The organism is Sphingomonas beigongshangi (genome assembly GCF_016820445.1).
In the GTDB taxonomy this organism is placed as follows: Bacteria; Pseudomonadota; Alphaproteobacteria; order Sphingomonadales; family Sphingomonadaceae; genus Sphingomonas; species Sphingomonas beigongshangi.
This window is the reverse complement of record NZ_JADHDT010000001.1, coordinates 505221-562891: the sequence shown is the minus strand read 5'-3', so window position 1 is coordinate 562891 and position 57671 is coordinate 505221. Positions and strand designations below refer to the sequence as shown.

General features: G+C 67.9%; 41 protein-coding genes (2 of these 41 cut by a window edge). 29 read left to right on the top strand and 12 right to left on the bottom strand.

Annotated elements, in window-relative coordinates; translation table 11 throughout:
- On the top strand, positions 1–432 hold the 3' end of the coding sequence (locus IQ292_RS02550) for a tryptophan halogenase family protein (RefSeq protein ID WP_203308724.1). 1062 nt of this gene lie to the left of the window's left edge; the window shows 432 of its 1494 coding nt (coding positions 1063–1494); the start codon falls outside the window, past its left edge; it ends in the stop codon at positions 430–432.
- 82 nt (positions 433–514) lie between these two features.
- Here IQ292_RS02550 and IQ292_RS02545 read toward each other — a convergent pair whose 3' ends face one another.
- On the bottom strand, positions 515–1558 hold the full coding sequence (locus IQ292_RS02545) for a LacI family DNA-binding transcriptional regulator (protein ID WP_203308723.1): 1044 nt from the start codon (positions 1556–1558) through the stop codon (positions 515–517).
- Positions 1559–1717: 159 nt separating this feature from the next.
- Between IQ292_RS02545 and IQ292_RS02540 the strand changes: the two genes are divergently transcribed.
- From IQ292_RS02540 to IQ292_RS02505, 8 genes are all read left to right on the top strand, one after another.
- Positions 1718–3568, top strand: a complete 1851-nt coding sequence (locus IQ292_RS02540; RefSeq protein ID WP_203308722.1) for an alpha-amylase family glycosyl hydrolase — start codon at positions 1718–1720, stop codon at positions 3566–3568.
- Between the two features lie 5 nt (positions 3569–3573).
- Positions 3574–5184, top strand: a complete 1611-nt coding sequence (locus IQ292_RS02535; RefSeq protein ID WP_203308869.1) for an alpha-glucosidase — start codon at positions 3574–3576, stop codon at positions 5182–5184.
- On the top strand, positions 5181–7271 hold the full coding sequence (locus tag IQ292_RS02530; protein WP_203308721.1) for a glycoside hydrolase family 97 protein: 2091 nt from the start codon (positions 5181–5183) through the stop codon (positions 7269–7271). The genes IQ292_RS02535 and IQ292_RS02530 overlap by 4 nt, the downstream gene beginning before the upstream one ends.
- Before the next feature lie 569 nt (positions 7272–7840).
- On the top strand, positions 7841–9313 hold the full coding sequence (locus IQ292_RS02525) for a tryptophan halogenase family protein (RefSeq protein ID WP_203308720.1): 1473 nt from the start codon (positions 7841–7843) through the stop codon (positions 9311–9313).
- Complete coding sequence (locus IQ292_RS02520; RefSeq protein WP_203308719.1) at positions 9310–10818, top strand: MFS transporter; 1509 nt, start codon at positions 9310–9312, stop codon at positions 10816–10818. The genes IQ292_RS02525 and IQ292_RS02520 overlap by 4 nt, the downstream gene beginning before the upstream one ends.
- Before the next feature lie 109 nt (positions 10819–10927).
- On the top strand, positions 10928–12361 hold the full coding sequence (locus tag IQ292_RS02515; RefSeq protein WP_203308718.1) for a DUF4153 domain-containing protein: 1434 nt from the start codon (positions 10928–10930) through the stop codon (positions 12359–12361).
- Positions 12362–12393: 32 nt separating this feature from the next.
- Positions 12394–13116 carry a response regulator transcription factor gene (locus tag IQ292_RS02510; RefSeq protein WP_203308717.1) on the top strand — a complete coding sequence of 241 codons (723 nt, stop codon included), beginning with the start codon at positions 12394–12396 and terminating at the stop codon, positions 13114–13116.
- Positions 13113–14702, top strand: coding sequence for a sensor histidine kinase (locus IQ292_RS02505; protein WP_203308716.1), 1590 nt, complete (start codon positions 13113–13115; stop codon positions 14700–14702). The genes IQ292_RS02510 and IQ292_RS02505 overlap by 4 nt, the downstream gene beginning before the upstream one ends.
- A 36-nt stretch (positions 14703–14738) precedes the next feature.
- Here IQ292_RS02505 and IQ292_RS02500 read toward each other — a convergent pair whose 3' ends face one another.
- The 3 genes from IQ292_RS02500 to IQ292_RS02490 all read right to left on the bottom strand — a co-directional run bounded on the left by IQ292_RS02500 (position 14739) and on the right by IQ292_RS02490 (position 17465).
- Positions 14739–15335, bottom strand: a complete 597-nt coding sequence (locus tag IQ292_RS02500; protein WP_203308715.1) for a DUF308 domain-containing protein — start codon at positions 15333–15335, stop codon at positions 14739–14741.
- A gap of 99 nt (positions 15336–15434) precedes the next feature.
- On the bottom strand, positions 15435–16004 hold the full coding sequence (locus IQ292_RS02495; protein WP_203308714.1) for a TetR/AcrR family transcriptional regulator: 570 nt from the start codon (positions 16002–16004) through the stop codon (positions 15435–15437).
- A 213-nt stretch (positions 16005–16217) separates the two neighbouring features.
- Positions 16218–17465 (bottom strand): MFS transporter, encoded by a 1248-nt coding sequence (locus tag IQ292_RS02490; RefSeq protein ID WP_203308713.1) that lies wholly within the window; start codon positions 17463–17465, stop codon positions 16218–16220.
- Between the two features lie 325 nt (positions 17466–17790).
- Here IQ292_RS02490 and IQ292_RS02485 point away from each other — a divergent pair, with 325 nt between their 5' ends.
- Positions 17791–20355, top strand: a complete 2565-nt coding sequence (locus tag IQ292_RS02485; protein ID WP_203308868.1) for a TonB-dependent receptor — start codon at positions 17791–17793, stop codon at positions 20353–20355.
- Between the two features lie 96 nt (positions 20356–20451).
- Here IQ292_RS02485 and IQ292_RS02480 read toward each other — a convergent pair whose 3' ends face one another.
- From IQ292_RS02480 to IQ292_RS02465, 4 genes are all read right to left on the bottom strand, one after another.
- On the bottom strand, positions 20452–21807 hold the full coding sequence (locus tag IQ292_RS02480) for a sensor histidine kinase (RefSeq protein WP_203308712.1): 1356 nt from the start codon (positions 21805–21807) through the stop codon (positions 20452–20454).
- A 28-nt stretch (positions 21808–21835) separates the two neighbouring features.
- Entirely contained in the window at positions 21836–22510 is a 675-nt protein-coding gene (locus IQ292_RS02475) for a response regulator transcription factor (RefSeq protein ID WP_203308711.1), read from the bottom strand.
- A 111-nt stretch (positions 22511–22621) separates the two neighbouring features.
- The gene (locus IQ292_RS02470; RefSeq protein ID WP_203308710.1) at positions 22622–25357 is read right to left on the bottom strand and encodes a DUF5695 domain-containing protein; all 2736 of its coding nucleotides are present in this window, start codon (positions 25355–25357) and stop codon (positions 22622–22624) included.
- Positions 25358–25458: 101 nt separating this feature from the next.
- Positions 25459–28431, bottom strand: a complete 2973-nt coding sequence (locus IQ292_RS02465; RefSeq protein WP_238940720.1) for a TonB-dependent receptor domain-containing protein — start codon at positions 28429–28431, stop codon at positions 25459–25461.
- Positions 28432–28575: 144 nt separating this feature from the next.
- Here IQ292_RS02465 and IQ292_RS02460 point away from each other — a divergent pair, with 144 nt between their 5' ends.
- The 7 genes from IQ292_RS02460 (at position 28576) to IQ292_RS02430 (ending at position 37805) form a co-directional block, all read left to right on the top strand.
- Positions 28576–30951 (top strand): beta-L-arabinofuranosidase domain-containing protein, encoded by a 2376-nt coding sequence (locus IQ292_RS02460; protein ID WP_338057569.1) that lies wholly within the window; start codon positions 28576–28578, stop codon positions 30949–30951.
- On the top strand, positions 30948–31976 hold the full coding sequence (locus IQ292_RS02455; protein WP_203308708.1) for an Ldh family oxidoreductase: 1029 nt from the start codon (positions 30948–30950) through the stop codon (positions 31974–31976). Before IQ292_RS02460 ends, IQ292_RS02455 begins: the two co-directional genes overlap by 4 nt.
- A complete protein-coding gene (locus IQ292_RS02450; protein ID WP_203308707.1) occupies positions 31973–33706 on the top strand; it encodes a DUF885 domain-containing protein in 1734 nt (577 codons plus the stop codon). Before IQ292_RS02455 ends, IQ292_RS02450 begins: the two co-directional genes overlap by 4 nt.
- A gap of 146 nt (positions 33707–33852) precedes the next feature.
- Positions 33853–34776, top strand: a complete 924-nt coding sequence (locus IQ292_RS02445) for a dihydrodipicolinate synthase family protein (protein ID WP_203308706.1) — start codon at positions 33853–33855, stop codon at positions 34774–34776.
- Positions 34776–35774 carry a 4-hydroxyproline epimerase gene (locus tag IQ292_RS02440; RefSeq protein ID WP_203308705.1) on the top strand — a complete coding sequence of 333 codons (999 nt, stop codon included), beginning with the start codon at positions 34776–34778 and terminating at the stop codon, positions 35772–35774. Before IQ292_RS02445 ends, IQ292_RS02440 begins: the two co-directional genes overlap by 1 nt.
- A 172-nt stretch (positions 35775–35946) precedes the next feature.
- Positions 35947–37347 carry an amino acid permease gene (locus IQ292_RS02435; RefSeq protein WP_203308704.1) on the top strand — a complete coding sequence of 467 codons (1401 nt, stop codon included), beginning with the start codon at positions 35947–35949 and terminating at the stop codon, positions 37345–37347.
- 44 nt (positions 37348–37391) lie between these two features.
- Entirely contained in the window at positions 37392–37805 is a 414-nt protein-coding gene (locus tag IQ292_RS02430; protein WP_203308703.1) for a hypothetical protein, read from the top strand.
- A gap of 75 nt (positions 37806–37880) precedes the next feature.
- On the opposite strand, the gene IQ292_RS02425 is transcribed toward IQ292_RS02430, so the two are convergent.
- Complete coding sequence (locus IQ292_RS02425; protein WP_238940719.1) at positions 37881–38537, bottom strand: L,D-transpeptidase family protein; 657 nt, start codon at positions 38535–38537, stop codon at positions 37881–37883.
- Between the two features lie 142 nt (positions 38538–38679).
- Between IQ292_RS02425 and IQ292_RS02420 the strand changes: the two genes are divergently transcribed.
- A complete protein-coding gene (locus tag IQ292_RS02420) occupies positions 38680–39393 on the top strand; it encodes a murein L,D-transpeptidase catalytic domain family protein (protein ID WP_203308702.1) in 714 nt (237 codons plus the stop codon).
- A 7-nt stretch (positions 39394–39400) separates the two neighbouring features.
- Here IQ292_RS02420 and IQ292_RS02415 read toward each other — a convergent pair whose 3' ends face one another.
- Complete coding sequence (locus IQ292_RS02415) at positions 39401–40450, bottom strand: glycosyltransferase family 2 protein (protein ID WP_203308701.1); 1050 nt, start codon at positions 40448–40450, stop codon at positions 39401–39403.
- A complete protein-coding gene (locus IQ292_RS02410; protein ID WP_203308700.1) occupies positions 40447–42936 on the bottom strand; it encodes a DegT/DnrJ/EryC1/StrS family aminotransferase in 2490 nt (829 codons plus the stop codon). Before IQ292_RS02410 ends, IQ292_RS02415 begins: the two co-directional genes overlap by 4 nt.
- A 1219-nt stretch (positions 42937–44155) precedes the next feature.
- Here IQ292_RS02410 and IQ292_RS02405 point away from each other — a divergent pair.
- The 5 genes from IQ292_RS02405 to IQ292_RS02385 all read left to right on the top strand — a co-directional run bounded on the left by IQ292_RS02405 (position 44156) and on the right by IQ292_RS02385 (position 50257).
- Positions 44156–44887 carry a hypothetical protein gene (locus IQ292_RS02405; RefSeq protein WP_203308699.1) on the top strand — a complete coding sequence of 244 codons (732 nt, stop codon included), beginning with the start codon at positions 44156–44158 and terminating at the stop codon, positions 44885–44887.
- A gap of 721 nt (positions 44888–45608) precedes the next feature.
- Complete coding sequence (locus IQ292_RS02400) at positions 45609–46079, top strand: MarR family winged helix-turn-helix transcriptional regulator (protein WP_203308698.1); 471 nt, start codon at positions 45609–45611, stop codon at positions 46077–46079.
- Positions 46076–47494 (top strand): efflux transporter outer membrane subunit, encoded by a 1419-nt coding sequence (locus tag IQ292_RS02395; protein ID WP_203308697.1) that lies wholly within the window; start codon positions 46076–46078, stop codon positions 47492–47494. The genes IQ292_RS02400 and IQ292_RS02395 overlap by 4 nt, the downstream gene beginning before the upstream one ends.
- Positions 47495–47562: 68 nt before the next feature.
- On the top strand, positions 47563–48702 hold the full coding sequence (locus IQ292_RS02390) for an HlyD/EmrA/EmrK family protein (RefSeq protein WP_238940770.1): 1140 nt from the start codon (positions 47563–47565) through the stop codon (positions 48700–48702).
- A gap of 13 nt (positions 48703–48715) precedes the next feature.
- Complete coding sequence (locus IQ292_RS02385) at positions 48716–50257, top strand: DHA2 family efflux MFS transporter permease subunit (RefSeq protein WP_203308695.1); 1542 nt, start codon at positions 48716–48718, stop codon at positions 50255–50257.
- Positions 50258–50440: 183 nt separating this feature from the next.
- Here the strand turns inward: IQ292_RS02385 and IQ292_RS02380 are convergent, their stop codons facing one another.
- The gene (locus tag IQ292_RS02380; RefSeq protein WP_203308694.1) at positions 50441–50674 is read right to left on the bottom strand and encodes a hypothetical protein; all 234 of its coding nucleotides are present in this window, start codon (positions 50672–50674) and stop codon (positions 50441–50443) included.
- Positions 50675–50809: 135 nt separating this feature from the next.
- Between IQ292_RS02380 and IQ292_RS02375 the strand changes: the two genes are divergently transcribed.
- The 6 genes from IQ292_RS02375 to IQ292_RS02350 form a co-directional block, all read left to right on the top strand.
- On the top strand, positions 50810–51520 hold the full coding sequence (locus tag IQ292_RS02375) for a response regulator (RefSeq protein WP_203308693.1): 711 nt from the start codon (positions 50810–50812) through the stop codon (positions 51518–51520).
- Positions 51517–52827, top strand: coding sequence for an ATP-binding protein (locus IQ292_RS02370; RefSeq protein WP_203308692.1), 1311 nt, complete (start codon positions 51517–51519; stop codon positions 52825–52827). Before IQ292_RS02375 ends, IQ292_RS02370 begins: the two co-directional genes overlap by 4 nt.
- 327 nt (positions 52828–53154) lie before the next feature.
- Entirely contained in the window at positions 53155–53856 is a 702-nt protein-coding gene (locus IQ292_RS02365; RefSeq protein ID WP_203308691.1) for a carbonic anhydrase, read from the top strand.
- Positions 53856–55364, top strand: coding sequence for a SulP family inorganic anion transporter (locus IQ292_RS02360; protein WP_203308690.1), 1509 nt, complete (start codon positions 53856–53858; stop codon positions 55362–55364). Before IQ292_RS02365 ends, IQ292_RS02360 begins: the two co-directional genes overlap by 1 nt.
- 293 nt (positions 55365–55657) lie before the next feature.
- Entirely contained in the window at positions 55658–56518 is an 861-nt protein-coding gene (locus IQ292_RS02355; RefSeq protein ID WP_203308689.1) for a TorF family putative porin, read from the top strand.
- A gap of 76 nt (positions 56519–56594) precedes the next feature.
- A protein-coding gene (locus tag IQ292_RS02350; RefSeq protein WP_238940718.1) for a glycoside hydrolase family 130 protein crosses the window boundary here: on the top strand, positions 56595–57671 show its 5' portion. Its footprint extends 42 nt past the window's final position; the window shows 1077 of its 1119 coding nt (coding positions 1–1077); it begins with the start codon at positions 56595–56597; the stop codon falls past the right edge of the window.

Genomic DNA, 57671 nt, shown 5'->3' with positions numbered 1-57671 from the left:
GTGAAGCTGTTGCCGGCCATGCCCGTCGCGGCCGCGCTGCGCAGCGAATACAACCGACAGACCGATTTCGAGATGGAGCGTATCCGCGATTTCCTGATCCTGCATTATTGGGCGAACGGTCGCGAAGAACCCTTCTGGCAGGCCTGCCGGACGATGGCGCTGCCGGACAGCCTGCAGGCGAAGATCGATCTGTGGCGCGAGACGGGCGTCATCACGCGCGAGCACGAGGAACTGTTCACCGAGGACGGCTGGCTGCAGGTGCTGGCAGGGCAGGGCGTGACGGCGCGGTCGCACCATCCGTTCGCCGATACGATCCCCGACGCCGATCTTGCGGAATATATGGAGACGCTGCCGCTGCTCTACCGTCGCGAGGCCGGCGCCCTTGCGACGCACGAGTCCTTCATCGCGCGCCACTGCGCGATGCGGCGCTAGATTGCGATCCGGCAAGGCTTGATCGAGGGGGCTGAGGGCCGGCACCGCTCCCACGTGGCGGATCGAATTACGGCCAGAGCCGTCAGCTCGATCCCCGCACGACGAGACGGGGCAGCAGCAGGCTCGCCTGTGTCGGCTGATCGGCGATACGGCGCAGCAGCGTGTCGACGAGGACCTCGCCGGCCAAACGATAGTCCTGCGCCACGGTGGTCAGCGACGGCTGCGTCGTCGCGGCAGCCGGAATGTCGTCGAAGCCGACCACCGACACGTCGGCCGGCACGCGCAGGCCGGCTTCCGCCAGCGCTCGCATCGCACCGAGCGCGATGAGGTCGGACGCGGCGAACAAGGCATCGAACGGAATGCCGCGCACCAGCAACCGCTGCATGGCGTCATAGCCGCCCTGTTCCACCGACAGCGAATCCGCATGCAGTCCCGGGTCGACCGCCAATCCGGCCGCGCGGAGCGCTTGCGCCATGCCGTGATAGCGATCGCGAAATTCGGGATAATGGTCGTCCGCTTGCCCGATGAAGGCGACGCGGCGGCGGCCCCGGGCGATCAGATGTTCGCCGGCAGCGCGTCCGCCGGCGATATTGTCGCTCCCGATGGTCGTCGCCAGCCCGTCGGGATCCACCGCACCCCAGCGCACGAAATGCGTTCCCTGCGCGCGCAGCGCCTCGAGGCGCGCCTTGTAGACCTCGTAATCGCCGTAGCCGAGCAGGATGATCCCGTCCGCCTTGCGGCTGTCCTCATAGTCCATGTGCCAATCGGCGGAGAGATGCTGGAACGACGTCAGCAGGTCGTAGCCGCGTGCGGCGCATGTCCGCAGGATCGATCCCAACATCGAAAGGAAGAAGGGATTGATGTACGTACCGTCGGGCAGCGGGTCCTCGAAGAACAGCAGCGCCAGCGTCATCGTCTGGCCGCGCCGCAGCGACGAGGCGTTCTTGTCGACCTTGTAATTCAATTGGTGCGCGATCGCCTCGATCCGCATCCGGGTCGCCGCGCTCACCGTGGGATCGCCACGCAACGCCCGGCTGACCGTCGGCTGGGAGACACCGGCGCGGGCGGCAATGTCGAACGACGTCGGCTTGTCGCTGGTTCCCCTGCTGCGCGTCTTCGCCGTCATTGCTGCGCAATAGACCAGTGGCAGAAAAGACGAAAGGGTCGCGTGAATACGTATGCCTTGCGCTTGGCTTGTGCGTGCCGCTTACCCAGAACGGCCCCGACGCGGGCGGCACAGGCATCGTTCCGCGCGAACCTGTGATACGACCGGGAGGGGCCTGCCATGCGCCGAAACGCGCCACGACATTTCGCCATCGCCGCCGCGCTTTGCGCCCTTGTAGCCGCGGTTGCGCCTCCTGGCGTCGCGGGAGCGCAGGCCGCCGCTTCCGACTTCCGCGCGCGGCCGCCCCAGGACGAAGTGATCTACTTCCTGCTTCCCGACCGGTTCGACAACGCCGATCCGTCCAACGACCGCGGCGGTTTGACCGGCGACCGCAGCGTGACCGGCTACGACCCGACTGCGAAGGGATGGTATCACGGCGGCGATCTGAAGGGGTTGACCCGCCGTCTCGACTATATCCAGGCGCTCGGCGCCACCGCGATCTGGGTCGGGCCGATATTCAAGAACAAGGCGGTTCAGGGCGCGCCGGGGCAACAGTCCGCGGGCTACCACGGCTACTGGATCACCGACTTCACCCAGGTCGACCCCCATCTGGGCACTAACCAGGATTTCGCCGACCTCGTCGCCGCCGCCCACGAGCGCGGCATGAAGGTCTATATGGACATAGTCGTCAACCATACCGCGGACGTGATCCAGTATCGCGAATGCGTCGGTAAGAACGAATGCCCGTATCGCAGCCGCGCCGACTATCCGTATCAGCGGCGCGGCGGCGTCACCGGCCCTGCGATCAACGCCGGCTTTACCGGCGACGAGGATGGCAGTGCGGCGAATTTCGCGAAGCTGACCAACCCCAATTATGCCTACACGCCCTTCGTTCCCGATGCGGAGAAGGCGGTGAAGGTCCCCGCGTGGCTCAACGACCCGCTTTATTACCACAATCGCGGCAACACGACGTTCCTCGACGAAAGCGCGACGATGGGCGATTTTGGCGGCCTCGACGACGTGATGACCGAAAATCCGCGCGTGGTCGCCGGGATGATCGACATCTACGGCGGCTGGATCGACCGGTTCGGCATCGACGGCTTCCGCATCGACACCGCGCGCCATGTCGAGCCGGCATTCTGGCAGAAGTTCGTGCCCGCGATGCTGGCCCGCGCAAAGGCGAAGGGAATTCCCAATTTCCACATCTTCGGCGAGGTCGCGTTCGAAACGCTCGATGTCGGACTGCTCGCCGAACATACCCGCATCGACAAGCTGCCCGGCATTCTCGACTTCGCGACCCGGCAGGCGATCCTCGAAACCGTCACCGGCAAGCAGGAAACCGGTGCCTGGGACAAGCTGACGCTGGGCGATGCTCTGTACGAGGGCGGCTATGCGACCGCGCAGACGCTGCCGACCTTCGTCAGCAACCACGATGCCGGCCGTCTCGCGACCTATGTCCGCCAGGCCCTGCCCAAGGCGGACGATGCCGAGGTGTTGAAGCGCGTCCAACTGGCGCATGCCATGCTGCTGACGCTGCGCGGCGTGCCGACGATCTATTCGGGCGACGAGCAGGGCTTCGTCGGCGATGGCAACGACCAGGATTCGCGCGAAGACATGTTCGCCAGCAAGGTCGCCTCCTACAACGACAATCGCCTGCTCGGCACCACCACCACGACCGCGACCGAACATTTCGGCCGTGACAATCCGCTGTTCCGCGAAATCGCCACGCTCTCGAAGCTGCGTACGGCGACGCCGGCGCTGATGCGGGGTTCGACCGTCCTGCGCGCTCGCCAGGACACGCCGGGTCTCATCGCCGTCTCCCGCATCGATCCCGCGACCAAGGCGGAGGTGCTGCTCGCCTTCAACAGCTCGACCGCGCCGCTGACCCGGCAGGTCCAGGTCGAAGCCGGCGCCATGTCGGCGCAGACGCTGGCCGGCGGCGGATGCGGCAGGGTGGCGGCGCCCGGCAGTCTTACCGTGACGTTGCCGCCGCTCGGCTATGCGGTGTGCGCGATGAAGGCGCCGCGATGAGCGGTATGCAGCCTCGTCAGCAACGGCCGTGGTGGCGCGGTGCGACCATTTACCAGATCTATCCGCGCAGCTTCGCCGACTCGAATGGCGATGGAATCGGGGATCTTGCGGGCATCACGGCGCATCTCGATCACGTCGCCGGCCTGGGCGTCGAGGCGATCTGGCTGTCGCCCTTCTTCCGGTCGCCGATGGCCGACTTCGGCTATGATGTCTCCGACTATTGCGACGTCGACCCGATCTTCGGCACGCTCGCGGATTTCGACGCGCTCGTCGCGCGGGCGCACGCGCTCGGCCTGAAGGTGATCATCGACCAGGTCTGGGCGCATACCAGCGACCGGCACCCCTGGTTCGAGCAAAGCCGCCAGAGCCGCGACAACCCCTATGCCGACTGGTACGTCTGGCACGATCCCCAGCCGGACGGTTCGCCCCCCAACAACTGGCAGTCGGTGTTCGGCGGCCCGGCATGGACCTGGGACGCGCGCCGGCGCCAATATTACATGCACAATTTCCTGAAGGAGCAGCCGCAGGTCAACGGGCACCACCCGGCGGTGCAACAGGCGTTCCTCGATGTCGCCCGCTTCTGGCTGGAGCGCGGCATCGATGGTTTCCGGATCGACGCGATCAACTTCATGATGTTTGATCCCGCCTTCCGCGACAATCCGCCCGCGCCCGACGACGACGGCATTCCGCGCACCCGCCCGTTCGACTATCAGCTGCATCGCTACAACCAGAGCCACGACGCGATCCCCGGGTTCCTGGAACGGATCCGGGCGCTGTTCGACAGCTACGACGCGCGCTTCACCGTCGCCGAAGTCGGTGGTGCGGACAGCGACCGCGAGATGAAGCTTTTCACCGCCGAGGGGCGGCGGCTGCACAGCGCCTATGGCTTCGATTTTCTCTACGCGCCGGCGCTGACGCCGGCGGCGGTGGCGGAGGCGGTCGCGAAATGGCCGGAAGCGGAGGGCGTCGGCTGGCCGAGCTGGGCGTTCGAGAACCACGACGCGCCGCGCGCGATCTCCCGTTGGACAGAGCCGGCCCACGCCCGCGCCTTTGCGCGAATGAAGATGCTGCTGCTGGCGTCGCTGCGCGGCAACATCTTCCTCTATTACGGCGAGGAGCTCGGCCTGACGCAGGTCGAGGTGCCGTTCGACCAGCTCCGCGATCCCGAGGCGATCGCCAACTGGCCGCGCACGCTGTCGCGCGACGGTGCGCGGACCCCGATGCCGTGGCGCGCCGAGGCACCCCATCTCGGCTTCTCGTCCGCCACGCCATGGCTGCCCGTCGGCGCCGACCATGCGGCGCTCGCGGTGGACCGGCAGGCGGAGGACCCGCATGCGCTGCTACAATGGACGCGCGACGTGCTTGCCCTGCGCAAGCGTCACCCTGCGCTGCTGACCGGCGACATCCGTGTCGTGGAGGCGGGGGAGGCGATGCTGGCGCTCGAGCGGCGCGGGGGCGGCGAGACGATGCTGTGCGTCTTCAACCTGTCGCCCGAACCCCGGCACTGGATGCCGGCGGAGCCGGATCGCTGGCACACGGTCGCCGACACAGCGACGCAGGGCTGGCATTTCGATGGATATGGCGCTTTGATCGCGCAACGTACTGGAGAGGCATGATGAATCCTTGGAAGATCGGGACCGCCGTGGCGCTGGCGCTGACGGCAACCGCGGGGTTCGCGCAGACCGATCCCAATGCGGTCGCGCAAATCCCGACGGTGGCGTTCAAGCCGGTCGCCACCGCCACGTCGCCGGATGGCCAGCTGGTGGTGTCGATCGCCTTCGACAACGACGGTCGCCCGACCTATGCCGTGACGCGCAAGGGCAAGCCGGTGCTCAACCCGGGTCGTCTCGGCATCATGTTCACCGACGCGCCTAAGATCGAGCGCAACGTCGAGCTGATCGGCCAGTCGACCAGCGCGTCCGACAGCAGCTGGACGCAGCCCTATGGCGAGTGGAAGACGATCCGCGACAATCACAAGGAACTCGCGCTCCGCTTTCGCGAGAAGACCGGCCTCAAGCGCGAGATGGATGTCACCTTCCGCATCTTCGACGACGGCATCGGCTTCCGCTACAGCTTTCCCGACCAGCCGAACCTGCATCAGGCGAACATCGCCGACGAACTGACGGAATTCGCCTTCGCGGAAGGCGGCACGGCATGGTGGAAGCCCGCCTATCAGTGGAACCGCGAGGAATATCTCTACAACAAGACCCCGCTCGACGCGGTCGGCACCGCGCAGACGGTGATGACGGTCAAGCTTGCCGACGGCACGCATGCCGCCGTGCACGAGGCGGCGCTGGTCGACTATGCCGCCATGAACCTCGCCCGGTCGGAGGGCAACACGTTCAAGGCCTCGCTGACCCCCGGCGCCGGCGCGCCGAAGGTGACGCGGATGGCGCCCTTCGCCTCGCCGTGGCGGACCGTCATACTCGCGGACGACGCGCCGGGCCTGTACATGAGCCACCTCGAGCTGAACCTAAACGAGCCCAACACGCTCGGCGACGTCAGCTGGATCAAGCCCGCCAAGTTCGTCGGCGTGTGGTGGAAAATGATCAAGGGCGAATGGACCTGGGCGACCGGCCCGCAGCACGGCGCCACCACCGCCAACGTCAAGACGTACATCGACTTCGCCGCCGCGAACAAGATTCCGGGCGTGCTGGTCGAGGGGTGGAACGTCGGCTGGGACGGCGACTGGTTCGGCAACGGCAACGACATGCAGTTCGACAAGCCGACGCCCGACTTCGATGCCGCCGAACTCTATCGCTACGCCAAGGCGAAGGGCGTGCATCTGGTCGGGCACAATGAGACCGGCGGCTCCGCGAGCCATTATGACGCGCAGCTCGACCGCGCCTTCTCCTATGCGCGCGACCACGGCATCCCGGTGGTCAAGACCGGCTATGTCACCGATGCCGGCCAGATCGAGCGCGTCGACGCCGACGGCACCCGCAAGCGCGAGTGGCACGAGGGCCAGTGGATGGTGAACCACTATCTGCGCGTCGTGCAGACGGCCGCCAAGTACAAGGTCGGCATCGACAGCCACGAGCCGGTCAAGGACACCGGCCTGCGCCGCACCTATCCGAACTGGATGAGCCGCGAGGGCGGACGGGGCATGGAATACAACAGCTGGCCCGGCAAGAATCCGCCCAACCACGAAGCGAACATGTTCTTCACCCAATGGCTGGGCGGACCGATGGACTTCACGCCGGGCGTGCTCAGCCTGACCGGCCAGGGCGGCAGCGCGCTGATGTCGACCGAGGCGAAGCAGCTCGCGCTCTACGTCGTCATCTATTCGCCGGTGCAGATGGCGGCCGACACGCCGGAAAATTATGCGAAGCACATGGACGCGTTCCAGTTCATCCGCGACGTGCCGGTCGACTGGTCGGAGACGCGCGTGCTGAACGGCGAGGTCGGCGATTACGTTACCGTCGTGCGCAAGGACAAAGCGAGCGACGACTGGTATCTGGGGTCGATCACCAACGAGGCAGGCCGGTCGCTGACGGTGCCGCTCGATTTCCTCGACGCCGGGCGGCGCTATACCGCCGAAATCTATCGCGATGGTGACGGCGCGGATTATCGCACCGAGGCGCGTCATGCGATCGCGATCGAGAAACGGCCCGTCAAGAAGGGCGACACGCTGACGCTCGCGCTCGCCCCCGGCGGCGGTCAGGCGATCCGCTTCGTCGCCGCGGGCAAGGGGAAGCGGTGAGGCGCCATCACCGCATGCCCCTCCCGCGTGCGGGAGAATCCAGGGAAGGGTGCGGACGGCCGACGCCTTCACGGCGGGTGACCGTATGTCCAGGACGCGCCCACCCCCGGCCCCTCCCGCAAGCGGGAGGGGGGAGGGTGTGGCGATGACCGGCCCCGGCATCGCGGATATCAAATGCGGCGGCAATGCAGCGGCGCCGAGCCGCCACGCCCGCATTCCCCTCCCGCACGCGGGAGGGGTTAGAGGTGGGCGCGTCCGTGCCGTACGGCCGACGCCTTCCCGGCGGGTGACCGTATGTCCAGGACGCGCCCACCCCCGGCCCCTCCCGCAAGCGGGAGGGGAGAGGATGTGGCGATGACGGGACCGAGCGTCGCGATCGTCGGATGCGGCGGCGTCGACGGCAGAGCGGCGCCGAGCCGCCACGACCGCGTTCCCCTCCCGCTTGCGGGAGGGGTTAGGGGTGGGCGCGTCCGGGCCGTACGGCTGACGCCTTCCCGGCGGGTGACCGTATGTCCAGCACCGGCCCACCCCCGGCCCCTCCCGCAAGCGGGAGGGGAGAAGGTGTGGCGATGACCGGACCGAGCATCGCGATCGTCGGTGGCGGTACCGCCGGTTGGATGGCCGCCTGCCTGATGGCGAAGGCGTGGCCCGAGGCGGCGATCACGCTGGTTGAATCCCCCGACGTCGGCATTGTCGGCGTCGGCGAGGGGTCGACGCCGCAGCTGAAAGCGCTGTTCGACACGCTCGGCATCGCCGAGGCCGACTGGATGCCGGCCGCCGACGCCACCTACAAGACCGGCATCGCGTTCGAGGGCTGGGGCGGTTTGGGGACGCGCTATTTCCACCCCTTCGCGGGCGCGGTCGATCTGCATACGCAGCCTGCCTTCCATGCGAGCGCGCTCGCCCGCCGCACGGGCGCGGACGTCCCCGCGCACCCGGACCGGTTCTTCCTCAACAGCCGCCTTGCCAACGCTCGCCGCGCGCCGGTGGCGTCGTCGAACTTTCCGTTCCCGGTCGGCTACGGCTATCACTTCGACGCGCACAAGGTGGGCGGAGTGCTGCGCGCCGAGGCGCTGCGCCGCGGCGTCCGCCACCTCAGCGCGCATGTCGCCGACGTCGTCGTCGCGGCAAACGGCGACATCGCCAGCCTGACGATCGCCGACCATGAACCGCTCGCCGCCGACATCTTCGTCGATGCCAGCGGATTCCGCGGCCTGTTGCTGCAACAGGTGCTCGGCGTGCCGTTCCGACCGTTCGCGCAGAATCTGTTCAACGACCGTGCCGTGGTGATGCCTATCCCGCGCGGCGCCGCGCTCGACGCGCATACCACCGCCACCGCGCTGTCGGCGGGCTGGGCCTGGGCGATCCCGCTGACCGCGCGCACCGGCAACGGCTATGTCTTTGCGTCGTCCTATGTTTCGCCGGACGACGCCGAGACGGAACTGCGCCGTCATCTCGGCCTGCTCGACAGCCCGGTTCCCGCACGCCACCTGACGATGAAGGTCGGTCGCGTCGAGCGAAGCTGGGCCGCCAACTGCCTGGCGATCGGCCTTGCGCAGGGGTTCATCGAGCCGCTGGAGGCGACCGCGCTCCACATCGTGCAGTCGACGGTCGAGGGCTTCGTCCATGCGCTTGGCGAAGGCGGCTTCACGCCGCGTCATCGCGAAGCGTTCAACGCGCGCATCGCACGGCGATACGAGGGTATCCGCGACTATATCGTCGCGCATTATCGCCTGAACCGCCGTGTCGATACGCCGTACTGGCGCGACGCCGCGGCGATCGAGCACCTTTCCGACGATCTCAAGGCGATCATGACCGCCTGGTTCACCGGTCGCGACATCGCGGCGGTGATCGAGGCGCGCGATCTGGGTGGCTATTACGCCCCGATGTCGTGGGAAGTCCTGCTGGCCGGCTACGGCACCTTTCCCGACCGGCTTCGCCCGGTGCCGCCGGTCGTCGACCTCGCCGGCATCGACCGACTGCTCGACGGTTGCCTGCTCAATTTCCCGCCGCATGCCGCGGCGATCGAGGACCTCGCATGACCGAAATGCCCGCCCGCCGCCCGCGCCAGAGCTGGGTGGGCCTTTGGAACATCTCCTTCGGCTTCTTCGGTATCCAGGTCGGCTTCGCGCTCCAGAACGCGAACATGAGCCGTATCTTCCAGTCGCTCGGCACCAGCCTCGACGATCTGCCGGCGCTGTGGATCGCCGCGCCACTCACCGGCCTGCTCGTCCAGCCGGTGATCGGTCATCTGAGCGACCGCACGTGGCTGGGGCGGCTTGGGCGGCGGCGGCCGTATTTCCTGGCCGGCGCGCTGCTCGCGGGGCTGGCGCTGTTCGTGATGCCGGAAAGCCCGTCGCTGCTCGTCGCGGCGATGATGCTGTGGCTGCTCGACGCCTCGCTCAACATCTCGATGGAGCCGTTTCGCGCCTTCGTCGGCGACATGCTCGACAGGGACCAGCATGCCGCCGGCTATGCGGTGCAGACCGCCTTCATCGGCGCGGGCGCGGTGTTCGGATCCATCTTCCCCTGGCTGCTCGAACATCTCGGCAGCAGTAACCAGGCAGCGGCGGGTGGCATTCCCGATACGGTGCGGCTCGCCTTCTGGTTCGGCGGTGCGGCCCTGGTGCTCGCGGTCGTGTGGACCGTGCTGACGACGCGCGAATATTCGCCGGACGAGATGGCGCGGTTTCACGGCAGCGCCGATCCGGAGGAGGGCGCGCACGTGCTGCGTGCGCTCGCCGCGCGCAGCTATGGCGCCAGCGTCGCCTGGATCGCCGCGGGTGCGGTCGTCGTTGCGGCTGTCGCCGCGTTGCGGCTCGAAAAGGAGATGTATCTGCTCGGCGGCCTGCTCGCCGCCTATGGCCTCGCCAGCATCGCGGCGGTCGCGCGCGCGAAGCGCGGGCAGACGCCGGGGCTGCTCGGCCATATCGTCGGCGACTTCGCCGGCATGCCCGTGCTGATGAAGCGGCTGGCGGTGGCGCAATTCTTCAGCTGGTCGGCGCTGTTCATCATGTGGATCAACACCACGCCGATCGTCGCGGGTCGCTTCTACGGCGCGCCCGACGCTGCCAGCCCGCTGTATCAGGAAGGCGCCAACTGGGTCGACGTGCTGTTCGCCGCCTATAACGGCATCTCCGCCGTGGCGGCGCTGACGCTGTTGCCGCTGCTGTCGCGGCGAATCGGCCAGGCGCGGACGCATATCGTCGGCCTGCTGTGCGGTGCGGCCGGCTTCGCGAGCTTCTTCTTCATCCGCGACCCGCGCTGGCTGCTGGCGAGCGAGATCGGCGTCGGCATCGCCTGGGCGTCGATCCTCGCCATGCCCTATGCGATCCTCGCGTCCAGCCTGCCGCAGCGCAAGCTCGGCATCTATATGGGCCTGTTCAACGTCTTCGTCGTCGTGCCGCAGTTGCTGGTGGCGACGGTGATGGGCTCGATCACCAAGCATTTCTTCCCGACGCAGCCGATCTGGACCCTGGTGTTCGCCGCTGGCGCCCTGCTGTTCGCGGCGGCGGCGATGACGCGGGTGGAGGCGGCGCGCCAGTAGAAGCCTGCACGGGATCTGCACGCATCGCGCGCGCGATCCCCATGGTGACTGCCGCTCGTTCTGCGCGGCCGGCTGCGATGACATGGGCATTCCGTCGTCAGGAGTGCGCATGCCCTATCCATCCCCGCCGAAACCCCTTTGGGCGAAGGCGCTCGCCGTGCTGGTCGTCGCGCTCGCCGCCGATCTGCTGCTGTTCGACACGGCTCCGGGATCGGCGTTCGGCCTGCTCCTGATCCTGTGGTGCGCGGTCGTCGCGATCCTGATGCCGCCGACGCGGCGCGGTTTATCAATAATGCTAATCGGCATAGCGGCGCTTTTTGCGCTGGTCATGGCGATCGATCCGGGCTTCCTGGCCTGGTGTCTCTATTGGGCGGCCCTGGGCAGCGCGGTGCTGCTGCCGCGCCACCGGTTCGACGACGCCGCGCGCTGGGGGTGCCGCCTGGTCGTGCAGGCGCTGGCCGCCGTGCCAGCCCCGCTTCGCGACTTTCGGTCGGCGATGGGCAGGGGCGGGTGGCGGCTTAGCTGGTCGGTGATGATCCTGCCGATCGTCGGCGGGACGCTCTTCCTGTTGCTGTTCGGCGTCGCCAACCCCGTCATCGGCACCATGCTCGACCGGATCCAGCCGCCGGACGTCGACCGCCTCGTCGGCCATGGCGTGATGATATCGGTCGCGCTGATCGTCGCCTGGGCGTCGCTGCGACCGCGCAGCCTGCGCCGGGCGCCGTTTCCGCAATGGCGGGCGCCGCGCATCGCCCTGTCGTCCGCGACTCTGGCGTCGTCGCTCGCCGTGTTCAACCTCGTCTTCGCGCTGCAGAACGGCCTCGATCTCGCCTTCCTCTGGAGCGGGGCACCGCTGCCTGCGGGCGTGACGCTGGCCGATTATGCGCATCAGGGCGCCTATACGCTGATCGTCGTCGCGCTCCTCGCCGCTGCCTTCGTGCTCCTCTTCCTGCGGCCCGGCGGTGCGCCGATCCTGCGCCCGCTCGTCCTCGTCTGGCTCGCGCAAACCCTGCTGCTCGTCGCGTCGAGCCTCTTGCGGCTCGCCGATTATGTCGCGGCCTATATGCTCACCGGCTGGCGGATCGCGGCCTTTGCGTGGATGGTGCTGGTCGCGGTCGGTATCGTCCTGATTGCCTGGCGCTGGATCGCGGGCCGGTCCGCGCGTTGGCTGGTCAACGCCAATGCGATGGCGGCGCTCGCAGTGCTGGCGCTGGCCAGCACAGTCGACTCGGGCGCGATCGCCGCGACCTGGAACGTGCGCCACGCGCGGACCGCCGACCAGATCGACCTCGCCTATCTGCGCCGGCTCGGCCCGTCCGCCCTGTTGTCGCTGGCGGCGCTCGAACGTCGCGCCGGCGGACCGGTGTTGCGCGGCCGCGCTCGCGCCCTGCGCATCGCCGCGCAGATCCGGCTTGAGAGCGATCAGCGCGACTGGCGATCCTGGACGATACTTGGCGCGTACCGATCGGCCGCCATCGGTGCCGCAACCGCTGCGGACCGGCGCTGGTACGCCCGCCAGGCCAAGAATGCGGAGATGCGTTGACGCAGAGCGAGCCAGCGATGATCCCTAATGCCATGCCACGCACCATCCTGGTCGTCGACGACGACCCGCACATCCGCCAATTGCTCGTCTTCGCCCTCGGCAAGGCGGGGTTGGACGCCGTCGAGGCGGCGGATGGCGAGGCGGCGCTCGCTTCGGTGATGGCCCGCGCGCCCGACCTCATCGTGCTCGACATCAACATGCCGCGCCTCGACGGGCTGGAGGTGTGTCGTCGGCTGCGCGCCGCGCCGGCGCCGCAAGGGGAGGTGCCGGTGCTGTTCCTGTCGAGCCGCGACGACGAGATCGACCGTATCCTCGGCATCGAGCTCGGCGCGGACGATTATGTCGTCAAGCCGTTTTCCCCGCGCGAAGTCGTGGCACGGGTGATGGCGATCCTGCGCCGCTCCGAGGCGCGCGCGCCGGACACCGGCGCTGCGGCCAGCGCGATCCGCCAGGGGCACCTCTCGCTCGACCTCGAGGGCTGGCGCGCGGAATGGGAGGGGCGCGAGGTGCCGCTCACCGTCAGTGAATTCTCGATCCTGCGCACGCTCGCGGCGATGCCGGCGAAGGTGTTCGGACGCGATGCGATCATCGATCGGCTGCATGGCCCGGGCTTCGCGATCACCGATCGCACGATCGACAGCCATATCCGCAATCTGCGCGCGAAGTTCGCCCGGGTTGGCGGTGGGGACGTGATCGAGACCCGACCGGGGATCGGCTATCGCCTCGGCGCCTGTTCGGGTGGCGCCGGCGGATGATCGCGGCCGCGAAGGACTGGCTGAAGCAGCGCTGGCCCCGGCTCCGCCTGCGCACGATCCTGTTCGCGACGCTGTTCTTCGTCGCCGCGCTGCCGGGGTTCGGCGCCATCTTCCTGCGCGTCTACGAGAACAGTCTGGTGCGGCAGACCGAGGCGGAGCTCGTCGCACAGGGCGCCGCGCTCGCGGCCGCTGCTGCGGTCGACTGGCCGGCCGCCGCCGGTGGCGCCGGGGCGGGAGGGGCGCGGCCCGCCGTTCCGCGCACGACGCCGCAGACCCCCCGTCCGGCCGAACCGGCGGAGGTCGATCTGAGCACCGCCGCGATCCTGCCGGAGCGTCCGGCACCCGCCGTGGCGCCGCCACCGTCCGCCGATGCGCGCGCGGCGGCAGCACGCATCGCGCCCGTGATCGACAAGACCGGATCGACGACGATGGCCAATATCATCCTGCTCGATCGAGACGGCCGTCTCGTCGCGGGGCGGGGGCCTGCCGGCAGCTACGCGGCGCTGCCCGAGGTCGCCGCCGCCCTCGCGGGAACGCCGCGCACCATCTTGCGCCGCAATGGCGCCTATCGCGCCGTCTATCGGTTCGAGTGGCTGTCGCGGGCCGCGGCGATCCGTGTGCATCATGCGCGGCCGGTGATCGTCAACGGCCGCGTGGTCGGCGTCCTGTTGCTGTCGCGGTCGGCACGCGCGCTGTTCAAGGGGATCTACGACGATCGCGGCAAGATCGTCCTGGGCATCCTCGTCATCCTGGGCCTGCTCGTCGTGCTCAGCGGCATCATCTCGCGCGGCATCACGCGACCGATCGAGCGGCTCGGCGCGGCGACGCGTGCGGTCGCCAGCGGCAGGGGCGCGATACCCGACGTGCCACCCACGGCTGCGATCGAGATCCAGGGCCTCTATGCCGATTTCGCGACGATGGCCGCGGCGATCGACCGCCGATCGCGCTACCTGCGCGACATGGCCTATGCGATGAGCCACGAATTCAAGACGCCGCTGGCGGGCATCCGGGGCGCGATCGAACTGCTGCACGACCATCGCGCGACCATGACCGAGTCGGACCGCGGTCGCTTCCTCGGCAATATCGACGCGGATGCGGGGCGGCTGGCGCAGCTCGTCACCCGGCTGCTCGATCTCGCGCGCGCCGATATGGCGCAGGCTGCCCCGTCGGCCAGCACGGCGCTGGAGCCGGTTGTCGCGCGGGTCGCCGATGCGCAACCGAGGCTCGAGACGCGTGCGCACGTGCCCGCCAGCCTGCCGCGCGTCGCGGTTCCGTCGGCGGCGCTGGAGACCGTTTTCTCCACGCTGCTGGAGAACAGCCGCCTTGCCGGGGCGCGGCGGGCGACATTGGTCGCGAGCGACGACGGCGGATACGTCCAAGTGCTGGTGGCAGACGATGGCCCCGGCATCGCGCCGGCGGATCGCGTCCGCTTGTTCGAACCGTTTTTCACGACGCGTCGCGCTGCCGGGGGGACGGGCCTTGGGCTCACCATCGCCCGCTCGCTGCTCGACGCGCATGGCGCGACCATTGCCCTCGCCGAGAGCGACGCGACGGTCTTCGTGGTGCGCCTGCCCGCCACCCGTTGACGGTGCATGATCCGAACGCCGGGCCGGAAGGCGGGATCACACCGCCTCCGACCGGGACCGCCGCAGCGCCGGAACGGCAAGCCACAAGCCGGACAGCAGGAAGTAAAAGGCGCCGAAGCCGACATAGGGCACCAGCGTCAGCAGCGTCACCGGGTCGGGACCGCCCGCCGCCTTGATCGAGATGACCCCTGCGATCATCGATTGGGCGCCGCTCAGGATCATCGGCCACTGACCGCCGATCGTCGACCAGCGACGAAGCGCCGCCACCAGCTGGAAGAGGCCCGAAAGCGCGGCCCAGACCCCGAACACGATCAGCGCCTGGTTGAACCCCCCACGCAGGGCGATCGCAAGGCCGACCGCCGCGGCGGCGCTGACCAGGGTGTTGAACCGCTGCGACGGATTTTGCGCCAGCCCGCCGTGGCGGCGCGCATCGACGACATTCGCTGCGGCATCCCATAGCGGATAGCCGACCAGCAGCGCCGCGGCCGCGCCGGACGCGCCCGCAGCGGTCACGGCGCAGGCGGCCCCGATCCATGCGGCGGAGAAGCCGAACCGGGCAAAGTAATAGCGCATCAGCCAGGGCGATTGCACGCGCGCTTCCGCCGATTGCTGATCGAGGACGAGACTGGACATCGAAACCTCCTTCACCAAAATAATGAATGCAAACCTACTAGTAGGTAGGCATCGCATCTGTCAAGGTACTTCGTCCGACATCGACACTTTTCACGATCGTCAGTCGAGCAGGCGTTCGACGGCCGATTGCGCGATCGCGGGGAAGCGCGTGGGATCGTCGAAGGCACGCGCCACCAGCATGGCGCCATAGATCGTCGACAGCAGCGCCTCCGCCTCCGCTTCCGGCGGCGCGTCGAGCCTCATCGTCCCCTGCCGCTCACCCTGGGCGAGCACCTCGGCCAGCCACGCGGTCAGATCGTGGAAATGTCCGCGCACGGCGCCTGCGACCGCGTCGGGCAGGCTGGGCAGTTCCGCGGCGAGCACCGCCGCGAGGCAGAAGGGCGCCGACCGATCGGCGATGCAGGTCGCCCAGCGGCCGACATATGCCGACAGCCGGTCGACCGCGTCTCCGGGGGCCTGGTCCGGCGCATTGGTCTGCGCACGGATCGCCGCGCGGGCCGCCTCGACCACGGCGACCACCAGGTCGGCCTTGGCGGGAAAGTGATGATGAATGCTCGCCTTGCGGATCCCGATCTCCGCGGCAAGATCGGCATAGCTGAAGCCGTTGTAACCGACCCGCATGATCTGGCCGGCGGCGCTTTCGATCAATCGGTCCGCGGTGTCGCTCATCGTTCCTGCCTAGCCTGTGCTAGGCAGCTAGGGGTGCGCCGACGGCGGGGCAAGGCCGTCGCGGAGTCTGGATTTCGATCCACGTGCGTGGAAGCGGCCCCGACCTCCACCCGGCCGCCCATCCAGGATACGCTGAATGGGCGGCCGGGTGGGGGTGAGGGCTGCTACCGAGCCGATCCAGTCTTGCTGGATCGCACACTTGCGACGCGCTGTTCAGTCACGACGCGGCCAGAGCCGGAGGCACCCCACGGCGAAGGCGGCGATCACCACGTAGCAGAACAGCGACAGCGAGAAGGCGAGGCGGAGGCCGATCGCATCCGCTATCCGGCCCGTCAGCACGGGCACCACCGCGCCGCCCACCACCGCCATGCATAGGGCCATCGACGCATAGGGCGCCGCCGTCGCCTCGTCGGGCAGGGAGAGCGCAAAGATCGTCGGGTACATGATCGCGTTGCACAGGCCGACCGCCAGCAGGGCCGCGGCTCCGGTCACGCCTTGCGCGCCCATTGCGACCGCGACCAGTATCACCGCGCCGCACGCGGTGCCGGCCAGCGCGCGTGGCGGCGCGATCCGCGCGAAGGCGGCGGCGCCGACGAAACGGCCGATCATCGCACCCGCCCAGTAGAGGCTGACCAGTCGCCCGGCCGTGACCAGCGGCACGCCCAGCACGTCGCTGCGGACCAGATAATTGGCAAGCAGCGATCCGATCGTCACCTCCGCGCCGACATAGGCGAACATCGCCATGCTGCCCGCGAGCAGGCGTGGCGCGCGCAACAGCGACAGCATCCGCGTCACAGGTACGCGGCGGGGCGGCGTGACGCCGTCGAGCAGCGTCCGCGCGCGAAAGAAGGCGATCGCCAGTATCGCCAGCCCTGCCGCGGATGCGAGAAAAGGCAGTGCCAGGGCCAGCCAGCCCGACGGCGCCGCCGTTGCGTCGCCGAGCAGGAAGGACGCGCCGAGCAGGGGCGCCAATACCGTCCCGAGCGAGTTGAATCCCTGCACCAGCGTCAGACGCGACATGGCGCGCGGCCCGTCCTCGACGACGACGAAGACGATGCCCCCCGCCAGTTGCAGGAACGTCACGCCCGCGGACAGCGTCAGCAGCGCGACGAGCACGAGCGGATAGCTGCCCGCGGCCGCGGCGCCCGCCAGCCCCGCACAGCCGCATGCCATGACCGAGAGCCCCAGCGACAGGCCGCGCATGTAACCTATCGCGACGATCCAGGCGGTAATCGGCAGCGCAAACAGGAGGTAGCTGGAATGGAACGCCAGCTGGACCAGCGAAGCCTGAAAATAGTCGAGCCCCATCAGCAGCTTCAGCCGCGGTACCAGCAGGCTGATCAGTGATATGATGAAGCCGCCCATGAAATAGTTGCCCAGCGACAGGCGGAACATGCGGCGCGCGCGCAATTCGGGAGAGAGGCGGGGACCGGGAGAGGCGGGGGTTTCGGGAAACACCATGGCCACCTTATCGGCGTCGGGGCCCAGGGCAACGGCGGCTGCGCATATCTCCACCACTGTGACCTGGGTGCACCACCAGCCTTTAAAATCGTTCCGGGGCGGACCGAGCGCGACCCCGCCCGCGCCGAAAGCCGGCCTTGCCGTAGGAGCGGCATGTTTCATGAAATGAACGTGAAATTCGAAAGAATGCGTCGTCATCGATCTGTCATTGGACCGACCCGACTCAGTCATAAGGCGCGTCGGGACAGCCGAATTGGCCTGCTAAGGGGACTTTGACGTGAACACTATCCAATCGCGCCTGCTCGCGGGTGCCGCGCTGCTCGCCATGTCCGGCGTGGCGCAGGCGGAGACGAAGCCGGCGGCGGCGCCTGCCGCTGCCGCCCAGGATACGACCGCATCGACGGCCACGGCGACGGACGCGCAGGACACCGGCGGATCGCAGCTGGGCGATATCGTCGTCACCGCGACCCGCCGCGAGACCAACCTGCAGAAGACCCCGATCTCGATCAGCGTGCTCAACACGCAGGGTCTGCAGGACCGTCACGTCCTCAGCCTGTTCAATCTTGCCGACGGCACGATCCCTTCGCTGCGCGTCGCGACGTTCGAGGCGCGCCAGTCGGCGCTGACGATCGGCATCCGCGGCATCGTTCCCTACGACCAGAACCAGACCGCGCGCGACGGTGGCGTCGGCGTGTATCTCGACGGCGTGGCACTGGGTAAGACCCAGGGCCTCAACGCCGCGCTGTTCGACATCGAGCGGATCGAGGTCCTCAAGGGCCCGCAGGGCACGCTGTTCGGTCGCAACACCGAAGGCGGCGCGCTGTCGCTCGTGTCGCGCGCCCCGTCCGGCGAATTCGGTGGCCGCATGACCGCGGGCGTCGGCAACTACGGCAGCCGCAACGCGGACGTGCACGTCGACCTGCCCGCCTTCTACGGCGTCGCGCTGAAGCTGGACGGCGTGTATCAGCATCAGGATCCGACCGTGAAGGATCCGCTCACCGGATCGACCGGCTGGAACTATTACGATCGCAAGGGCGGCCGCGTCGCCGCACGCTGGAAGCCCGTCGACGGTCTGACCGCAGACTTCGCCTATGATTATGCGAAGGACGACAATACGCCGCAGTTCAGCCAGTTGGTCAATTACAACCCCAATGGCTACACCGTGGGCGCGTTCAACGGCACGACGCTGGTCCTGCCGGGTACGACCACCGCGTGCGGCGGCACCATCGCTGCCGGCAGCACGAAGCCGATCTGTATTGCGCCCAAGGCGCCGCTGGTCGGCATCCACCCCGATCGTCAGAAGGTTGCCGACGTCGGCGTGCCGCAGCAGCCCAGCGTCGACATCACGCACGGCTTCACCTCGAACCTGAAGTACACGCTTGCGCCTGAAATCGCGCTGCGCTCGATCACCGCGTGGCGCGGCGTCAGCACCGACCAGTGGGACAATTCGGGTGGTCCGGAGCGGAGCAGCTTCGCGCCGAGCTCGAACTTCAGCCGCTACAGCCTGTCCTACCTGCGCCAGCACCAGTTCAGCCAGGAATTCCAGGCCGTCGGCAGCGTGCCGCAGCTCGACTATGTTCTCGGCGCCTATTATTTCACCGAGCACGCCACCGAATATGCCGCGACCCCGCTAAGCAACCTGTGGAACGCGGACGGCACGAGCTACACCATCCGCAGCCCAATCTTCCCGGGCACGATCAACTCGGGCGGCAACTCGGGCTATCAGCAGTTCGATCCGGCCTGTAACAACCTGCTGTCCACGGCGGCGAACAACCCGCTGGCGCTGCAGTTCACCAATAGCTGCCAGTTCATCACCCGCGCCAGCGAAGCCTATGACCACAACTATTCGCTGTTCGGCAACCTGACCTTCACCCCGGCCGCGCTCAACGACGTGCTGCACGTCACGCTCGGCGGTCGCTGGACCAAGGACAAGCGCCGCGGCCAGCTCTATGTGATCAACAACAACTATATCGCGGGCGTTTTCCAGCCCAACTTCGTCCCGTTCACCTTCAGCAACAGCATCAGCCGGTTCGATCCGATGATCAACGTCGCGTTCGACGCGACGCCCGACATCCATCTCTACGCCAAATATGCGACCGGCTTCCGGGCCGGCGGCGCGAACGACCGTTCGCTCCAGTTCAACGCCTTCGGTCCCGAAGCAGTGAAGTCGTATGAAATCGGCTCCAAGATGGACTTCTGGAACCACAAGGCGCGTCTGAACCTGGCCGGCTACATCATGGACCGGACCAACACGCAGTTCGACTTCGACTATTTCGACACGAACGGATCCAGCCCGACCAACGGCAGCCACATCGAACAGACGATCAACGCCGGCAACAGCAAGATCCGCGGCGTCGAGGCGGACCTGACCGTCGCGCCGGTGCAGGGGCTGACGCTGACCGGCTCCTACGCCTACACCTACTGGCGCGCTCCGTCGGCCGTGAACCCGCTGACCCCGGGCGCGCCGCCGCAGCAGCTGTACATCGTCTACACGCCGCGCAACGCCGCGTCGGGCGCGATCGACTATAACGTGCCGATCGGCAATGGCGACGCGACCGTGCGGTTCCACCTCGACGGCAATTACGCGAGCAGCCAGTACAGCTTCCAGCTCGAGCCGACGAAGACCGATGCCAGCTTCATCATGAACGGCCGCGTCGCGCTGGCCGACATCGCGGTGTCGGATCACAACAAGGTCACGTTCGCCTTCTGGGTACGCAACCTGCTGGACACGACGTACATCTACCGTCGCTCGGCCGCCAATTCGTCGCCCGTGTACAATTATGGCGCCAACGGCCAGCTGATCTCGACCAGCTACGGCGGCATTCTGGGAGATTACGCCAACTTCAATCCGCCGCGGACCTGGGGCGTGGAAGCGACCGTTCGCTTCTGATCTTCTTCCGTCCGATCCCATTGCGCGCGCCCGGTCCTCCGCCATGGAGGGCCGGGCGCTTCGCTTAGGGCCTGACTCGCGTGTTTGGATCGGACGCTAACGGGCCTTGGGCAGTGGCAGGACGAGCGCCGCGGCGAGGCCGGGACCCGCATCGTCCAGCGTCAGCGTCCCCCGGTGCAGGCGCGCGATCGCATCGACCAGCGGCAGGCCGAGGCCATGGCCCTCGGTGGTGCGACTGGCTTCGAGCCGGCCGAACCGGCGCAGGGCCAGCGGCACGTCCGTCGCGGCAATCCCGGGTCCGCGATCGACGACTTCCAGTATCGCCGCGCCGTGGCGGTACGTCGCCACGATCGAGACGGGCGTTCCGGTCGGCGTGTGGCGCAGCGCATTCTCGACGAGATTGACCAGGGCCTGCGTCAGCAGGCGACCGTCGCCGTCGACGAACAGGGGGGTGTCGGCGCGTATCGTCAGGGGATGGCCGCCTTCGTCCGCGACCGCCGCCATACCCTCGCCGACCTTGTGGGCCAGCTGCGCCAGGTCGACGCGGGCGAAGCCGGCGCGCCGGTCGCTGCCCTCGATCTCCGTGATCCGCAACGTCGCCGCGAACATGGCAAGCAGGTCGTCGCATTGCGCCAGCGCGCCATGCAGGTCCTCTCTTATCGCCTCGGTCGGCGCACGCGCGGCGATCAGCGTCAGGCGCGAGTGCAGGCGGGCCAGTGGCAGGCGCAGATCGTGGGCGATGTCGTGACTGACCCCCGCAATCCCTTCCATCAGCGTCGCGATGCGATCGAGCATGCGGTTGAAGCTCATCGCCTGCGCGGCGAAGGCGCCGTCGGCAGGATTGACGGGGACGCGCGCGCGCAGATCGCCGTCGATGATCGCCTCCGCCGTCTCCCGGACGCGCGCGATGCGCCGTTCGATCAGGAAGGCGAACAGGATGGTGCCGCCCAGCACGACCAGCACGATCGCGCCGAATCCGACGATGGCGTTGCGCAGGCGCAGGCGCGCAAAATCGTCGACGGGCTCGGTCTCCGCGACGACCGTGAGCACGAGGCCGCCGCCGAGGTCGCGGACCAGGGCCCGTCCCTCGGACAGGCCGGCGATCCCGTCGCGATGGCGCAGGGTCGAGAACCCCGGCGGCAGGTTGCGGCCGAGCGCCACGTTCCCGCCAAGCCGCCGACCGGTGGCATCCCTCAGCTCCAGGCCGATATCGCCGGTGTCGCGGGTGCGGCTGAGCCGGTCGATCCGCGCCAGCAGCTCGCGCGCGTCGCCGGGGCGAAGACCGTCGTCGAGTTCGTCGCTGACGGTGACGATCCGCCGATCGATCAACCGCACGATCGCCGCGCGCGACGCCGAATAGGTCGCGACGCCCGTCGCCAGCACCGTCGCGAGGAAGAGGGCGAGAAAGGCCGCGGTCAGCGTCCGCAGCGATCCCCGGCCCACTATCCGCATGCGCCGGCCGTCCTGTTTCGCGTCGCAATCACCCGCGAAGCATATAGCCCAATCCGCGCTTCGTCACGATCGGGTCGTCGCCGCCGTCCGCGGTCAGCTTGCGGCGCAGCATGCGCACCTGCGCATCGACGATGTTGGTCGCCGGCTCGAAATCATAGCCCCAGACGCGTTCGAGCAGCATCGCCCGGGTGAGGATCATGTTGGGCTGACGCGCAAGTTCGGTCAGCAGGCCGAGTTCCAGCTTCGTCAGGTCGAGCGGAACGTCGGCCCGCCAGGCGCGCAGCTGCGTCGGACTGACGGTGATGTCGCCCGCACGGAGCGTGTCGCCGTTCCTCTCCGTCCATCCGCGCGCGCGCGCCAGCGCCTTGAGCCGGGCGTCCAGCTCCGGGGCCGGAGTCGGCTTGACGACATAATCATCCGCGCCCGCTTCGAGGCCCTCCACCTTTTCCACCGATCGTCCCAATGCGCTCAGCATCAGGACGGGCAGCGTCGCACCGCTTTCGCGCAGCCGCTGCAGCACCGCGGTGCCTTCCATCTGCGGCAGCATGCGGTCCAGGATCACCGCATCGAAGCTTTCGCGCGCCACCGCTTCCAGGGCGGCGACGCCGTTCGTGGCGATCGTCACGCGATGCTCGAGCGCGCGCAATTCCTGCGCGAGCGTGTCGGCATAAGCGGCATCGTCTTCGACCAGTAAGAGGTCCATCGCATCGGTCCGTCGCTTCGTCAGCTACGCGCTCTAGAACGTGCCCGGTTCGGGAGAAAGTCCGCGCCGCCGACATGACGCTTTTGACACGATGGCGACAGGATATCGGCGTCAGCGCGCCGCCAGCACGACGCGGGTTTCCTCCGGTCCGAGCGGGATGGTATAGCCGCTACGCTCGACGACGCCCCTGTCCGGCGCAAAGCTTCGCGTACCCGCGGTGGTCGCTGTGACGAACATGCGGGCGCTCGGCGTTCCAGCGTCCGCGCGGTCGAGCGTCAGCACGATGCTTCGCGTGGCGGGCATGTACTCCGCCCGGGCGATCTTGCCCGCCTCGAGCGTGATCCACTGGCCGGCGGGTGCCACGAACAGCCGGGATCGCGCGCCGTCCCTGGGCGCGATGGAGATCACCCCCCGCGCCGTACGGACCTCACCGCCGAAGCCGAGCCAGCCGAACGTCGGGTCGTCGACCAGATACGTCGCCGCCGCATAGGCGTGGCCGAAGAACCCCATGCCGTAATCGCCGCTATAGGGGTCCCAGCGCATCATGTCCGGCCAGCTGTGAAATCCGGCTGACGAGGCGCCATCCCGGCCGATGTTCGTGACCGCGCCCATCATGCCGCCATAGGCGACCCGCAGCATGTAGAGGTCGTCCGGCGCGGCCCGATAGGCGTCGAACAGCGGCACTGCGTTCAATGCCGATCCGTAATGATGGATCTGGCGCTCGATCCGCGGATATTTGCCCCCGTACAGGAAGTCCCAATAGCGGCGCGCATTGCCGTTATAGCCCCAGTGCGGAACGGTGGGGTCGTAACCCAGGATCACCTCGCGCGTTGCGTCCGCCTGCGGCTGGAAGCCGAAATAGCGCATCCAGGCATAGACTTCGGGCTGGCCGGTCGAATCCCAGGCCATCTCGGATCCGAACGGATATTTCAGGCTGCGCCAATGGTCCGCGCGCTTGCGCATCAGCGCTTCCATGTCCGCTGCCTGGCGCGTCCAGCCCTCCCGCTGCAGGTCCTTGAGGATGTCGACGAAGACGTCGCCCTCCATCAGGCCGAATTCGGTATAATAGGGCGCATCGCGCATCATGGCGACGACGGTCTGATACGCATGGTCGAGATACCATGGCCAGGCGTGACGCGTCACCAGCCCGGGATGGTTGCGCGCCGTGCGATACAGGACCCAATGGCCGATCGCGACGTGCGGGTAATTATAGGCCCGGCCGAGATCCGCGGCATCCTTGGGCTTCCACGAGGTCCAGCTTTGCCAGAGCTTCGGATCGCCCGCATACAGCGCGGGAAACGTGGCGGGATCGTAATAGAACAGGCTCTTCTTCACGGCGCCGGCGTGGAGACCGTCCGCGATCTGGAGGTTGCCGACGACGGTGCCGTCGATCAGGCGTTCCAGCTTCGCGAGCTCGGCGGCGTCGGGGTTGTCGAGCTGCTTCATCGCCGCGGCGACCCAGCTGCCGCCGCCACCCTCGTCGCTCATTCCCGCGATCCATACGCGCGGCTCGACGTCGACGATCCGCTTGGCGTCGTCGTCCCACGTCAGGATCGCGGGCGAGCGTCCGAAGGGATCGTTCTTGCCCTCATACCATTGCCGCGTCGTCGCGAAGCGACCGAGGTCTGCCATCGTTTGGGCCAAAGGCTTGGTGACATAATAGCTGATCGTCTGCGCCTGACCGTCGGCATAGGTCAGCGTCAGGCGTGCCCGTCCCCATTGCCGGCCATGAACGGCAAGGCGGGTCCATCCCCTGACGCCCTCGGCACGCGCAACGGTGAGGGCACCCGCCGGCCAGCTGTCGATGCGCGCGACCGGCGAGGGCGCCTTGACGAACAGGCTCGCGGGGCTGTCCATCGGCACCACATAGCCTGGAATACCGATCGCGACCGGCCGCCCCGCGGTTGCCAGCGTCGCCTCGATACCCCGGATCGAAGGCGAGGGCATCAGGCGCAACCCCACGGTCATCGCCTCGCCGGGTGCAAGCGTGCGGGCGGTGGGCGTGTTCCATTGTTCGCCCGCGGTCTTCCACTCGCGCTCGGCATAGGCAGCGGAATGGACGGTCCAATCGTAGAAGCCTTCGGCGGTCTGCGCGCGCGCGCTCTTGTCGGTGAACGAGGTTGCGCCGACCTTGTCATGGGGCGTGCGCAGCGGGACATAGGCTTCCAGCGGGGTGCCGCGCTCGGGCAGGACCAGCAGTGCAGGCCCCCTGCCGTTGAGCCGGGTGACCTGCAGATAGCCGGCGTCGCGGCCGATATAGGGGTCAACGAAGCTCGCCTGTGCGTGCGCCTGGTCGAGCGTACGGTCCGAGATGATATTGTCGAAGACCATCGGCAGGCCGAGCACGCCGATCTCCAGCGGCGCGGCGCCGGTGTTGCGGATCGTGAAGGTCAAAGCGAGCTGTCCCGCCGCATCGCGCCACCGCCGCTCGACCGCCACCGGTGAATCGTCGCCGAGGCTCGCGCTGATATCCGCCGCCGCGATCGTCCGGCCGCTGACCGGCAGTATGCGGATCGGTTGCCGGTGCGCGGCGGAGTCCAGGTCGCGCCACGCGCCGCCCGGATGGCGCACGCGCAGGTGGATGTCGCCAAGGTGATTATAGCCGTCGGCCGCGCGTTCCGCCTCGCGGCCGGTCGGCACGAAGCTGAACGCGGGCTCGTTGGCGGGGGAGAGGCGGGCGAGGGTCTGCGTGTCGCGGCGCAACGCGACGCGGAAAGACCCCACCCTGTACTCGCGTGTCGCGACGGGCGACGGCGCGACGGGGCGTTTCGTCTCCTCCACGCCCGCACCGATCGCAATCGTACCCGGCATCAGCAGCAGCAGCGAGAACAGGCGGGTCGGGTGCATCGGAAAGCGACCTCTCGATCAGAAGAGGCCGGGGTTCCCTCCACGATCCTGTCGTGACGGGAAGAAACCCCGGCCTGGGTTTGCGACGACGTGTATCCGGATCAGAACTTCACGGTAGCCCCGGCGAAGAGGCGCCGGCCGATCACGTCGTAGACGCCGGGATAGGTGTTGCCGTTGCCGAACACCGTTAGCAGATTGGTGTCGATCGCCGGCGGGTTCCTGTCGAACAGGTTGGTGGCGCCAATGCGTAGCGACAGGTTCTCGCTGACGGTGAACGCCGCGGTCAGATCGAAATAATGATAGGGTTTGATCCGCGCATCGATCGGATCGGGGCTGCCATTCAGGAATTCGTTGCTCGACGTGCTCGAGAGCGCCGTCGGTCCGATATAGCGCCATGCCAGCGACAAGCTGGTGCTGCGATCGGGGCTCCATGTCAGGCGCGCGTTGTGACGCCATTCCGGCTGCGGCTGGCCGCAGCTGAAGCCGTACAGACCCGTGCAGTCGAACGTACCGCCGCCGGGCAGCGGCTGCTGCACCGTCTGGAACAGCCAGGTTCCGACCAGTTCGGCGTTGAGCTTGCCGAAGCGCCCCAGGCCGAGGTTGAGATTGGCGCCGAAATCGAGACCCGATGTAAGGAGATAGCCGGTGTTCAGCGTCGTCGACACGACATAGCCGTTCGTGCCGAAGATCGTGCCGGTGATCGGATCGCGGTGGAACAGGCTGCAATAATAGGGGCTACCGGTCTTGATGCACTGGTTGATGATCGTGTTGGTATCGATACTGCCGATGTAATCCTTCACCTTGATGCGATAATAGTCGACCGACAGCGAGAGCGTCCGGCCGCCATTGGGCGCCAGGACGATGCCGCCGGTCAGCGTATCGGCCGTTTCCGGCTTGACCGCGACGTTGCCGCCGAACTGGCCGCTGCACTGACCAGCCGGACAGTCGATGATCAGCTTGTTGTTGTATTGTGCCGCGGTGACGCCGGAAAGTTGGCATGCCGCGAGCGATGCCCGGGGGTCCGCCGTGCCCGCACAGGGATCGGCGGCGCTGACGTTGCCGACGCTCAGCGGTGCGAACAGCTCTGTGACGTTGGGCGCGCGCAAGGCATGATTGAGGCTGGCACGCAGGCGCAGCGGTTCGACAAGCTGCCAGTTGAGCTCGCCCTTGTACGTGAACGCATTGTAGGACGAGCCGCGACCCGTCGAGTCCTGATGGTTCTTGTAGGCCGAATAGCGGAAGCCGCCGTTGACGGTCAGCGCCCGGAACGCCGGCTTGTCCTGGATCAGCGGTAGCTCGATCTCGCCGAACGCTTCGTTGACGGAGATGATGCCGTCCGAATCCTGCGTGCCGTTCGCCTTCGCCTGGGCGTCGCCCTGGAAGAGCAGGGTCTCGCGGCGATGTTCGCCACCGATGACGATGCCCACGCCGTCGCGCGCCCAGGGACTGATGATGCCGAGCTTGCCGAGGTCGCCCGTCACCGATCCGTTGATGACGTTCAGCGCGGTGCGGGCCATGGTGCGCGTCGGCGCATAGAGATAGGCGGCTTGCTGCGCGGTCAGGCCGCCAGCCTGGAAGACATTGATCGGAATGCAGTTCGGGTCGGAACCGTTGAGCACCGACTGGCAGGTGACCCCGCCCTTGCCGTCGGAGACGGCGTAGAGCGCCTTGTTGGCCTTATCCACGTTGACGTCGTTGAGATATTGTTCGTCGAGGTCGGCCTTGGTCCGCAGAACGCTGACGTCGTAGCTGAATCCGCTGCCCAGGTCGCCGCGGACGCCGACCATGTAGCGATAATATTCGTGCTGCAGATTGTCGCGGCGCGGCAGCGTGCCGTTGCCGCCGAGGCGGTAGCCGATGAACGCATTCTGCGTCGCGCCGGTGCCGGCCGCGGTGCCGCACAGCATCTGCTGCTGGCTCGCGCTCATCAGCGGGTTGTTGCACGGGATGGTGAAGACGCTGCCCTGGAACAGGGCCGAGGGCGCGACCTGCGAGAAGGTGCGGTCCCGCATGTACATGAAGCTGCCGTAGACTTCGGCGGCATCCACGACCTTGGCGTGGAGGAACGCTCCGCCGGTGACGCGATCGTCGACGCGCTGGAAGTAGTTCAGCGGCGCATAGTTATAGGCATAGGTCGATCCGACATAGGGCACCCAGGTCTTGGTGCCGTCGATGTTGTTGGTCAGTCGCTGGGCTTGGTAAGGACCGCCGAGCGGCACGAAGGTGCCATAGGGCGTGTTGCTCGATCCGCCGCAGGCGAAGCTCGCGCCCGTCGTGTTGAGAGCGCAGGCGGAGACATCCCGCGTCGCCTGAAGGACGGGATCGGTATGGCGATAGCCGCCGTAGACGGTGATGTTCAGCCGGCCATCGAAGAAATCCTTGCCGAACGCGCCGTTGATATCCTGCTTCGCCGCATCGAACGTGTGGCGGGGCGGCGTCTGGTAGCCGCGGGTCGAGACGATCGAGCGGACGAAGTCGTTGTCGTTGGTGTGATCCGCGACGCTCGACTGCGCGTCGAGCCGGATGCCGTTCATCCTGTCGCGGAGGATGAAATTGACGACGCCCGACAAGGCGTCCGACCCGTAGACGGCGGAGGCGCCGCCGGTCGATACGTCGACGCGCTCGATCAGCGCGGACGGCACGAAGTTGATGTCCGTCGCCTGGGTGGGCAGCATGCGCTGGCCGTTGATCAGCGTCAGCACGCGGTTCGACCCGAGGTTGCGCAGGTTGATCTGCGCCGTGCCGCTCGCGCCGTTGGAGATATTCTCGTTATCGTCGGCGGTGAACTGCGGCAGCCGGTTGAGCGCGGTCTCGATGTTCGTCGTGCCCTGGAGCGCCAGTTCCTGCGACGACACCGTGGTCAGGGGGCTGTTGCTGAGCAGTTCGGGACGGCGGATGCGCGTGCCGGTGACGATGATCTCGTCGGGCGCCTTCTCCGTCTGCTGCACGTCGGCCGCATCGGTGGTGTCGGGCGGTGGAGCGGCGGTCTGTGCCGACGCCGCGTGGGTGGTCATCAGCCCCGTTGCCAGCGCAATCAATGCCGCCGATCGCCGCAGATAAATGCCGTATGTCATGTCTCTTCTGCCCCTTCGAGAAATTTTGTTGCTTTTCTCCCATTGGAGCATATCAAGTACATTATACGGTATCTGGTCAATAGGTTTGTGGTTGACGGCGCGACCAGAGCCTTCACAGTATACGAAATTCCTGGGGGAAGGATGATGGCGACACGTCGGTCGGTGCTGGGGGGGATCGCGGGATCGATCGCGGTGGCGCCTGGCCACGCGACAGGAGCGGCCGGCCTTTCGTCCGCCGCGTCCGGGGTGGCACGGCCGCTGCCGCTCGCGGCGGTTCGCCTGCGTCCCTCCGACTATGACACCGCGATATCGGTCAACCGCGCCTATCTGCTCCGGCTGCAGCCCGATCGCCTGTTGCACAATTTCCGACTCTATGCCGGCCTTACGCCGAAGGGCGCGATCTATGGCGGGTGGGAGAGCGATACGATCGCGGGCCATACGCTGGGCCACTATCTCTCCGCGCTCGTGCTGATGCGGCAGCAAACGGGCGACGCGGAGATGCGGCGCCGGGCCGATTACATCGTCGGCGAACTCGCGCTGTGCCAGGCGAAGCGGGGGACGGGCTACGTCGGCGGCCTCGGCCGCAAGCGCAAGGACGGCACCATCGTCGACGGCGAGGAGATCTTCCCGGAACTGATGAAGGGGGACATCCGCTCGGGCGGCTTCGACCTGAACGGCTCCTGGTCGCCGCTCTATACGGTGCACAAGCTGTTCGCCGGTCTGCTCGACGTCCATGGCGGCTGGGGCAATGCCCAGGCGCTGCACGTCGCCGAGGGGCTGGCGGGGTATTTCGCGCGTGTCTTCGAAGCGCTGTCGCCGGATCAGGTGCAGACGGTGCTGGGCTGCGAATATGGCGGCCTCAACGAAAGCTATGCGGAGCTCTACGCCCGCACGCGCGAGCCCCGCTGGCTGCGGATGGCGAACACGCTGTACGACACGCGCGTGCTCGACCCGCTGGCACAGGGCGAGGACAGGCTCGCGAATCTGCATGCCAACACGCAGGTCCCCAAGTTGATCGGCCTCGCGCGGATTCACGAGGTGTCGGGTGGCGCGCCGGACAAGGCGCGCGCCGCGCGCGTCTTCTGGGAAGCCGTGACGCGGCACCACAGCTACGTGATCGGCGGCAACGCCGACCGCGAGTATTTCAGCGAACCGGATTCGATCGCGCAGCACGTCACCGAGCAGACGTGCGAGCATTGCAACAGCTACAATATGCTCAAGCTGACGCGCCACCTCTGGTCGTGGCAACCCGACGGCGCGCTGTTCGACTATTACGAGCGCGCGCACCTCAACCATGTGATGAGCGCGCAGGACCCGGCGACGGGCGGCTTCACCTACATGACCCCGCTGATGAGCGCGGCGCCGCGCGACTATTCGACGACGGCGGACGATGCGTTCTGGTGCTGCGTCGGCACGGGGATGGAGGCGCATGCCAAGCACGGCGACAGCATCTTCGCGGAAGGGGATGACGGCACCTTTTACGTCAATCTCTATATCCCGGCCGACGCGCACTGGTCGGCGCGCGTGGCGACGGTCGGCCTTGCCACGCGATATCCCTTTGAGGGGATGGCGACGCTCAGCTTCGCGAAGCTTCGCCGCGGTCGGTTCCCGGTCGCGCTGCGTGTGCCCGGCTGGGCGGCGGGCAGGGCGGTCGTGACCGTCAACGGGGCGGCGGCGACGCCGGTGATGGCGCGCGGCTATGCCGTGGTGACGCGCAACTGGCAGGCGGGCGACCGGATCGCGATCACGCTGCCGCTCGACCTAAGGCTGGAAGCGACTCCGGGCGACGACAGCATGGTGGCGGTGGTCCGGGGCCCGATGGTGCTTGCCGCCGATCTGGGGCCGGTGACGTCCGAATGGACCAAGCCGGATCCCGCGCTCGTAGGGACGGACCTGCTCGGCGGCTTCAGCGCCACGGATGCCGCGGCCGGGTCCTGTGCCACCTACGGCGTCATGCGGCCGGGCGATCTGCCGTTTGTTCCCTTCTATCGCCAGTATCGCCGTCGCAGCGCGGTCTATTTTAAGCGGTTCTCCGACAGTGCCTGGGCGAAGGAAGAGGCCGCGTACATCGCGGATCAGGCGCGACTGAAGGACATCGCCGCACGCTCCGTCGATGTGATGCATCTGGGCGAGATGCAGCCGGAGCGCGACCACAAGCTGACCAGCGAAATCTCTTATCCCGTCACCTATCGCGGGCGGCAAGGACGCGACGCGCGGTCCGGCGGCTTCATCGGCTTTGAAATGGCGACGCGGTCCGGGCCGCTGATCCTGCAGGCGACCTATTGGGGCGGCGAGCGCGCGCGCGACTTCGATATCCTGGTCGATAACGTCAAGGTCGCCACGCAGCATCTCGACAATGACGCGCCAGGCAAGTTCTTCGACGTCGACTATCCGCTGCCTGAGGCGCTGACGCGCGGCAAGGCGAAGATCGCCGTCCGCATCGTGCCGCACGACCGCAGCAGCGCGGGGCCGATCTTCGGCATGCGCCTCTACACCGCGAAGCCCGGCACAGTGGCATGAGCGAGGCGACCGGAAAGGACGACGTCCATCTCGACCTCGATACGTTGCGGGTCCTGGCGCAGGACAGGTTGCGCGCGGTCGGGCTCGCGCCCGATCATGCGGTGGCGGTCGCGGAGACGATGGTGGCGGGCGAGCGCGACGGCTGCGCCAGCCACGGCATCTACCGCCTGCTCGTGGCGGCGAACAGCGTCGCCCGTGGCGTCGTCGTGCCCGACGCGGTGCCCGTGGTGACCGAGCCCGCCCGCGCCGTGGCCCGGGTCGACGGCGGTGGCGGATTCGCGCAGCTTGCCTTTGCGCGCGGGCTGCCCCTGCTGATCGAAAAGGCGCGCGCCAACGGCATTGCGGCGCTGGCGCTCAACAATGTCGTCCACTTCGCCGCGCTATGGCCGGAGGTCGAGGCGCTCGCTGAGCAGGGCCTCGTTGCGCTCGCCTTCACGCCGAGTCACGCCTGGGTCGCGCCTGAGGGGGGTACGAAGCCGGTGTTTGGCACCAATCCCGTGGCATTCGGCTGGCCGCGGCCCGGCGGCATGCCCTTCGTGTTCGATTTCGCGACGAGCGTCGTGGCGCGCGGCGAGATCGAGTTGCACCGGCGCGCGGGGCGCCCGGTTCCCGACGACTGGGGCTATGACGCGCAGGGCCGTCCGACGACGGATGCCGAACAGGTGCTGGCGGGCGCGATGCGGACGTTCGGCGGGCACAAGGGCTCTGCGCTGGCGGCGATGGTCGAACTGATCGCGGGACCGCTGATCGGCGACCTGACGAGCGCCGAATCGCTTGCCGCCGATGCGGCACGCGGCGGGTCGCCGATCGGCGGCGAACTGATCGTCGCGATCGACCCGGCCGGTTTCCTCGGCGACGCGGTCGCCACGCACCTTGCACGGGCGGAGGCCATGTTCGCGGCGATCGAGGCGCAGGGCGCGCGCCTGCCCGGCAGCCGCCGCCATGCCGCGCGGCGGCACAGTCTGGCGCATGGCGTCACGCTATCGCGGGCGCTCTATGACGATATCCTGAGGATCGCGGCATGAGCCTGTTGCTTGCCGCTTTGATGCTTGCGACGCCCGCCGGGGCATCGGCCGCGGACGCACGTTTGAAGGCGCTCTACACCGACGAATATGCCTGGCGTAAGCATATGCTGGCGGCGGGCGACGCCAATCCGGGCGGCAATGCGCGGCGCCTGCCCGACGTCGGGCCGGCCGCGCAGGCGCAAAAGCTGGCGCGCTGGACGCGCACCGCCGCCGCGCTGGCCGCCATCAGGCCGGCGACCCTGTCCGACGCGGGACGTGCCGACTATCTGGTCTACAAGGGGCAGATCGATGCCCTGCTCGCCGAGCAGCGTTTCCGCGACTATGAAAAGCCGCTCAATGCGGACACCAGCTTCTGGGGCGACGTTGCCGACGCATCGCGCGGCGATTTCGTGCGCGAGCAGGACTATCGCGATTACGTCGCGATGCTGCGGGAGATACCCCGCTATTTCGATCAGCAGATCGTCAACATGCGGGCGGGCCTCGCCCGTGGGTTCACCGCGCCGCAGGTGACGCTGAAGGGGCGCGATATCGGCGTCGCCCAAGTGGCCGAGGCACGCACCGCCGAAGACTCGCTGTTCTATGCGCCTTTCGTCAGGATGCCCGCGACGATCCCTGCCGCCACCCAAAGCGCGCTGCGCGCGCAAGCTGCGGCGGCGATCCGCGAGGCGGTGGTGCCGGCGCATGCGCGCCTGCTCGCCTTCCTGCGCGCGGAATACATCCCGGGCGCGCGGCGCACCATCGCCGCCTACGATCTCCCGGACGGCAAGGCCTATTATCAGTCCAAGGTCGCGGAATACACGACGCAGGGGCAGACACCGGACGCGATCCACCGGATCGGCCTTGCCGAAGTCGCCAAGCTGCGCGGACGGATGCAGGACGTCATGAACCGCGTCGGCTTCAAGGGCGATCTTCCCGCGTTCCTCGCCTTTCTCCGCACCGATCCGCGTTTCTATGCCAAGACGCCGCAGGATCTGCTCGACCGCGCGGCATGGATCGCCAAGACGTTCGACGGCAAGGCGAGCCAGTATTTCGGGCATCTGCCGCGCGCGCGCTTCGCGATCCGGCCGGTGCCGGCGGATCTCGCGCCCTTCTACACCAGCGGCCGCGGCGGGCCGGGGGTCTATCTCGTCAATACCTACAATCTGCCGGCCCGCCCGCTCTATTCGCTGGCCGCGCTGACGCTGCACGAGAGCGCGCCGGGCCATGCCTTCCAGATGCCGCTCGCCGCGGAGAACACCGACCTGCCGGCATTCCGTCGCGACGGCTATCTGTCGGTCTATGGCGAGGGCTGGGCGCTCTATTGCGAGGCGCTGGGCGAGGAGATGGGGATGTACGACACGCCCTACGATCTGTTCGGCATGCTGAGCTATCAGGCATGGCGTGCGGCCCGGCTGGTCGTCGATACCGGTATCCATGCGAAGGGCTGGACGCGCGAGCAGGCGCAGCGATACCTTCACGACAATACGGCGCTTGCCGACCACGAGATCGAGACCGAGGTGGATCGATATATCGCGTGGCCGGGACAGGCGTTGAGCTATTACACCGGTGAACTCGCGATCCAGCGGGATCGTGCGCGGGCGCAGGCGGCGCTTGGGCCGAAGTTCGACCTGCGCGCCTTTCACGATGCGATCCTGGCGCTCGGTTCGGTTCCCGTGTCCGTGATCGATGCGCGGACCGATCGGCTCATCCGCGACGGCGGCCGGGGGCCGTACCCGGAGGAAGAGAAGTAGGCATTTCACCAATCGGCGCCAAAGTGTCGGCTGCCGCCGGCTGCATACGGGCAAGTGTCGGCGCAACGTTTTAAAACATGCCCAGACCCTTGAACCCTGTCATCGAAGACGGTATACGATTCTCAAATGTTTCCGAAAGGTTGGGTATGACAGTGGCTTGGAAGGGGGTTTTCCCCGCGGTGACGACGCAGGTTCGCGCGGACATGACTATCGATCTTGCCGACACGCAGCGCGTCGTCGACGATCTGGTCCGCGACGGCGTCACCGGTGTTATCGCGCTCGGTACGGTGGGTGAGAACAATTCGCTCGATTACGACGAGAAGGTCACCGTGCTGTCCGCGATCGTCGAGGTGGTCGCAGGCCGGGTGCCGGTCATCACGGGCGTGTCCGAATATGACACCAGACGCGCCGTCCGCTATGCGCAGGCGGCCGAAAAGGCCGGGGCCGACGGCCTGATGCTGCTGCCGCCGATGGTCTATGTGCCGAAGCCCCATGAACTAGTGAACCATTTCAAGGGTGTGGCCGAGCAAACCGGCCTGCCGATCATGCTCTACAACAATCCGCCGGCCTATCGGACCGTGATCGATCGCGAGGTCCTCGCGGCGCTGGTCGACGTCCGGAATATCGTCGCGGTGAAGGAGAGTGCGCCGGACACGCGCCGTTTCACCGACTTCCGCAATGACTTCGGCGATCGTTATGTCCTGTTCGCGGGTTTGGACGACGTCGCGCTCGAGGGCCTGTACCTGGGGGCGCAGGGTTGGGTGTCGGGCCTCACCAACGCCTTTCCGAAGGAATCGGTCGAACTCGTCCGTGCGTTCGAACGCGGCGATCATGGCAAGGCGATGGAAATCTATCGCTGGTTCATGCCGCTGCTCCATCTCGACGCGGAGCACGACCTCGTCCAGTCGATCAAGCTCGCCGAGCAGGTGATGGGCCGCGGCTCTGAACGCGTGCTGCCGCCGCGCTACGTGCTGGAAGGCGCGCGGCGGGCCGAGGTGATCGCGATGGTCGAGAAGGCGGCGGCGACGCGGCCGACGCTCGACTCGGCGGCCGAGCGCATTGCGGCCTGATGCGCCACACCTTCTTCTGCATCGACGGCCATACCGCGGGTAATCCCGTCCGCCTCGTCGCGGGCGGCGCGCCGCTGCTGAAGGGCGGATCGATGTCGGAACGGCGGCAGGATTTCCTGTCCCGCTTCGACTGGATCCGGACGGGGCTTTGCTTCGAGCCGCGCGGCCATGACATGATGTCGGGCGGCTTCCTCTATCCGCCGACCATGGCGGATGCCGATATCGGCATCCTGTTCATCGAGACCAGCGGCTGCCTCCCGATGTGCGGGCACGGCACGATCGGCATGGTGACCTTCGGATTGGAGCACGGCCTCATCCAGCCGGCGACGCCGGGACGGCTCAAGGTAGAGGTGCCGGCGGGCGTTATCGACATCGCCTATGAGGCGGCGGGCGGCAAGGTGACCGCGGTCCGCATCACCAACGTCCCCGCCTATGTCGCGGCGAAGGGCGTCGCCGTCGACGTCGAGGGCATCGGCCCGCTGCTCGTCGACGTCGCCTATGGCGGCAATTATTATGCGATCGTCGAGCCGCAGGGTCGATATACCGGCCTCGACGCGATGGGCGCCGCACGCCTGATCGATGTGTCGGGGCGGATCCGCGAGGCGGTGCGCGCCAAGGTCGAGCCGGTGCATCCGCTCGATCCCACGATCCGTGGCGTCAGCCATGTCCTGTGGGCGGACACGCCGCGATCGCATGATGCGGACGGCCGCAACGCCGTTTTCTATGGCGACAAGGCGATCGATCGCAGCCCCTGCGGCACCGGCACGTCGGCGCGTCTGGCGCATCTTGCCGACCGCGGCGCGCTGAAGGTCGGCGACCGCTTCGTCCACGAAAGCTACATCGGCAGCCGGTTCGTCGGGCGGGTCGAGGCGACGACGACGTTGGGCGGCACGCCAGCCATCGTGCCTTCGATCGAGGGATCGGCGATCGCGACGGGGTTCAATACGATCTGGATCGACCGCGCGGATCCCTTCTGGGAGGGCTTTCAGGTGAAGTGACCCGTGATTCCTCCCCGCTTTGCGGCGAGGGGGGCCGCCCGGCGCAGCCGGGTGGTGGAGGGGCAGCCAAGCCGCGTGCGCGGTCGGGGCTGCCCCTCCACCATCGCCTCCGGCGACGGTCACCCTCCCCTGCGAAGCGGGGTAGGATTGATGACAAGAGGGGGGAGCGCGCATGTTCGGACCGAAGAAGAGCCTATCCGCCGTCACGCAGCATGAAGCGGGCAGGGCGCTCGCCAAGACGCTGTCCTGGCCACACCTCATCGCGCTCGGCGTCGGCGCGATCGTCGGCACCGGCATCTATACGCTGACCGGCGTCGGGGCGGAGCGGGCGGGTCCTGCGGTGATCCTCGCCTTCGCCATCGCGGGCGCGGTCTGTGCCTGTGCCGCCCTCGCCTATGCCGAACTCGCAACGATGATCCCCGCGGCGGGCAGCGCCTACACCTTCAGTTATGCCGCGCTCGGCGAAGGCATCGCCTGGATCGTCGGGTGGAGCCTCATTCTGGAATATTCGCTTGCCTGCTCGACCGTCGCTGTCGGCTGGTCGGGCTATCTCGTCGGCTGGATTCAATCGGCGGGTGTCCACCTGCCGCACGCGTTGCTGAACGGCCCGCACGGCGGTGGCATCCTGAACCTGCCGGCCGTGCTCGTCGCGCTCGCCGTGATGGGCATGTTGGTCGGGGGTACGCGGGAGAGCGCAACGCTCAACATCGTTCTGGTCATCGTCAAGCTGGTGGCTCTGGGGGTGTTCATCGTCTTCGCGCTGCCGGCCTTCAACGGCGACAACCTCCATCCGTTCATGCCCTATGGTTTCGCATCGGTGGAAAGCGGCGGCGAGAAGCGGGGAGTCATGGCCGCCGCCGCGATCGTGTTCTTCGCCTTCTACGGCTTCGATGCGGTCGCCACGTCGGCGGAAGAGGCAAAGCGGCCGGGACGCGACCTGACGATCGGCATCGTCGGGTCGATGCTGGTGTGCACCATCATCTACATGGCGGTCGCGATCGCCGCTGTCGGGGCGCTGCCCTTCCGGCAACTGGCCAATTCGCCCGAGCCGCTCGCGCTGGTGCTGCGCAGCCTCGGACAGCCGCTTGCCGGACATCTGATCGCCCTTGCCGCGATCGTTGCGTTGCCGTCCGTCATTCTCGTGATGATGTACGGGCAGAGCCGGATCTTCTTCGTCATGGCGCGCGACGGCCTGTTGCCGCGAACGCTGGCTGTCGTATCGCCCCGCACCGGCGCGCCGACGCGAATCACGATCCTGACCGGGGTGTCGATCGCGATCGTCGCGGGACTGTTCCGCCTCGACGAGATCGCGGAGCTCGCCAATGCCGGGACGCTCCTCGCCTTCATAGCGGTCGGCGCCTGCCTGATGGTGCTGCGTCGGACCGCGCCGGACCAGCCGCGACTGTTCCGGTGTCCGGCGCCCTATCTCGTCGGCACGCTGGCAATCCTGGGTTGCCTGTACCTGCTCACCAGCCTGCCGTCGGCGACGCTCGTGCGGTTCGTCGTCTGGAACGTCATCGGGCTCGTGCTGTATCTCGCCTATGGGCGGCGGCGGAGCCTCGTCGCCGCCTGACACGTTGGGTTCAGCTGGATCGGCCTAGAGGTGAGCTTATGGTCTTGTTGTTCGCACTTTCGCTTGCCGCCGGCGCGGCGATCGACCGCACCCCGGCGCAGGCCCGCGACGTCGTGGCGCGCTATTATGCCGCGCTCGATCGTGGCGCCTATCGCACGGCTTACGCTTTATGGGATCGTGGCGGGCAGGCGAGCGGCCAGCGCTATGCCGATTTCGTCCGGGGGTTCGCCCGCACCGCCCGCACCCGCGTGGTTGCCGGCGTGCCGCAGGGTCGTGAGGGCGCGGCGGGTTCGTCGTACATCACCGTCCCGGTCCGGGTTTACGCCACGCTGAAGAACGGCGCGGGCCAGCGCTTTGTCGGCACCTACACGCTGCGCCGTGTCAACGACGTGCCGGGCGCGACGGCGTCGCAGCGCAGCTGGCACCTCGTGTCCGCGAAGCTCCACCAGATCGGTTGAAGCGCCCCGATACGCAAAGTCGGGTCCGTATCGGGGGTGAGGGCCCGCATAGCGTTAGCGCAAGCGCATCAGACGCTAACGCCGCTCCAGCTCCGCGATCTGGCTGGTGTTTGCGTCGGCCGTTTCGGTCGTCGTCGCATCGGCATCATACGATGGCGGCGGAAGCAGGCCGTCGTCTAGGCTCATATCGGTCACCGATACGCGCGTCCCGACGCTCGTCGCCGCAAAAAGTCGCTTGGCGAAGTCCATCGGCACCCTAATGCAGCCATGCGATGCGGGGAAGCCGGGGTTGTTGCCGGCATGGATGGCTACGCCATCCCACGTCAGCCGCTGCATGAACGGCATCGGCGCGGCGTCGTAGAGACTAGATTTGTGCTTCTCCGACTTCTGCAGGATCGTGAACTCTCCGACCGGGGTTTCCTTACCGTCTTTGCCGGTCGACACGGTCGAGGCTGCGATCAGGGTACCGCCCCGATAGACATAGGCCTTCTGGTCGGGAATCGATACGACGATCGTGACGGGTTCGGTCGACGCCGAGTCGGACCAGACATAGCGATTGGGTGATAGGGACGCGGCTTCGGCGGCAACTCCGCCGTCATTCGCGGCAACGGCTTGAGCGGGAGCGAAGGCAAGAAAAACGGCGCCCGCAACTGCAAGCATGTTCTTCATAACAGGTCCCTTTCGTCTCACCCCCTCCGTATTTTGAACGCACGTTTTGCACTTTCGTGCCATGTCAAGTCTTCGATCAACCGGTTATCGACCGCGTCGAGTCGTGCAACCGAAGCGCCAAGCCGCTCAATGTGCAGCAGAAAATTAAGTCCAAAAACGCTATATGGGGTCCACGCGGGGATTGAGACCGGGGCTTATTTTTTCGATGATTGATGAGCATGACGACGCGCTGCGCAGCCGGCGCGCCCTTCTGAAAAATGGACTGGTGCTGGGCGCTACGCTCGCTGTGCCGGGTGCGGTTTCCGCTGCGACCCGTCGCCTGACGCAGCAGGACCTTCGCGCCGTAGCGACACCGCCTTTGCCGGCGGCCGCGCCGCGCGTCGCGGCTCAGCCGATAACGTCACCCCGCGTGGTTCGCCCCGAACTATTGCGCCGGGCAATGGCCGCGCTCGACCGTCATGGCCGGCAGCTCGCCAACCGCGACCGTATGGCGATCGCCGACATGGCGGCGCCTTCGTCGCAGCCGCGCTTCCACATCGTTGATCTCGTCGGTGGGCGCAGCCAGTCGTTCCTCGTCGCGCATGGCAGCGGTTCGGACCCTTCGCACACCGGGTTCCTCAAGCGTTTCTCGAACGATCCGGGTTCCAATGCGAGCAGCGAGGGTGCCTTCCTGACCGCCGATTATTATGTCGGCAAGCATGGGCGTTCGCAGCGGCTGATCGGCCTCGATGCGACGAACAACAATGCGTTGGCGCGCGCCATCGTCGTTCACTCCGCCTGGTATGCCAATCCGGACATGATCCGCAGCCACGGCATGCTCGGGCGCAGCCAGGGTTGCTTTGCGGTCGGCGAGGACGATCTGTCGCGCGTGTTCGCAGCGCTCGGGCCGGGGCGAATGATCTACTCGGACAAGATCTAACGACGGGTCAGCCGACGCGACGTAGGCGCCGCGCCGCACCGACCGCGCCGGAAACGAGCAGGTTCTCGATCCCTGCATAGCCAAGGCCGAGGTGCGGCGGCCTCGCGGCGATCACGTCTCCGAGACCGACCGCGCCCGAGCGGAGCGCAGTGCGCCCGATCCGCGCCCAGCGCCGCGCCGTTTCCCAGCGGATGAGCTTTCGGCTTTCGCGGTCCGGCTGGTGTCGCGCGATAAACGCCCCCTGCAGTCGGGAAATGCCCTTGCCCAGCGTCCGCAGCGTCGCCACGTCGGCGACGGGCGCGCCGCCCATGTTATGCAGCACGAGCAATGCGGCAAGGATGTGCGCATCCTCTCCCAGGATATCGTCATGCGCCTCCGCCATCGCGCGCGTCGCGCTCTTCCGCATCGTGTCGACGAACCGCTTCGAAACGCCTCCGGCATGCTGGCGGTACAGCAGCAGCGGTTCGTCGAGTCGCGCGAGGCGGCCGTGGGGGGAGAGGCGGTGATATAGGTCGAAATCTTCGGCGTAGACGAGCTCGGGACGCGTGAAAGGATCGAGTTTTCGCGCGATGTCGGCGCGGATCATCACCGAGGACCAGACCAGCGGATTCTCGATCCAGGTGAGCCAGCCGATCAGGTCGGGCGTGCTGTGCGCCGGATAGGGCAGCGGCGACACCTTGCCGTCGCGCAGCTGTTCGGCCTGGGTACCGAGCAGCACGACGTCGCGATGGCGCTCGAGATAGGCGACCTGGCGCATCAGCCGCTCCGGCCGGCACAGATCGTCCTGGTCGAGCCCCGCGATATAGCGGCCGCGTGCCTCCGCGACGCCGGCGTTGCGCGCCACCACCGGACCGCCGTTCTGCGCGCGTTCGACCAGCCGGACGCGCGGATCCGGCCAGCCGCGCACCATGGCGCGCGTATTGTCGGACGACCCGTCGTCGACGACGATCGCCTCCCAGTCGGTCAGCGTCTGCGCCTCGATCGAGCGCAACGTCTCCCCCAGGAAATGCTCGCCGTTGTAGCTGGGGATGACGAAGGAAACGAGGGGCGCGGTCATGCCGCGGCCTGGACCGTCGCCGCATCGCGGCCGAGGACCTGGTCGACGATCATCTGACCGACGTCGTTCTGCCACAGCCACAATCCGTTCGCCTGGCCGCGGAAGCTCTTCTCGCCCCCCAGGTTGCCCCAGGGCACGAAGCCCGCCGAAAGGCCGATGCCGAACGCGCCGGGCACGGGCCGGTCGGCGGCGTCGAGGATGCGGCAATGGCGGTCGACCATCGGGCGTCCGGCGCTATGCGCCAGCGCGATCGGCGCGCCCGTAACATCGAACAGCGGCAGCGAGCGCGGACGATAGCCGAGCGCGCCGACGACCAGATCCGCGTCCGCGAGCAGCGCGCGCGCCGCGCTGTCCCCCTCGCCGGCGATGCGGTGGATCGCCACGCGGGGCTCCGGCGCGCGACCGCCAAGCGCCAGCATGCGCAGCACCAGCTCGCGCGATTCGAGCCGCAGGCCGGCGAGGCGGAGCACGAAGCCGCTGACCGGACAGATGTCGTCCGCATCGAAATCCGTGAAGCCGTCCGCCGCCGCCGCCTCGACGGTCGGATAGAAGGGCTTGGGATGATCGCGCACCAGCAGGGTGATGCCGCCCGCGCCGAACGGCAGGTCGGGACGCTTCAGCAGCAGGACCGCGGCGGCGAGCGCGCTCGTCGAGGCGCCGACGATCGCCACCTTCGGCGCCCGGATGCCCGCGAGGCGCGCCGCCGCCTGCTCGACGCCGCCGAGGCGCAGCAACGCATCCGATCGCATCAGCCGCTCACCCGCCACGTCGCCCAGCCGCACGCCGGCGACGATCTTTTCCGCGACATGCGCGTCGGTCTGGTAGCCGCCGGTCGCCACGACGATATGCCGCGACGTCACGGTATGCGGCCCGGCCGCCGTCGACAGCGACGTGCACCACGCGCCGTCCTGCGTCTGCTGGGCGTGCAGCGCCTCCGCGCCGGTCAACACCGTCCCGCCATGACCCGCGACGATGTCGCGCAGCCGATCCGCGGTGACGCCGAGCAGCGGCGCCGTCTCGACCAGCGGGGCGCCGAGCTGCCCGCAATAGCTCGCCATGCGCTGGCCCGCGGGATGATCGGCGAGGGCGGCGAGTTCGGGATGGGGATTGTCCCTGACCGCGGACAGGAAGGTCTCCGCGGTCGTGTCGGACCGGATCGCATAGTCGCCGAGCGCGCCGGGGCCGATCCGCGCGCCGCGTTCGACGAGCGTCAGGCCCTCCGCCGCGAGCGGAACCAGCTTGCCCTGCTTGCTGGCAGCGGTGAGCATCGCGGTACCGGCAGGGCCGCCGCCGATGACGACGCAGCCGCGGATCGTCCTGTCCCTGTCGCCTCCGGACGAAAGCGTCGCGGTGGCCGCGATCCGGTCCACCGCGGTGCGCAGCCGATGTGCGACGATCGTGGCGTCCGCCGGCGTCATCGCATCGGTGATCGGCAGGCTGAGTATCCGCGCCGCGACATCGTCGGCGATCGGCGTCGGCTCGACCATCGCGGTCGCCCGGAACAGCGGCTGCTCGCCGAGGTGCGGGCTGAAATATCGGCCGACGCCGACCCCCTGCGCCTCGAGCGCCGCGGCGATCGCGTCGCGTTGCGGCGCCAGCGCGGGCGGCAGCAGCAGCGGCATGAACTGCGTCGCCTGTCGCGATCCGAGAGCGTGCTGGAATCCGAAATCGGGCAGCGCCGCGCGATAGGCGGCGTCGATCGCGGCGCGCGCGTCGCAGATCGCGTCGATCTCTGCCAGCTTGGCGCGCGCCATCAGCGCCAGCACCTCGGGCATCTTGGCGTTGATGCCGGGCAGGGTGGCGCTTCGGCCCGTTTCGAAGCCGAAATTGACCATGCTGCGCAGCTGCCCGATCAGCGCGGGATCGCCGCTGTAGATCATGCCGCCTTCGCCGACGGAGAAGGTCTTGGTCGCGTGCATGGAATAGACGAGCGTGAACGGCGCACCCGTGCCGAACCCGTGCCCCGCCGCGTCGCGCGTGCCGAGCGACGCGGCCGCGTCGATTACCACGCCGACCTCATACCGTCGGGCGAGCCAGGCGTAGCGATCCAGATCGATCGCATTGCCGAAGGTCGCATAGGGCACGATGACGCCGATCCGCCTGCCGTAGCGGGCGAGCGCGCGCTCCTCCGTCGCGGGGTCGATGCTCCATCCGTCCGGTTCGATGTCGACGATGAGCGGCGTGAGGCCCGCCCAGATGGCGGCCTGCGCCGTGGCGGCGAAGGTCATCGCGGGCATCAGCGCGAGCGTGCCCGGCGCGGGATGCAGCCCCGCGGCCTGCCGCATCGCGACCATCAGCCCGAGCGTCGCGTTGCCGACCGCGAGCGCCGCACCGGTGCCGCCGAACAACGCGTCGACCACCTCGGCTTCGAAGGCGCGCACTTCCGGCCCGTTGTTGCTGAACACGCCGGACGCCTCGATGCGGCGCAGATCGTCGACCAGGGCCGACAGGCGCGGCGGACGCGGGGCGATCAGCGGATAGTCCATGGCGCGGGAATCCTTTGGCACGGTACCGCGCTTATCGCCGCCCTCCCTAAAAACCGGTTAGCAGTGCCGATCCGGACCGGCTCGCGGTCGTCGGGGCCGGTACGGCGGCGCCGAGATCGGCACGCCGGGCCACCGCCCAGCCGGGGAATCGCCAGGCCGGCCTCTCGCCCGGCAGGCGATCCAATCGTGCCTGTAGGCGCTTGCAATCATGGCGGCGCGTGCTCGCAAACAGCCCGATGTCGTGCTCACGCTTTTCTGCCACTGGCGGGCGGCATCGTGCTCGAATGATCTGCCAGTGTGCTCGCCATCATTCGGCGCCGCTTGCAAACGGGACGTCGTGCTCGCGCCCCCTGCCCATGGGTACTCCAAACCCGTCGCCGGCAGACGGTTTGGCGAAGCGGGTTTCCGGAACAGTTCCGACAAGCGGCGGGCCGCGGAAATGCGTTGCGGTCGTGGCCGTCGCGAGCTCGTCAGACAGGAAGGGTTTGGCGAACAGCGGGCGGCGCAAGGAACGGGCGCAAACATACGCTTACGACCGAACCAGCCGTACCGCGCTGGCCGCAATCGTCCCGATTGGGAATGAAACGGGAATAGCGCTACTCGATTGAGCCGGCAGCGTTGACGATCGCAACCCCACCAACCAGGGTAGGGCCATGCCTAGACCGCCTGACGCCAAAGCATCGCGTCGCAGCCTAATTCTGCGTACTATCTACGCGCTGTGCTTGCTGGGTGCGACCTACAACCATTGGTATGCGATATATCACCACGGGTTGCATTGGGATTACGGTGGATTTCCGAAGGGGAGTGCCACCTTCTGGACGGCGCTGGCCTTTTTCGATCCTGCCGCTGTAATCCTCTTATTCGCGCGTCCTAACGTCGGAGTCGGGCTGACGATTGGTATCATTGTAACGGATGTGATCCATAACGTCTGGATTCAGGCGCACTAATTTCCACCGCTTCTACAATCTTTAGCTGACTCCCCAATGGTGATCGAGCAGATCACCTTCATGGTTTTTGTGCTGGTCAGTAGCCCCTTCGCATGGACAATGGAGCGACAGACAGCGGCGTAGGTCTTTCCCGATTAGAAACGGCCACCGAGACGGCCGGGGCATTCCCATTGGGATGGTTGATCGGGAAAGGCCGGGTTCGTGAAACAACGCCGTACAGGTTCCAAGAACGTCCGGAACCCCCGTGACTGCCAAGGCGCTTTACCTGAACGATGCACTCGCTTAACATTGCCAAACTTCATAACTACGGGGCCAGCGTGGAAAAGCGACCTCTTCTGAAACGTCTTCTATGGATGGGCGGCCGATGGGGAACTTATCTGCTACCTATCGTGTTGGCTATTGGCTTTATCGAGCTACGAGTGCCAGCAGCGTTGGCGTTTCCGTATAATCAGAAAATTGGCAACACGATTATATACGCCGAGGAGCCGATCAGGCCTAGTATCGGCCCCATTCTCGATCGGGCAGATAAGTTGTTGGGTAGGAGCACGATTGATATCCCTAATGTTAGTCGTCAAGTCGTTCTGACCAGTGGCGGTTGGCGTTGGCAGCTACTCGCATTGAATATGAGGGGCGTCGTGGCGCTCAGGCGACCATTCTCGAACGTGCTGATATTTAATCGCAGCGATATTGCGGCCGACAGGGTAACAAATGGGGCAGCGCTCGGCGGCACCCGTACACTTTCAGGTACTATAGCACACGAAACAACGCACATGCTGGTCGCGCGCCATTTTGGAGAATGGCGCGCACTGCTTCTGCCGTCATGGAAGCAGGAAGGCTATGCGGATTATATAGCTCAAGAAACCAGCGTCGATCCGCGCGACGAAGGCCGCATCCGTGCAATAGACGCCCATGCTGGAGTCTTGGTATACTATGAGGGAAGACGGCGGGTCGCTGCTGAGTTGACCAGGAACGGCGGTTCGGTCGACGCTTTAATGGCACCGTAGAACGCATAATGGTTCGTCGCGAAAGAAGCCCTTCGCAGCGTGATTAATGTCGGCTTCGGGCAAGCGATCGATCCACCGTTCCCGAAAACGAACGGCCAGCGAGACGGCTGACGGCAGCGGCCCGCTGGATGGCAAAGATGGTGTCGTTTTCCCGAATATGTTCCCGATTGCTGATTCCCGAAATGGCCGGTTGGAGACGGAGAAACGGGACAGTGCCGCTCGTGCGAGGAACTCGCCTTTGGCATCTGCCCGGAATAGATAATGTGAGCGGGCATCTCCGAGTGCGAGCGGCGCCGGATGATGGCGAGCACGCTGGCAGCTCATTCGCGCACGATGCCGCCCGCCAGTGCCGGAAAGTCCGAGTAGGAAAGTGCTCCGATGGCGAGCACACGCCGCTATGGTCGCGAGCAGCTACACCTGCACGGCTGCCCAAATTGCGCGATCTTAGAACGGTGTGCAACGCCCCCGCCGGCATCGCGGACCCCGCCTTCGACTTTACGGCGCGCTACCCGAGAGGGCGGGTGACCGGTCAGATACGAGTCGCGGATCGTCCGCACGGGGACCGGACCCTGGGCAGCCCGTAGAGCCATGAACTGAGGGCCGCAGGCTGAGGTTGAGCCGGGCGCTGGATCCGCCAGCGATGGCGGCGCGCGCGCGATGGGCAGCCCATATGACACGAATGTCATTAGACTGCTCCGGCAATAGTTGCCATGGCAACTATATGGCCTTCTACAGCGACTCGACCTTCACGCCCGACACGTCGATCGGCTATCTGGCGCGACGCGTGCACCAGCTCGGCACGCTCGCGCTCGAGCCGATCTTCGCCGCGGCGGGGATGACCGCGACGCAATGGTCGGCGCTCGCCTCCATCTATGTGCAGCGTGCCAACACCTGCGCCGCGATCGCGCGCGACATGGCGTACGACAAGGGCGCGACGACGCGGCTGGTGGACACGCTGGAGGAACGCGGCTGGATCACCCGTCACCGTGCGGGCGACGATCGCCGGGTGGTCCATCTGGCGCTGACGCCGGCGGGCGAGGCGGCGGCGATGGCGGTGCGCGATGCCGTGGTGGAGCAGTGGAACGGCTGGCTTCGCGATTGGAACGACAAGGATATCATGGACCTGATCCGTCTTCTGCAACGGGTGCGCGACACGCTCGCGCGCGCCGCCGACGAAAGCGCCTCGGCATGACGCGCGTGCGCTCCGCCCCGCTCGTCGCCACCCTCGTCGCCACGCTGCTGGCGGGCTGCGCCGTGCCGCACAGCCCGCCCGCCGTGGCGCCGATCGCACCCGCATCGCTGGGGCTGGACGCGGCCGCCGCGCCGGCCATCGCCGACGACTGGTGGAAGAGCTTCGGCGACCCGCAGCTCGACCGCATCGTCGCGGATGCGACGGCCGGCAATCCGACGCTGGATGCCGCGCTCGCCCGCGTTCGCCAGGCGGAGGCGGTGCTCGCCAGCCGTCGCGCCGACGATGGTCCCAATGCGACGCTCGACGGCTCCATCCAGCCGCAGCGCCTGTCGGGCCGCTACATCATCCCGCCGCCCTATGGCGGCACGGTCCGGACGATCGGCCAGGTCCAGGGCAATCTGTCCTGGAACCTCGACCTGTTCGGCCGGCAGCGCGCCGCGATCGAGGGCGCCCGGGCGTCCGCCCGTGCCGCCGCGCTCGATGTCGCCGCCGCCCGGCTCGCGATCGCCGGGTCGGTGGTCCAGACCTATGTCGATCTTGCCCGCGCGGAAGCGCAGGCGCGGCTGGCCCGCGACACGGTCGCGACGCGCGAACGCACCGTGCAGCTCGTCCAGGTCCGCATCCGCAACCGGCTCGCCAGCAACCTGCAGGCCGAAGCGGCGGGAACGCTGCTGGCGCAGGCGCGCGAGGCGGCGGTGCAGGCGGATGGTGCGCGCGCGGTCGCGGCGAATGCGCTCGCCGCGCTGGCGGGGCGCGGGCACGATTATGCGCTCGCCATCCAGCCCGCCCGGCTGAACCTGGACAGCGCGCTGCCGTTGCCCAAGACGCTGCCCGCCGACCTGCTCGCCCGCCGGCCGGACATCGCCGCCGCGCAGGCGCGCATCACCGCGGCCGCGGCGGGACGACAGGTGGCGCGGCGCGCCTTCTATCCCAACATCAATCTCGCCGCCTTTGCGGGATTGCAGGCGATCGGCCTCGGCAATCTGATCAACCTGGACGCGGCCGCGGTCGGCGCCGGCCCTGCCGTGCACCTGCCGCTGTTCGACAACGGCCGGTTGAAGGCGGACCTGGCCGGCGCGACCGCGGCGCTCGATCTCGCCACCGCCGATTACAACGAGCGCGTCGTCGGCGCGGTGCGCGACACCGCGGACGCGCTGGCGCTCGTCGACAACATCGCGCAGCAGCGCGCGCGCGCGGCGGAGGTCGTGCGCGGCCTGTCCGAAACCAACCGCCTGAACGCGGTCCGCGTCTCGAGCGGCCTCGACAGCAAGCTCGACCTCGTCGACAACGACATCCGCCTGCTCGACGCGCGGCTCGCCACCACCAACCTCGCCGCGGATGCGGCCCGCCAGCGCGTCGCGCTGGTGCTGGCGCTCGGCGGCGGCTTCACGCCTTCGCAGGACAATGCCCGATGACCGACGCACGCTCTTCCTATGACGATTCCGCCGCCGCTCCGGGCGCGGAAGTGCAGGCCCCCGAGACGATGGCCGTCAAGGAACCCGGCCGTCCGCGCGCCCGGCGGCTGGGCTTCGCCATCCTGGCGATCGTCGTCGTCGTCGCGCTCATAGTCTGGGCGGTGATGCATTTCCTGCTCGCCAAGCCGCAGGAGGAGACCGACGACGCCTATGTCGCGGGTGACGTGGTCGCGGTGACGGCGCGCGACGCGGGGCAGGTGATCGGCATCCATGCCGACAATACGCAGACGGTGAAGGCCGGCCAGCCGCTGCTCGACCTCGATCCCGCGATGGCGGACGTCAACCTCGCCAGCGCCGCGGCGGAACTCGCCCGCGCGGTCCGCGCGACCCGGGCCGATTTCTCGAAGGTCTCCGAAAGCGGCGCCTCGGTGGTCCAGGCGCGCGCGCAACTGTCCGCCGCGCAATCCGACTATGCGCGCCGCCAGGGCGCGGCGGCGCAGGGCGCGGTGTCGGGCGAGGAACTGGCGCATGCGGCCGATGCGGTGAAGGTGGCCCGCGCCAACCTCAACCTCGCGCTCAGCCAGCAGGCGCAGTCGCGGTCCGCGGTGCAGGGCACCGACGTCGACACCAATCCGGCGGTGCTCGCCGCGATCGCCGCCTATCGCCGCGCCGCGATCACGCGCAGCCACATGCACATCGTCGCGCCGATCGACGGCGTCGTCGCGCAGCGCACGGTGCAGATCGGCCAGCAGGTGGCGGCGGGTACGCCGCTGATGGCGGTGGTGCCGCTCAGCCGCGTCTGGATCGACGCCAATTTCCGCGAGACGCAGCTCAAGGACCTGCGCATCGGCCAGCCCGCGACGGTGACCGCCGACATGTACGGCGACGGCATCGTCTATCACGGCAAGGTGATCGGCCTGGGCGCCGGTTCGGGCAATGCCTTCGCGCTGCTGCCGCCGCAGAACGCCAGCGGCAACTGGATCAAGATCGTCCAGCGCGTGCCGGTGCGCATCGCGCTCGACCCGCGGGAATTGCAGCGCAACCCGCTGCGCGTCGGCCTGTCGGTGAATGCGACGGTGGACACCGCCAGCCTGACCGGTGCGCGGCTGGGCCAGGCGGCGAGCGCGGCCTATAGCGGCACCCCGACCGACGCGCGCGATCCGGCGGTCGAGGCGCGCATCCGCCAGATCATCGCGGCGAACCGGTAAGCGGCGCGTCGCGATGAGCGCTCCTCAATCCACCCTGCCGCCGCTGGAGGGCGGGGGTCGCGCCCTGCTCGCCTTCGCGCTGGCGCTCGGCACGTTCATGACGGTGCTGGACAGCACGATCGCCAACGTGTCGCTGCCGACGATCGCCGGCAACCTCGGCGTGTCGAGCGACAATTCGACCTGGATCATCACCGCCTTCGCGGTGGCGAACGGCGTCGCGGTGCCGCTGACCGGCTGGCTGATGGGCCGGTTCGGCGTGGTGCGCACCTTCTGCGTCGCGGTGGCGGCGTTCACGCTCGCCTCGTTCCTGTGCGGCATCGCCTGGAACCTGCAGTCGCTGATCGTCTTCCGCATCCTGCAGGGTGCCTGCTCCGGGCCGATGATGCCGGGCAGCCAGGCGCTGCTGATCGCGATCTTCCCGCCCGAACGGCGATCGACCGCGCTGGGCGTCTGGTCGATGACGACGCTGGTCGGACCCGTGATGGGGCCGATCCTGGGCGGCTGGATCAGCGACAATTACCACTGGAGCTGGATCTTCCTGATCAACGTGCCGGTCGGCATCTTCTGCGCGCTGACCTGCTGGAACGGCCTCAAGACGCGCGAGACGCCGACCCGCAAGCTGCCGATCGACACGATCGGCATGGGCCTGCTGGTGGTGTGGGTCGGGGCGCTGCAGGTCGTGCTCGACCTGGGCAAGAACGCGGACTGGTTCAACGACACGACGATCTGCGTGATGACGGTCGTCGCGGCGGTCGGCTTCGTCGCCTGGCTGATCTGGGAGCTGACCGACGCCAATCCGGCGGTCGACCTGTCGCTGTTCGCCAACCGCAACTTCGCGATCGGCACCGCCGTGTTCTGCATGGGCTATGCGATCTTCTTCGCCAACACACTGATCCTGCCGCTGTGGCTGCAGACGCAGATCGGCTATACCGCGACCTGGGCGGGACTGACCGCCGCGCCGAGCGGACTCGTCGCGGTGGTGATGTCGCCGCTCGCCGCGCGCCTGTCGGGCAAGATCGACGCGCGCATCCTGGGGTCCTTCTCCTTCCTCGCCTTCGCCCTGTCCTACTGGATGCGCTCGCATTTCGTGACCGATGCGTCGGTGGTCGACTTCATGCTGCCGATGCTGGTGCAGGGGGTCGGCATGAGCATCTTCTTCCTGTCGATGATCACCATCCTGCTCGACGGCATCCCGCCGCACCGCATCCCGTCGGCCACCGGCATCTCCAACTTCGCGCGCATCGTGGCGGGATCCTTCTCCGCGTCGATCATCACCACCGCCTGGGATCGGCGCGAGACGCTGCACCAGACGCGGCTGGCGGATGCGGTGGGGCAGGGGACGGCGTATCGGATGGCGAGCGACACGCTGCAGCATCTCGGCGCCTCGTCGACGCAGGCGGCGGCGGCGATCACGCGGCAGATGGTGGGGCAGGCCTATCTGCTCGCCTCGACCGACCTGTTCCGCCTGTCCGCCTATCTGTGCCTGGCGGGGACGCTGGTGGTGTGGTTCACGCGGCGCCCGGCGGCGGTGAGCGGCCCGATCGCGGCGGACTGAGGCGCGGGCGGCGGACCCCGGCACGGGTCAAGGGAGCGGGGGCCCGCCTGCGTCCCGGCTAGCGGGGTGCCGATGAACCTCGCCGGAACGAGATTCCGGGCATGGCGCTGCGCCGTCCGCCATCCCCGCCCGCCCCGATCGGCGCCGTAGCGGCAGGGTGGGGGCGGACGGCGGCGGACAATATCAGTCGCGCGCGACGACGGGAGCGATCGGGTTGGGCCGCAGCTTGTCGTTGGCGGCCACAGTCTGCGCCTTGGTCTTGCAGAAATAGACCGGCGCGTGGCTGACGATCTTGCCGGCGGGGGCGTGGACCTGATGCTTGGTGCAGCCGGCGGCGACCTTCGGGTCGGACGGTTGGCCGGCGACGGCGGGCGCGGCGAGCGCGATCAGGGCGAGCGTGGCGAACGTACGGATCATGCGGAAACCTCCTCCAAGTGCATGTGGCGCAGGATCTAGGCGTCCGCCGTTGCCGCCGATCGGCCGGCGCGTAAGATATTGTGTCCAAGTCGGCCTCTGTTGACCCGAACGGGCGCGCGGCCTACCTCTCCGGCCATGACCGCCCCCACCATCCTCCTGGTCGAGGACGATCCCGCGCTGCGCACGCTGACCACCCGCGCGTTGCAGGAGAACGGCTATCTCGTCCGCCCCGCCTCCGCCGCGCCGGAGATGTGGCTGGCGCTGGAGGCCGGGCCCGTCGATCTCGTGCTGCTCGACATCATGCTGCCGGGCACCAGCGGCATCGACCTGTGCCGTGCGCTCCGCCAGAAGAGCGAGGTGCCGATCATCTTCATCAGCGCCAAGGGCAGCGAGACCGACCGCGTCGTCGGTCTGGAGCTCGGCGCGGACGACTATCTGCCCAAGCCGTTCGGGACGCGCGAGCTGATCGCCCGCGTCCGCGCGGTGCTGCGCCGCGGCCAGCTGGAGCGGCGGAGCGGCGAGCGCGAGGACGGCGTGCTGAGCTTCGACGGCTGGACGGTGACGCTGCCGCGCCGCGAGCTGACGTCGCCGACCGGCGCGGTCGTCGACCTGACCGGCGCGGAGTTCGACCTGCTCGTCGCGCTCGCCGAACATGCCGGCCGCGTCATCGCGCGCGAGCGGCTGATCGAATTGTCGCGCACGCGGCTGGGCGACAGTTCCGACCGCAGCATCGACGTGCTGATCAGCCGCCTGCGCCGCAAGCTGTCGAATGCGGGACAGGACGCACCGATCATCACCGTGCGCGGCGTCGGCTATATGTTCAACACCGAGGTGACGCGCCGTTGAGGCGATTGCTGCGGCCCTCGATCGGCCTGATCGGGCAGATCGTCGCGATCCTGCTGCTGACCATGGTGATCGAATTCGGCGTCTCGACGCTGCTCTACGAGCGCGCGAGCCAGTTCTCCGTCCGCGACGACGAGGCGCGGCGGCTCGCCGAGCATCTCGTCATCGCCCGCCGCCTCGTCGCCGAACAGCCGGCGATGCGCCGCGCCGAGATGGCGGAGGACCTGACCACCGAACGCTATGCGCTGCACTGGCAGCAGTCGCTGCCCGCGCCGCCGCCGATCGCCCCCGCGCTCGACAGCATGCGGCACCAGGTCATAGAATGGGAGCCGTCGCTCGCGCGGTCCGACCTCCGGCTGCGGCTGAGCTCGCCCGGACGCAGTTCGGTGGTGACCGGCGGCCTGCAACTGCCCGATGGCAGCTGGCTCTACTTCCGCACGCTGGAGCCGCTGCAGAACCTCAACCTCGCCGCGGAGCGCATCCTGCTCGCGCTGATCCCGGCGCTCGCGCTGATGCTGCTCGGCGGGTTGCTGATCCAGCAGATGCTGCGGCCGATGCGCAACCTCGCCGCCGCGGCGGACCGGTTCGGCGACGGCGTCCATGCGCCGGTGCCGGAGGACGGGCCGGGCGAGGTGCGTCGCGTCGTCGCCGCCTTCAACCGCATGGCGGGGCGCATCCAGCGGCTGATCGCCGACCGGACGCAGGCGCTGGCCGCGGTCGGCCACGACCTGCGCACGCCGCTCGCCCGGCTGCGGCTTCGCGCGGACGGCGTGGAGGATCCCGCGGTGCGCGCCGCGATCGGCCGGGACCTCGGCGAGATGGAGGCGATGATCGCCTCGCTGCTCGCCTTCCTGGGCGGCGACAGCGATCCGGAAAAACCGGTGCTGACGGACATCGCCGTCGTCTGCGCGACGTTGATCGACGATGTCGAGGACCGCGACCTGCCGGGGTCCTATGAAGGGCCGAACCATTGCGAGGTGCGCGTGCGGCCGGTCGCGTTCAAGCGCGCGCTCGGCAACCTCGTCGAGAATGCCGTCCATTACGCCGGCAACGTCGTCATCCGGCTCGACAGCAAGAGCGAGGGCGTGGCGATCGCGGTCGAGGACGACGGCCCCGGCATTCCCGAGGAGCAGCTCAAGCGCGTGCTCGAACCCTTCGTCCGCCTTGACACGGCGCGACCGCGCGACACGGTGGGGTTCGGCCTGGGGCTGCCGATCGTCGCCAAGATCGTCGCGGGGGAGGGCGGGACGCTCAGCCTCGCCAACCGGGCCGAGGGCGGCTTACGCGCGACGATCTTCCTGCCGCGGTAGAGCATGATGACTCACCATTGATCCGTCATTGCGAGCAGAGCGAAGCAATCCAGAGCCGGACCAGCAAGGCCTGGATTGCTTCGCTACGCTCGCAATGACGGAGTGGTTCGACCTGATGTCATCCCGCTCTAACGTGCGATCCAGCGATGCTGGATCGGGCCGGTGCCGGCCCCCGCCCCCCCCGCACAAGGACCGGACGCCGGGACGGTTTCTCCGCCACTTCTTCCCGGCAACACTTTCTCACATCGGCGCGGCGTGTCAGCAAAACGGGCCACGTACATACTCCCCGCAAGACCCGCTGGCGGGTTTCGAGGAGGAGTATCAACCATGAACAACGAAGTGATCGGCCGCGTCCTCGCCTTCGAAAAGAAGGTGTTCCAGGATCAGCAGGCGCTCTATTCCAATCTCGCGCTCAACGGGCAGAGCCCGAAGGCGCTGATCATCTCCTGCTCCGATTCGCGCATCGTGCCCGAGCACATCATGCAGGCGCAGCCGGGCGATCTGTTCGTCTGCCGCAACGCGGGCAATATCGTCCCTCCCTTCGCGCAGCCCAGCGGCGGCACCACCGCGACGGTCGAATATGCGATCTCCGTGCTCGGCGTGCGCGACATCATCGTCTGCGGCCATTCCGACTGCGGCGCGATGAAGGGTCTGTCGGGCGACCCCGCCGCGCTGTCGTCGGTGCCCAACGTCGCGCAGTGGCTGCGCCACGGTGCCGCGGCGCGCCAGGTCGTCGACCGCAGCTATCCGGAGTTGACCGACGGCGAGCGCGTGCGCGCGCTGAGCCTGGAGAATGTGGTCGCACAGATCGCCAACCTGCGCACCCATCCGTCGGTCGCGGCCGGCATCGCGCGCGGCGACATCTCCCTGCACGGCTGGTTCGTCGACATCCACGAGGGCAACGTCCTGGGTCTGGACGGGAACACGGGCAAGTTCGTGGTGATCCGCGAGGGCGAGCCCTTCCCGGTCGCGCTGCCCGCCGCCGAGCGGCGCGCGAGCGACGTCGAATTCGCCCAGGCCGCGGAGTGATGCGCGGATTGAAACTGCCCTCGACGGCGATGCTGACGCGGGACTTCACCGCGTCCATCGTCGTCTTCCTCGTCGCGATGCCGCTGTGCATGGGCATTGCGGTCGCGTCCGGCGTGCCGCCGGAAAAGGGGCTGATCACCGGCATCATCGGCGGCATCGTCGTGGGTGCGCTGGCGGGCTCGCCGCTGCAGGTCAGCGGTCCCGCCGCCGGCCTGGCGGTGGTCGTGTTCGAGCTGGTGCGCGACCACGGCATGTCCGCGCTGGGCCCGATCCTGATCATTGCCGGCGTGATCCAGTTCGTCGCCGGCGTGCTGCGGCTGGGCGGCTGGTTCCGCGCGATCAGCCCGGCGGTCGTCCATGGCATGCTCGCCGGCATCGGCCTGTTGATCGTGGTCGGCCAGTTCCACGTCCTGTTCGACGCCAAGCCGCTGCCCTCGGGCATCCAGAACCTGTTCGCCATGCCCGGCCGCCTGCTGGGCCTGTCCCCCGACAACATCCAGGCCGCCGAACTCGCCTTCGGCATCGGCATGCTGACGATCGTCTGCATGATCGGCTGGGAAAAGGTCCGGCCTGCGTCGCTTAAGCTCGTCCCCGGCGCGCTCGTCGGCGTGCTCGCGGGTACCTTCACCGCCATGGCCTTCGGAATCGAGGTCGCGCGCGTCAGCGTGCCGGAATCGATCACCGCGGCGATCAGCCTGCCGGGCAACGACATGGTCGCGCGGTTCATGGATCCGTCGATCCTCGCCGCGGCGCTCGCCATCGCCTTCATCGCCAGCGCGGAGACGTTGCTGTCGGCGGCGGCGGTGGACCGGATGCATGACGGGCCGCGCACCAACTACAACAAGGAACTGCGGGCGCAGGGCGTCGGCAACCTGCTGTGCGGCATCGCCGGCGCCCTGCCGATGACCGGCGTCATCGTGCGATCGTCGGCCAACGTCCAGGCGGGGGCGAAGAGCCGCGCGTCGACGATGCTGCACGGGACGTGGATCCTGGGCTTCGTCGCGCTGCTGCCCTGGGTATTGCGCGAGATCCCGATGGCGGCGTTGGGCGCGATCCTTGTCGTCACCGGCTGGCGGCTCGTCAGCCTCCACCATGCAAGGCATCTGTTCACGCATTATGGCGTGCTGCCCGCCTTCATCTGGCTGGCGACGCTCGTCACCGTGGTCGCGGCGGACCTGCTCACCGGCGTGCTGGTCGGCATCGGCCTGTCGCTGCTCGAACTGGTCCCGAACCTGACGCGGCTCAGGCTGAAGGTGTCGGAAGGCGAGGCCGCTGGCGGCCATGCCATAGGCCTCGCCGGCGCGGCGACGTTCGTCTCGCTGCCGAAGCTGTCCGACACGCTCGATCGGGCGCCGACCGGCCCGGTGCGGCTCGACGTCAGCGATCTGAAGACCGTCGACCATACGTGCGCGGAGTTCATCAAGGACTGGTTCCAGCGCCGCCGCGCCGCCGGCGACGCGGTGGAGGTGTTCGGCGCCAGCGGCAAGGTCGCCGCGCTGGCGCACTGACGCGACTAGGCCGCAAGCACCCTCGCATGGCCTCCCCTGCCGTCCGTGCCGGTCCATCCCCCAGAGGCCGGCACGGACGGATTTTTTCTCCCCGGAGAGAGCGCCAAAGCATTCGACCATGTGACGTGACGCGCGGCAACATTTCGTCACGTCGAAGCAACCCGCGGGCAGCTTTGCTGCACTAGCGAGGACCGTGCCCGGGAACGACCGGCGATCCGTCTCATCCTCCTCCGAGACGAGCGCGCTGGCGGGCCCGGGCGCAGGAGGGACCTCACGCATGTGAAAGGGGTCCCATGAAGTCCTATATCTTCGCCGCGGCCATGGCGGCCGCGTTGTCTCTCTTCCTGACCGCCGCGCCCGTCGCCGCGCAGGATACCGCGCCTCCCAGGCCCGTCACCGTCACGGGCAGCGTCGCGCTCGTCTCCGACTATCGCTTTCGCGGCGTGTCGCAGTCCGACGAGGAGATGGCGATCCAGGGCGGCCTCACGATCGCGCATGAAAGCGGTCTGTACGTCGGCACCTGGGCGTCGAACCTCGCGGGCTGGGGGACGTTCGGCGGCGCAAACATGGAGCTCGACCTGATCGGGGGGTTCAAGACGCCGGTCGGCAACGGCGGCACGCTGGACATCGGCCTGACCTGGTACATGTATCCCGGCGGCGCATCGAAGACCGACTTCGCCGAACCCTATGTGAAGCTGTCGGGAACGCTCGGCCCGGCGACGCTGCTGGCGGGAGTTGCCTATGCGCCGAAGCAGCAGGCGCTCGGCAACTGGTATGCGACCGGCGCGGCAGCGCAGTCCGGGATCTACACGCGGCCGGGCGACAAGCAGGACAATCTGTACCTGTGGGGCGACGCCGCCGCCGGCATTCCGTCGACGCCGCTGACCGCCAAGGCGCATATCGGCTATTCGAAGGGCAATCCCGGCCTTGGCCCCAACGGCACGTCGGTGGCGCCGACCGGCAAATACTGGGACTGGATGCTCGGCGCCGACCTGGCGGTGAAGGGCACGCCGCTGACGTTGGGCGTCGCCTATGTCGATACCGACATCGGCAGGCGCGAGTCGGCCTATCTGCTGCCCAACTTCTCGTCGACCAAGGACGGCGGACCGATCGCGGGGCCGCAGGTGGTGTTCTCGGTGACGGCCGCGTTCTGAACCATCGCCCCTCCCCGTGGGGCGGGGAGGGGCAGCATCGCGGGAACCCATCGTCGGCCGCCGCGCTTCACGCGGCATGATCCACGCCGATACGCTGATCTTCACCCCCGACGACGTCGACCTCGCCCGCTCGCCGCTGCGCCGCGGCATCGCGGAGCCGACCTATGTGCTCGGAGCGTTCAACCCGGGCTTCACGCGGCTGCCGAGCGGCAACCTGCTGCTGATGGTCCGCATCGCGGAGGCCCTGTCGGAGCCGGTGCGCGACGGCCATGTCCGGGCGATCCGCTGGACGCCCGAAGGCTATCGGCTCGACGCATGGCCGCTCGCCGACGTGGACATGGCCGATCCGCGCCAGTTCGAGATCAAGGGCCGCCGCCATCGCGTGCTGGGCCTCACCTCGCTGTCCTGGCTGCTGCCGGTGGAGCTCGATCCCGCCGGCGAACGCATCGTGCGCGTCCATTACGACCGGGCGATCGAACCCGCCGCCTCCTACCAATGTTACGGCGTCGAGGACGCGCGGATCACGCACATCGGCGACACCTGGTACATGACGACGTGTTCGGTCGGCGCGGAGCGGCATTGCACCAGCCTGCACACGTCGCGCGACGGGCTGACCTATCGGCTCGACGGCATCGTCCTCGACCATCAGAACAAGGACATGATCCTGTTCGAGGGGCTGGTCCGCGACCGGTTCATCGCGCTGACCCGTCCACTCGGCGAAGTCTATTTCGCCTATCCGCCGGACAGCGAATGGGTCGGCGGGCCGTCGATCAACTTCGCGCAGAGTCCCGACGCGCTGCACTGGAAGCCGCTCGACGCGCCGGGTCTGCGCGCGCGCAAGGGCTCGACCTCCGCGATGAAGATCGGTGGCGGCACGCAGCCAGTGCTGACGGACCACGGCTGGATGATGATCTATCACGGCGTCGAGGCGCGCGAGACGGTGGGCATCTATCGCAGCTTCTGGGCGCTGCTCGATCGCGACGACCCGTCGCGCATCCTGCGGATCGAGGACGACGTCCCCCTGCTTGAGGCCGATCCGGCGTTGACCGCGCCGATCGCGCACCAGATGTATCTGCCGACGCCGGTCGTCTTTTCGACGGGGCTGGTCGACGATGGCGATGCCTATCTGGTCGCGAGCGGCGAGGCGGACCTG

What these genes read in the sequence shown, in the direction of transcription:
- IQ292_RS02545 (WP_203308723.1), bottom strand. Translation starts at nt 1,558, where the DNA reads ATGACGGCGAAGACGCGCAGCAGGGGAACCAGCGACAAGCCGACGTCG.
- IQ292_RS02540 (WP_203308722.1), top strand. Translation starts at nt 1,718, where the DNA reads ATGCGCCGAAACGCGCCACGACATTTCGCCATCGCCGCCGCGCTTTGC.
- IQ292_RS02425 (WP_238940719.1), bottom strand. Translation starts at nt 38,537, where the DNA reads ATGGCACGAAAGTGCAAAACGTGCGTTCAAAATACGGAGGGGGTGAGA.
- IQ292_RS02415 (WP_203308701.1), bottom strand. Translation starts at nt 40,450, where the DNA reads ATGACCGCGCCCCTCGTTTCCTTCGTCATCCCCAGCTACAACGGCGAG.
- IQ292_RS02525 (WP_203308720.1), top strand. Translation starts at nt 7,841, where the DNA reads ATGACCGGACCGAGCATCGCGATCGTCGGTGGCGGTACCGCCGGTTGG.
- IQ292_RS02485 (WP_203308868.1), top strand. Translation starts at nt 17,791, where the DNA reads ATGTCCGGCGTGGCGCAGGCGGAGACGAAGCCGGCGGCGGCGCCTGCC.
- IQ292_RS02395 (WP_203308697.1), top strand. Translation starts at nt 46,076, where the DNA reads ATGACGCGCGTGCGCTCCGCCCCGCTCGTCGCCACCCTCGTCGCCACG.
- IQ292_RS02530 (WP_203308721.1), top strand. Translation starts at nt 5,181, where the DNA reads ATGATGAATCCTTGGAAGATCGGGACCGCCGTGGCGCTGGCGCTGACG.
- IQ292_RS02410 (WP_203308700.1), bottom strand. Translation starts at nt 42,936, where the DNA reads ATGGACTATCCGCTGATCGCCCCGCGTCCGCCGCGCCTGTCGGCCCTG.
- IQ292_RS02470 (WP_203308710.1), bottom strand. Translation starts at nt 25,357, where the DNA reads ATGCACCCGACCCGCCTGTTCTCGCTGCTGCTGCTGATGCCGGGTACG.
- IQ292_RS02490 (WP_203308713.1), bottom strand. Translation starts at nt 17,465, where the DNA reads ATGGTGTTTCCCGAAACCCCCGCCTCTCCCGGTCCCCGCCTCTCTCCC.
- IQ292_RS02480 (WP_203308712.1), bottom strand. Translation starts at nt 21,807, where the DNA reads ATGCGGATAGTGGGCCGGGGATCGCTGCGGACGCTGACCGCGGCCTTT.
- IQ292_RS02390 (WP_238940770.1), top strand. Translation starts at nt 47,563, where the DNA reads ATGGCCGTCAAGGAACCCGGCCGTCCGCGCGCCCGGCGGCTGGGCTTC.
- IQ292_RS02440 (WP_203308705.1), top strand. Translation starts at nt 34,776, where the DNA reads ATGCGCCACACCTTCTTCTGCATCGACGGCCATACCGCGGGTAATCCC.
- IQ292_RS02445 (WP_203308706.1), top strand. Translation starts at nt 33,853, where the DNA reads ATGACAGTGGCTTGGAAGGGGGTTTTCCCCGCGGTGACGACGCAGGTT.
- IQ292_RS02385 (WP_203308695.1), top strand. Translation starts at nt 48,716, where the DNA reads ATGAGCGCTCCTCAATCCACCCTGCCGCCGCTGGAGGGCGGGGGTCGC.
- IQ292_RS02465 (WP_238940720.1), bottom strand. Translation starts at nt 28,431, where the DNA reads ATGACATACGGCATTTATCTGCGGCGATCGGCGGCATTGATTGCGCTG.
- IQ292_RS02360 (WP_203308690.1), top strand. Translation starts at nt 53,856, where the DNA reads ATGCGCGGATTGAAACTGCCCTCGACGGCGATGCTGACGCGGGACTTC.
- IQ292_RS02505 (WP_203308716.1), top strand. Translation starts at nt 13,113, where the DNA reads ATGATCGCGGCCGCGAAGGACTGGCTGAAGCAGCGCTGGCCCCGGCTC.
- IQ292_RS02520 (WP_203308719.1), top strand. Translation starts at nt 9,310, where the DNA reads ATGACCGAAATGCCCGCCCGCCGCCCGCGCCAGAGCTGGGTGGGCCTT.
- IQ292_RS02500 (WP_203308715.1), bottom strand. Translation starts at nt 15,335, where the DNA reads ATGTCCAGTCTCGTCCTCGATCAGCAATCGGCGGAAGCGCGCGTGCAA.
- IQ292_RS02475 (WP_203308711.1), bottom strand. Translation starts at nt 22,510, where the DNA reads ATGGACCTCTTACTGGTCGAAGACGATGCCGCTTATGCCGACACGCTC.
- IQ292_RS02420 (WP_203308702.1), top strand. Translation starts at nt 38,680, where the DNA reads ATGATTGATGAGCATGACGACGCGCTGCGCAGCCGGCGCGCCCTTCTG.
- IQ292_RS02515 (WP_203308718.1), top strand. Translation starts at nt 10,928, where the DNA reads ATGCCCTATCCATCCCCGCCGAAACCCCTTTGGGCGAAGGCGCTCGCC.
- IQ292_RS02495 (WP_203308714.1), bottom strand. Translation starts at nt 16,004, where the DNA reads ATGAGCGACACCGCGGACCGATTGATCGAAAGCGCCGCCGGCCAGATC.
- IQ292_RS02365 (WP_203308691.1), top strand. Translation starts at nt 53,155, where the DNA reads ATGAACAACGAAGTGATCGGCCGCGTCCTCGCCTTCGAAAAGAAGGTG.
- IQ292_RS02380 (WP_203308694.1), bottom strand. Translation starts at nt 50,674, where the DNA reads ATGATCCGTACGTTCGCCACGCTCGCCCTGATCGCGCTCGCCGCGCCC.
- IQ292_RS02450 (WP_203308707.1), top strand. Translation starts at nt 31,973, where the DNA reads ATGAGCCTGTTGCTTGCCGCTTTGATGCTTGCGACGCCCGCCGGGGCA.
- IQ292_RS02400 (WP_203308698.1), top strand. Translation starts at nt 45,609, where the DNA reads ATGGCCTTCTACAGCGACTCGACCTTCACGCCCGACACGTCGATCGGC.
- IQ292_RS02460 (WP_338057569.1), top strand. Translation starts at nt 28,576, where the DNA reads ATGGCGACACGTCGGTCGGTGCTGGGGGGGATCGCGGGATCGATCGCG.
- IQ292_RS02455 (WP_203308708.1), top strand. Translation starts at nt 30,948, where the DNA reads ATGAGCGAGGCGACCGGAAAGGACGACGTCCATCTCGACCTCGATACG.
- IQ292_RS02375 (WP_203308693.1), top strand. Translation starts at nt 50,810, where the DNA reads ATGACCGCCCCCACCATCCTCCTGGTCGAGGACGATCCCGCGCTGCGC.
- IQ292_RS02535 (WP_203308869.1), top strand. Translation starts at nt 3,574, where the DNA reads ATGCAGCCTCGTCAGCAACGGCCGTGGTGGCGCGGTGCGACCATTTAC.
- IQ292_RS02510 (WP_203308717.1), top strand. Translation starts at nt 12,394, where the DNA reads ATGCCACGCACCATCCTGGTCGTCGACGACGACCCGCACATCCGCCAA.
- IQ292_RS02355 (WP_203308689.1), top strand. Translation starts at nt 55,658, where the DNA reads ATGAAGTCCTATATCTTCGCCGCGGCCATGGCGGCCGCGTTGTCTCTC.
- IQ292_RS02405 (WP_203308699.1), top strand. Translation starts at nt 44,156, where the DNA reads ATGCACTCGCTTAACATTGCCAAACTTCATAACTACGGGGCCAGCGTG.
- IQ292_RS02435 (WP_203308704.1), top strand. Translation starts at nt 35,947, where the DNA reads ATGTTCGGACCGAAGAAGAGCCTATCCGCCGTCACGCAGCATGAAGCG.